This is a genomic window from Streptomyces minutiscleroticus (genome assembly GCF_014650875.1).
Classification (GTDB): domain Bacteria; phylum Actinomycetota; class Actinomycetes; order Streptomycetales; family Streptomycetaceae; genus Streptomyces; species Streptomyces minutiscleroticus.
This window is the reverse complement of record NZ_BMVU01000020.1, coordinates 1-57,329: the sequence shown is the minus strand read 5'-3', so window position 1 is coordinate 57,329 and position 57,329 is coordinate 1. Positions and strand designations below refer to the sequence as shown.

The 57,329-nt window shown below is 73.6% G+C and carries 50 protein-coding genes and 1 tRNA gene (1 of these 51 running past the window's edge); 37 read left to right on the top strand and 14 right to left on the bottom strand.

Features of this window, described 5'->3' with window-relative positions:
• Positions 1-474 carry the final stretch of a penicillin acylase family protein gene (locus tag IE271_RS20360; RefSeq protein ID WP_190191791.1) on the top strand. The gene continues 2,322 nt to the left of window position 1, outside the view, so the window shows 474 of its 2,796 coding nt (coding positions 2,323-2,796); its start codon lies off the left edge, out of view; the stop codon is at positions 472-474.
• A gap of 119 nt (positions 475-593) precedes the next feature.
• Here IE271_RS20360 and IE271_RS20355 read toward each other — a convergent pair whose 3' ends face one another.
• The gene (locus IE271_RS20355) at positions 594-1,172 is read right to left on the bottom strand and encodes a 5-formyltetrahydrofolate cyclo-ligase (RefSeq protein ID WP_190191790.1); all 579 of its coding nucleotides are present in this window, start codon (positions 1,170-1,172) and stop codon (positions 594-596) included.
• A 133-nt stretch (positions 1,173-1,305) separates the two neighbouring features.
• Between IE271_RS20355 and galU the strand changes: the two genes are divergently transcribed.
• The 10 genes from galU to IE271_RS42155 all read left to right on the top strand — a co-directional run bounded on the left by galU (position 1,306) and on the right by IE271_RS42155 (position 7,927).
• Positions 1,306-2,211 carry a UTP--glucose-1-phosphate uridylyltransferase GalU gene (gene galU, locus IE271_RS20350; protein WP_190191789.1) on the top strand — a complete coding sequence of 302 codons (906 nt, stop codon included), beginning with the start codon at positions 1,306-1,308 and terminating at the stop codon, positions 2,209-2,211.
• A gap of 5 nt (positions 2,212-2,216) precedes the next feature.
• Positions 2,217-3,539 carry a molybdotransferase-like divisome protein Glp gene (glp, locus tag IE271_RS20345; protein WP_190191788.1) on the top strand — a complete coding sequence of 441 codons (1,323 nt, stop codon included), beginning with the start codon at positions 2,217-2,219 and terminating at the stop codon, positions 3,537-3,539.
• An 83-nt stretch (positions 3,540-3,622) separates the two neighbouring features.
• Positions 3,623-4,102: a cyclic pyranopterin monophosphate synthase MoaC gene (gene moaC, locus IE271_RS20340; RefSeq protein WP_190191787.1), complete on the top strand. Its 480-nt coding sequence runs from the start codon at positions 3,623-3,625 to the stop codon at positions 4,100-4,102.
• Positions 4,099-4,641 (top strand): MogA/MoaB family molybdenum cofactor biosynthesis protein, encoded by a 543-nt coding sequence (locus tag IE271_RS20335; protein WP_190191786.1) that lies wholly within the window; start codon positions 4,099-4,101, stop codon positions 4,639-4,641. The genes moaC and IE271_RS20335 overlap by 4 nt, the downstream gene beginning before the upstream one ends.
• A complete protein-coding gene (locus IE271_RS20330; RefSeq protein WP_190191862.1) occupies positions 4,638-5,297 on the top strand; it encodes a GNAT family N-acetyltransferase in 660 nt (219 codons plus the stop codon). The genes IE271_RS20335 and IE271_RS20330 overlap by 4 nt, the downstream gene beginning before the upstream one ends.
• Positions 5,298-5,474: 177 nt before the next feature.
• On the top strand, positions 5,475-6,710 hold the full coding sequence (gene sepX, locus IE271_RS20325; RefSeq protein WP_190191785.1) for a divisome protein SepX/GlpR: 1,236 nt from the start codon (positions 5,475-5,477) through the stop codon (positions 6,708-6,710).
• Positions 6,711-6,899: 189 nt separating this feature from the next.
• Positions 6,900-6,973, top strand: a tRNA-Ala gene (locus tag IE271_RS20320).
• Between the two features lie 284 nt (positions 6,974-7,257).
• Complete coding sequence (locus IE271_RS20315; RefSeq protein ID WP_190191784.1) at positions 7,258-7,605, top strand: hypothetical protein; 348 nt, start codon at positions 7,258-7,260, stop codon at positions 7,603-7,605.
• On the top strand, positions 7,602-7,787 hold the full coding sequence (locus IE271_RS42160; RefSeq protein ID WP_229919448.1) for a hypothetical protein: 186 nt from the start codon (positions 7,602-7,604) through the stop codon (positions 7,785-7,787). Before IE271_RS20315 ends, IE271_RS42160 begins: the two co-directional genes overlap by 4 nt.
• Positions 7,784-7,927 (top strand): hypothetical protein, encoded by a 144-nt coding sequence (locus IE271_RS42155; protein ID WP_229919447.1) that lies wholly within the window; start codon positions 7,784-7,786, stop codon positions 7,925-7,927. The genes IE271_RS42160 and IE271_RS42155 overlap by 4 nt, the downstream gene beginning before the upstream one ends.
• A 58-nt stretch (positions 7,928-7,985) precedes the next feature.
• Here IE271_RS42155 and IE271_RS20305 read toward each other — a convergent pair whose 3' ends face one another.
• Entirely contained in the window at positions 7,986-8,462 is a 477-nt protein-coding gene (locus tag IE271_RS20305) for a GNAT family N-acetyltransferase (protein ID WP_190191783.1), read from the bottom strand.
• Positions 8,463-8,530: 68 nt separating this feature from the next.
• Here IE271_RS20305 and IE271_RS20300 point away from each other — a divergent pair, with 68 nt between their 5' ends.
• Positions 8,531-9,328, top strand: a complete 798-nt coding sequence (locus IE271_RS20300) for an exodeoxyribonuclease III (protein ID WP_190191782.1) — start codon at positions 8,531-8,533, stop codon at positions 9,326-9,328.
• Between the two features lie 13 nt (positions 9,329-9,341).
• Here IE271_RS20300 and IE271_RS20295 read toward each other — a convergent pair whose 3' ends face one another.
• Complete coding sequence (locus IE271_RS20295) at positions 9,342-9,998, bottom strand: MerR family transcriptional regulator (RefSeq protein ID WP_190191861.1); 657 nt, start codon at positions 9,996-9,998, stop codon at positions 9,342-9,344.
• A 165-nt stretch (positions 9,999-10,163) separates the two neighbouring features.
• Here IE271_RS20295 and IE271_RS20290 point away from each other — a divergent pair, with 165 nt between their 5' ends.
• Genes IE271_RS20290 through IE271_RS20280 form a run of 3 tightly spaced genes read left to right on the top strand, consistent with a single transcriptional unit; the run spans position 10,164 to position 13,602 of the window.
• On the top strand, positions 10,164-11,684 hold the full coding sequence (locus IE271_RS20290; protein WP_190191781.1) for a flavin-containing monooxygenase: 1,521 nt from the start codon (positions 10,164-10,166) through the stop codon (positions 11,682-11,684).
• Entirely contained in the window at positions 11,681-12,718 is a 1,038-nt protein-coding gene (locus IE271_RS20285) for an alpha/beta fold hydrolase (RefSeq protein WP_190191780.1), read from the top strand. The genes IE271_RS20290 and IE271_RS20285 overlap by 4 nt, the downstream gene beginning before the upstream one ends.
• Positions 12,715-13,602 (top strand): SDR family oxidoreductase, encoded by an 888-nt coding sequence (locus tag IE271_RS20280; protein ID WP_190191779.1) that lies wholly within the window; start codon positions 12,715-12,717, stop codon positions 13,600-13,602. The genes IE271_RS20285 and IE271_RS20280 overlap by 4 nt, the downstream gene beginning before the upstream one ends.
• A gap of 260 nt (positions 13,603-13,862) precedes the next feature.
• Here the strand turns inward: IE271_RS20280 and IE271_RS20275 are convergent, their stop codons facing one another.
• Positions 13,863-17,198, bottom strand: a complete 3,336-nt coding sequence (locus IE271_RS20275; RefSeq protein WP_190191778.1) for a S41 family peptidase — start codon at positions 17,196-17,198, stop codon at positions 13,863-13,865.
• Positions 17,199-17,445: 247 nt separating this feature from the next.
• Between IE271_RS20275 and IE271_RS20270 the strand changes: the two genes are divergently transcribed.
• Both IE271_RS20270 and IE271_RS20265 read left to right on the top strand, forming a co-directional pair.
• Positions 17,446-18,036, top strand: a complete 591-nt coding sequence (locus IE271_RS20270) for a TetR/AcrR family transcriptional regulator (protein ID WP_190191860.1) — start codon at positions 17,446-17,448, stop codon at positions 18,034-18,036.
• 120 nt (positions 18,037-18,156) lie between these two features.
• On the top strand, positions 18,157-20,415 hold the full coding sequence (locus IE271_RS20265; RefSeq protein ID WP_190191777.1) for an MMPL family transporter: 2,259 nt from the start codon (positions 18,157-18,159) through the stop codon (positions 20,413-20,415).
• Between the two features lie 128 nt (positions 20,416-20,543).
• On the opposite strand, the gene IE271_RS20260 is transcribed toward IE271_RS20265, so the two are convergent.
• Positions 20,544-20,909, bottom strand: coding sequence for an SsgA family sporulation/cell division regulator (locus IE271_RS20260; RefSeq protein ID WP_190191776.1), 366 nt, complete (start codon positions 20,907-20,909; stop codon positions 20,544-20,546).
• Between the two features lie 164 nt (positions 20,910-21,073).
• Between IE271_RS20260 and IE271_RS20255 the strand changes: the two genes are divergently transcribed.
• The 4 genes from IE271_RS20255 (at position 21,074) to IE271_RS20240 (ending at position 25,015) form a co-directional block, all read left to right on the top strand.
• The gene (locus IE271_RS20255; RefSeq protein ID WP_190191775.1) at positions 21,074-22,135 is read left to right on the top strand and encodes an energy-coupling factor ABC transporter permease; all 1,062 of its coding nucleotides are present in this window, start codon (positions 21,074-21,076) and stop codon (positions 22,133-22,135) included.
• A gap of 3 nt (positions 22,136-22,138) precedes the next feature.
• Positions 22,139-22,900, top strand: coding sequence for a cobalt ECF transporter T component CbiQ (cbiQ, locus tag IE271_RS20250; RefSeq protein ID WP_190191774.1), 762 nt, complete (start codon positions 22,139-22,141; stop codon positions 22,898-22,900).
• Complete coding sequence (locus IE271_RS20245) at positions 22,888-23,646, top strand: energy-coupling factor ABC transporter ATP-binding protein (RefSeq protein WP_190191773.1); 759 nt, start codon at positions 22,888-22,890, stop codon at positions 23,644-23,646. The genes cbiQ and IE271_RS20245 overlap by 13 nt, the downstream gene beginning before the upstream one ends.
• 163 nt (positions 23,647-23,809) lie before the next feature.
• Positions 23,810-25,015: a serine hydrolase domain-containing protein gene (locus IE271_RS20240; RefSeq protein WP_190191859.1), complete on the top strand. Its 1,206-nt coding sequence runs from the start codon at positions 23,810-23,812 to the stop codon at positions 25,013-25,015.
• 212 nt (positions 25,016-25,227) lie between these two features.
• On the opposite strand, the gene IE271_RS20235 is transcribed toward IE271_RS20240, so the two are convergent.
• The 3 genes from IE271_RS20235 to IE271_RS20225 form a co-directional block, all read right to left on the bottom strand.
• Positions 25,228-26,925 (bottom strand): penicillin-binding transpeptidase domain-containing protein, encoded by a 1,698-nt coding sequence (locus IE271_RS20235; RefSeq protein ID WP_190191772.1) that lies wholly within the window; start codon positions 26,923-26,925, stop codon positions 25,228-25,230.
• 118 nt (positions 26,926-27,043) lie between these two features.
• Entirely contained in the window at positions 27,044-28,663 is a 1,620-nt protein-coding gene (locus IE271_RS20230) for a penicillin-binding transpeptidase domain-containing protein (protein WP_190191771.1), read from the bottom strand.
• 203 nt (positions 28,664-28,866) lie between these two features.
• Positions 28,867-30,606 carry a dolichyl-phosphate-mannose--protein mannosyltransferase gene (locus IE271_RS20225; protein WP_190191770.1) on the bottom strand — a complete coding sequence of 580 codons (1,740 nt, stop codon included), beginning with the start codon at positions 30,604-30,606 and terminating at the stop codon, positions 28,867-28,869.
• Positions 30,607-30,668: 62 nt separating this feature from the next.
• On the opposite strand from IE271_RS20225, the gene rsmI reads away from it, so the two are divergent.
• From rsmI to IE271_RS20175, 10 genes are all read left to right on the top strand, one after another.
• Entirely contained in the window at positions 30,669-31,526 is an 858-nt protein-coding gene (gene rsmI, locus IE271_RS20220) for a 16S rRNA (cytidine(1402)-2'-O)-methyltransferase (RefSeq protein ID WP_190191769.1), read from the top strand.
• A gap of 240 nt (positions 31,527-31,766) precedes the next feature.
• Complete coding sequence (locus IE271_RS20215) at positions 31,767-32,270, top strand: hypothetical protein (protein ID WP_190191768.1); 504 nt, start codon at positions 31,767-31,769, stop codon at positions 32,268-32,270.
• A gap of 128 nt (positions 32,271-32,398) precedes the next feature.
• Complete coding sequence (locus tag IE271_RS20210; RefSeq protein ID WP_190191767.1) at positions 32,399-33,310, top strand: TatD family hydrolase; 912 nt, start codon at positions 32,399-32,401, stop codon at positions 33,308-33,310.
• Between the two features lie 167 nt (positions 33,311-33,477).
• On the top strand, positions 33,478-35,139 hold the full coding sequence (locus IE271_RS20205) for a resuscitation-promoting factor (protein WP_308435193.1): 1,662 nt from the start codon (positions 33,478-33,480) through the stop codon (positions 35,137-35,139).
• A gap of 16 nt (positions 35,140-35,155) precedes the next feature.
• On the top strand, positions 35,156-36,067 hold the full coding sequence (gene rsmA / locus IE271_RS20200; RefSeq protein ID WP_190191766.1) for a 16S rRNA (adenine(1518)-N(6)/adenine(1519)-N(6))-dimethyltransferase RsmA: 912 nt from the start codon (positions 35,156-35,158) through the stop codon (positions 36,065-36,067).
• Positions 36,064-36,957 (top strand): 4-(cytidine 5'-diphospho)-2-C-methyl-D-erythritol kinase, encoded by an 894-nt coding sequence (locus IE271_RS20195; protein ID WP_190191765.1) that lies wholly within the window; start codon positions 36,064-36,066, stop codon positions 36,955-36,957. Before rsmA ends, IE271_RS20195 begins: the two co-directional genes overlap by 4 nt.
• A gap of 116 nt (positions 36,958-37,073) precedes the next feature.
• Entirely contained in the window at positions 37,074-38,879 is a 1,806-nt protein-coding gene (locus tag IE271_RS20190) for an ABC-F family ATP-binding cassette domain-containing protein (protein WP_190191764.1), read from the top strand.
• Positions 38,880-39,154: 275 nt separating this feature from the next.
• Complete coding sequence (locus tag IE271_RS20185) at positions 39,155-40,978, top strand: outer membrane protein assembly factor BamB family protein (RefSeq protein ID WP_190191763.1); 1,824 nt, start codon at positions 39,155-39,157, stop codon at positions 40,976-40,978.
• 61 nt (positions 40,979-41,039) lie between these two features.
• Complete coding sequence (locus IE271_RS20180) at positions 41,040-42,878, top strand: outer membrane protein assembly factor BamB family protein (RefSeq protein ID WP_190191762.1); 1,839 nt, start codon at positions 41,040-41,042, stop codon at positions 42,876-42,878.
• 252 nt (positions 42,879-43,130) lie between these two features.
• Positions 43,131-43,826, top strand: a complete 696-nt coding sequence (locus tag IE271_RS20175; RefSeq protein ID WP_373308796.1) for a helix-turn-helix transcriptional regulator — start codon at positions 43,131-43,133, stop codon at positions 43,824-43,826.
• 199 nt (positions 43,827-44,025) lie between these two features.
• Here IE271_RS20175 and IE271_RS20170 read toward each other — a convergent pair whose 3' ends face one another.
• Positions 44,026-44,322 carry a hypothetical protein gene (locus tag IE271_RS20170; RefSeq protein WP_190191760.1) on the bottom strand — a complete coding sequence of 99 codons (297 nt, stop codon included), beginning with the start codon at positions 44,320-44,322 and terminating at the stop codon, positions 44,026-44,028.
• A gap of 20 nt (positions 44,323-44,342) precedes the next feature.
• On the bottom strand, positions 44,343-46,022 hold the full coding sequence (locus IE271_RS20165) for a sodium:solute symporter family protein (protein WP_190191759.1): 1,680 nt from the start codon (positions 46,020-46,022) through the stop codon (positions 44,343-44,345).
• A gap of 236 nt (positions 46,023-46,258) precedes the next feature.
• Between IE271_RS20165 and galT the strand changes: the two genes are divergently transcribed.
• The 3 genes from galT to galK all read left to right on the top strand — a co-directional run bounded on the left by galT (position 46,259) and on the right by galK (position 49,535).
• The gene (gene galT / locus IE271_RS20160) at positions 46,259-47,323 is read left to right on the top strand and encodes a galactose-1-phosphate uridylyltransferase (RefSeq protein ID WP_190191758.1); all 1,065 of its coding nucleotides are present in this window, start codon (positions 46,259-46,261) and stop codon (positions 47,321-47,323) included.
• Entirely contained in the window at positions 47,320-48,282 is a 963-nt protein-coding gene (gene galE / locus IE271_RS20155) for a UDP-glucose 4-epimerase GalE (protein WP_190191757.1), read from the top strand. The genes galT and galE overlap by 4 nt, the downstream gene beginning before the upstream one ends.
• Positions 48,283-48,362: 80 nt before the next feature.
• Positions 48,363-49,535 carry a galactokinase gene (gene galK / locus IE271_RS20150; RefSeq protein WP_190191756.1) on the top strand — a complete coding sequence of 391 codons (1,173 nt, stop codon included), beginning with the start codon at positions 48,363-48,365 and terminating at the stop codon, positions 49,533-49,535.
• Between the two features lie 87 nt (positions 49,536-49,622).
• Here the strand turns inward: galK and IE271_RS20145 are convergent, their stop codons facing one another.
• Positions 49,623-50,066 (bottom strand): GNAT family N-acetyltransferase, encoded by a 444-nt coding sequence (locus IE271_RS20145; protein ID WP_190191755.1) that lies wholly within the window; start codon positions 50,064-50,066, stop codon positions 49,623-49,625.
• Between the two features lie 296 nt (positions 50,067-50,362).
• Between IE271_RS20145 and IE271_RS20140 the strand changes: the two genes are divergently transcribed.
• A complete protein-coding gene (locus IE271_RS20140) occupies positions 50,363-51,130 on the top strand; it encodes a LuxR C-terminal-related transcriptional regulator (RefSeq protein WP_190191754.1) in 768 nt (255 codons plus the stop codon).
• On the opposite strand, the gene IE271_RS20135 is transcribed toward IE271_RS20140, so the two are convergent.
• The gene (locus IE271_RS20135; RefSeq protein ID WP_190191753.1) at positions 51,089-51,586 is read right to left on the bottom strand and encodes a MarR family winged helix-turn-helix transcriptional regulator; all 498 of its coding nucleotides are present in this window, start codon (positions 51,584-51,586) and stop codon (positions 51,089-51,091) included. The two genes, IE271_RS20140 and IE271_RS20135, sit on opposite strands and share 42 nt — an antisense overlap.
• Before the next feature lie 104 nt (positions 51,587-51,690).
• Here IE271_RS20135 and IE271_RS20130 point away from each other — a divergent pair, with 104 nt between their 5' ends.
• Positions 51,691-52,506: a trans-aconitate 2-methyltransferase gene (locus tag IE271_RS20130; RefSeq protein WP_190191752.1), complete on the top strand. Its 816-nt coding sequence runs from the start codon at positions 51,691-51,693 to the stop codon at positions 52,504-52,506.
• Positions 52,507-52,564: 58 nt separating this feature from the next.
• Here the strand turns inward: IE271_RS20130 and IE271_RS20125 are convergent, their stop codons facing one another.
• Entirely contained in the window at positions 52,565-53,239 is a 675-nt protein-coding gene (locus IE271_RS20125) for a TetR/AcrR family transcriptional regulator (protein WP_190191751.1), read from the bottom strand.
• Positions 53,236-54,249: an acyl-CoA desaturase gene (locus IE271_RS20120; protein WP_190191750.1), complete on the bottom strand. Its 1,014-nt coding sequence runs from the start codon at positions 54,247-54,249 to the stop codon at positions 53,236-53,238. The genes IE271_RS20125 and IE271_RS20120 overlap by 4 nt, the downstream gene beginning before the upstream one ends.
• Before the next feature lie 275 nt (positions 54,250-54,524).
• Between IE271_RS20120 and ppc the strand changes: the two genes are divergently transcribed.
• On the top strand, positions 54,525-57,257 hold the full coding sequence (gene ppc / locus IE271_RS20115; protein WP_190191749.1) for a phosphoenolpyruvate carboxylase: 2,733 nt from the start codon (positions 54,525-54,527) through the stop codon (positions 57,255-57,257).
• Positions 57,258-57,329 lie beyond the last annotated feature (72 nt).

Here is a 57,329-nt window from a genome sequence, read left to right as displayed (position 1 = left end):
ACCGACAAGGAGGCGAAGAACCGCGACCAGCTGTTCGCGCGCGCCATGGAGGACGCCCGCTGGGAGCTGACCGCCAAGCTCGGCAAGGACATCGACAGCTGGAGCTGGGGCCGGCTGCACCGGCTGTACCTGAAGAACCAGACCCTGGGCACCGAGGGGCCCGCCGCCCTGCGGTACCTGCTCAACCGCGGCCCGTACAACCTGGGCGGCGGCGAGGCGGCGGTCGACGCGACCGGCTGGAACGCGGCCGGGGGCTACTCGGTGGTGTGGGTGCCGTCGATGCGCATGGTGGTGAACCTCGCGGACCTCGACAAGTCCAAGTGGATCAACCTCACCGGCGCCTCCGGGCACGCCTACAGCGCCCACTACGTCGACCAGACGAGCAAGTGGATCAAGGGTGAGCTGCTGCCCTGGCCCTCCTCGGAGAAGGCGGTCGACGCGTCCACCGAGGACACGCTGGTGCTGAAGTCCTGACGACGGCTCCGGATCCGCCGGGAAGGGCCCTCCGCGCACGCGTGGAGGGTCCTTCCCGCGTCCGGGGCCCGGGCGCGCTCCGGTGAGGGTGGCGGGGCGGCGGGCGGCTCCGTGGGAGGTCAGCGGGGGAAGCGGACGGTACCCGAGGGCGTCACGGCCGCGCGCACCGGCCGGTCGTGCGGCTCGGCGGGCACCAGGTCCACGACCTCGGTGTCGTACAGGAGCACCACCAGGGCGGGGTCCGCGCCCGCGCGCTCCAGCCGGGCCAGCACCCGGTCGTAGGAGCCGCCGCCGCGGCCCAGCCGCATCCCGCGCGCGTCCACGGCCAGGCCGGGCAGCAGGACGGCGTCGGCCGCCAGGACGGCGTCGGGGCCGAGCCGGTCCCCGGCGGGCTCCAGGAGGGTCATGCGGCCCTCGTACCGGACGGGCACGAGCGAGTCGGGACCGGTGTAGACGCCCCAGTCCAGGTCGTTGTCCGGAAGCAGGAGGGGCAGCAGGACCCGCGTCCCGCGCGCGCGGAGGGCGTCCAGGAGCGCCCGCGTGCCGGGTTCGGCGCCCATGGAGACGTACGCCGCCACCGTGCCCGCCCCGGCCAGCTCGGGCAGGCCCAGGGCCCGCGAGGCGAGGAGGGCGTCCTTTTCCCGCACGTCATCGACTGTCAATCCATCTCTCACCGAGAGGAACTCCCGCCGCAACATTCGTTTGACAGGCTTGTCGGCACGTCTCGTCGAATGCACAGATCACTCCCGTTTTGCTCGTAACGCGCTCATATGAGAGCGAATTAACCGGAGCCACAGATTCCACACAAAGCCACCGGATAAGGTGGCGCTCATGATTGAGTCGCACCCCCCCAGGATCAACAAGGCTGTCATTCCCGCAGCGGGCCTCGGCACCCGGTTCCTGCCGGCCACCAAGGCCACTCCCAAGGAGATGCTGCCGGTCGTCGACAAGCCGGCGATCCAGTACGTGGTCGAGGAGGCCGTGTCGGCGGGGCTCGACGACGTCCTGATGATCACCGGGCGCAACAAGCGCCCCCTGGAGGACCACTTCGACCGCAACTACGAGCTGGAAGCGGCCCTCCAGAAGAAGGGCGACAGGGACCGGCTCGCCAAGGTCCAGGAGTCCAGCGACCTGGCGACCATCCACTACGTCCGCCAGGGCGACCCCAAGGGTTTGGGCCACGCCGTCCTGTGCGCCGCGCCCCACGTCGGCGACGAGCCCTTCGCGGTCCTGCTCGGCGACGACCTGATCGACCCGCGCGACCCGCTGCTGGCCCGCATGGTCGAGGTCCAGGAGCGGCACGGCGGCAGCGTCGTGGCGCTCATGGAGGTCGCCCCGGAGCAGATCCACCTCTACGGCTGCGCGGCCGTGGAGGCCACCGGGGAGGACGGCGTGGTCAAGGTCACCGGCCTGGTGGAGAAGCCCGAGCCGGCCGACGCCCCCAGCAACTACGCGATCATCGGCCGCTACGTCCTGGACCCCGCCGTCTTCGGCATACTGCGCACGACCGAGCCGGGCCGCGGCGGCGAGATCCAGCTCACCGACGCCCTCCAGCAGCTCGCCGAGGACGAGAAGGTCGGCGGCCCCGTGCACGGCGTCGTCTTCGACGGACGCCGCTATGACACCGGCGACCGCGGCGACTATCTGCGTGCCATTGTCAGACTCGCGTGCGAACGTGAAGATCTGGGTCCTGACTTCCGGACCTGGCTCCGCAGTTACGTCACCGAGGAGATGTAGCGATCTTGAGCAGCGCCGCGCCCCGTTCCGCCGGCCGGGACCACCTCTGGTCGGTGGAGGAGCACCTGGAGGACATCCTCACGACCGTCCGCCCCCTGGACCCCATCGAGCTGCAGCTCCTGGACGCGCAGGGCTGCGTCCTGGTCGAGGACGTCACGGTGCCCGTCTCCCTGCCGCCCTTCGACAACAGCTCGATGGACGGGTACGCGGTCCGGGTCGCCGACGTCGCGGGCGCGAGCGAGGAGTTCCCGGCCGTCCTGACGGTCGTCGGGGACGTCGCGGCGGGCCGCGCGGGGCTCCTGCAGGTGGGTCCCGGCCAGGCCGCCCGCATCATGACCGGCGCCCCGCTGCCGCCCGGCGCCGAGGCGGTCGTCCCCGTGGAGTGGACCGACGGCGGCCTCGGCGGCGGCCCGGTGAGCGGCATGCGCGCCCGCAGCGCGTCCCCCGAGGGCGCCACCGGCGAGGTGCGCGTCCACCGTCCCGCTCCGCCGCGCGCGCACGTCCGCGCCAAGGGCAGCGACGTGCGGGCCGGCGACCGCGTCCTGGAGGCCGGCACGGTCCTCGGGCCGCCGCAGATCGGGCTGCTCGCCGCGATCGGCCGCGGCACGGTCCGCGTCCGCCCGCGCCCCCGCGTGGTCGTCCTGTCCACCGGCAGCGAGCTGGTCCCGCCCGGCGAGCCGCTCGCCGAGGGCCAGATCCACGACTCCAACAGCTTCGCGCTGACCGCCGCCGCCCGCGACGCCGGGGCGATCGCCTACCGGGTGGGCGCGGTCGCCGACGACGCCGAGACCCTGCGCGCCACCATCGAGGACCAGCTCGTCCGCGCCGACCTGATGGTCACCTCGGGCGGCGTCAGCGTCGGCGCGTACGACGTGGTCAAGGAGGCGCTGTCCCACGCCGCCGACGCCGAGGAGGACGGCGGCGGCGTCGAGTTCCGCAAGCTGGCCATGCAGCCGGGCAAGCCCCAGGGCTTCGGCACCGTCGGCCCCGACCACACGCCGCTGCTCGCGCTCCCGGGCAACCCCGTGTCGTCGTACGTCTCCTTCGAACTGTTCGTCCGCCCCGCCATCCGCGCCCTGATGGGCCTCCAGGACCTCCACCGGCCCACCGCCAGGGCGGTGCTGCGCTGCGACAAGGCGCTGACCTCGCCCGCGGGCCGCCGCCAGTTCCTGCGCGGCCGGTACGCCGACGGGGCGGTGACCCCCGTGGGCGGGGCGAGTTCGCATCTGGTCGCGGCCCTCGCGCACGCGAACGCGCTGATCGTGGTGGGCGAGGACACCGAGTCGCTGGAGCCCGACGCGGACGTCGAGGTGGTCCTGCTCGGCTGAGGCGCCCGCGTTGGCGGTACCGTGTCGCGCAAACGGACCCGCGCGCCCCGAGCGCGCCGGACCCCGACCGGGAGCGCCACCAGATGAGTACGGAAGCCAGGCTGACCCACCTCGACGACGCGGGCGCCGCCCGCATGGTCGACGTGTCGGACAAGGACGTGACCGCGCGCACCGCCCGTGCGAGCGGCCGCGTGCTGGTCTCACCGCGGGTGGTGGAGCTGCTGCGCGGCGAGGGCGTGCCCAAGGGCGACGCCCTGGCCACCGCGCGCATAGCCGGGATCATGGGCGCCAAGCGCACCCCCGACCTCGTTCCGCTGTGCCACCCGCTCGCGGTCTCCGGCGTGAAGGTCGACCTCGCGGTCGCCGACGACGCCGTGGAGATCACCGCCACGGTGCGGACCACCGACCGCACCGGTGTGGAGATGGAGGCGCTCACCGCCGTCTCCGTGGCCGCCCTCACCGTGGTCGACATGGTCAAGGCCGTCGACAAGGGGGCCGTGATCACGGACGTGCGGGTCGAGGAGAAGACGGGCGGCAAGTCCGGCGACTGGAGCCGGGCGTGACGGCGGCGTCCGGCGAACCGCCACTCGGCGGCGCTCTGGGCGCCCCCTACAGCGCCCTCGTCGTCACCGCCTCCAACCGCGCCTCGGCGGGCGTCTACGAGGACAGGGGCGGCCCCCTGATCGTCGAGGGGCTCACGTCCCTGGGGTTCGCGGTCGACGGCCCCGTGGTCGTCCCGGACGGCGACCCGGTCGAGCGGGCCCTGCGCACCGGCGTCGAGGCCGGCTACGACGTGATCGTGACCACCGGCGGCACTGGTCTGTCGCCCACCGACCGCACCCCCGAGGCCACCCGCGCGGTCGTCGCGTACGAGGTCCCGGGCATCCCCGAGGCGATCCGGGCGCACGGCGTGCGCAAGGTACCCACGGCGGCCCTCTCGCGGGGCCTGGCCGGGGTCGCCGACCGGACGCTGATCGTCAACCTGCCGGGCTCCACCGGCGGGGTGCGCGACGGTCTCGCCGTCCTGGAGGGCCTGCTGGTCCACGCCGTGGACCAGATCCGCGGCGGTGACCATCCCAGACCTGCGGGGGGTGCGAGCTGAACAGCCCATCCTGGCCGGCCCGGCTGACCGACGGCGACGTGGTCCTGCGGCCGATAAAGATGCGCGACCAGCGTGCCTGGCGGGAGGTCAACCGGCGCAACCGCGACTGGCTGCGCCCCTGGGAGGCGACGATCCCGCCGCCCACGCCCAGCGGGCCGATCACCCACCGGCCGACGTACCGCCAGATGGTGCGGCATCTGCGCGGCGAGGCGAACGCGGGCCGCATGCTGCCCTTCGTCATCGAGTACGAGGGAAGGCTCGTCGGCCAGTTGACGGTCGCCGGGATCACCTGGGGCTCGATGTGTTCGGGCCATGTGGGGTACTGGGTCGACGAGGCGGTGGCCGGGCGCGGAGTGATGCCGACGGCCGTGGCGCTCGCCGTCGACCACTGCTTCCGTACCGTCGGGCTGCACCGTGTCGAGGTCTGCATTCGCCCCGAGAACCGGCCGAGCCGGCGGGTCGTGGAGAAACTCGGATTCCGCGAGGAGGGGCTCCGGCCCCGTTATCTGCACATCGACGGAGCCTGGCGGGACCACCTCGTCTTCGCGCTCACCGCGGAGGAGGTGTCCGAGGGCATGCTCGCCCGCTGGCAGCGGACACGCTCGCGCGACGCGTCCGGGAAATCGCCTCGGGACACTCCGCGGAACACCGCGTAAATAAAATAAGTGTTCGAATTTGATCGCATGACGATCACTCGGACGCATTAAATAGGCCCCCGCGACAGTCCGCTGATCGCATCGGCCACAAAAAAAGATGGAAATATCAGCCAGATCGTGCGACACACCGGCGCAATTGGCGGATGGCCTCACGCAAACCCCTCTACCGTGTGAGGCGTGAGCAGCAGCGGCCTCATCTACGCAGTCATCGTCGGGGCCTGGGCCGCCTACTTGGTGCCCATGTGGCTCCGTAGGCAGGACGAGCTGAACGAGGCCCGTCCGACGGAACGCTTCAGCACCGCCATCCGGCTGCTGTCCGGAAGGGCGGGAATGGAGCGCCGTTACGCCAGGGACCTGCAGGCGCGCTCCGCCGACGAGGGGGAGCGGGCCGCGGACCCGGACGCCGTCACCGACTCGGTGGACGTCCGGGCCTTCGCCATGTCCCAGACCCTTCTCGAGACGCGCGCCGACTCCGGCGGCGCCCGCGAGGAGTCCGGGGCCCGGCCCGCCGTACGGGAGGCGGCGCCCGTTCCGCGGGACGCGGCGCCGGCGCGGCAGAAGGCCGCCCCGCCGCACGCCCCGTCGGACGAGGCCGGTGCCGGTGCGGGCGCGGCGGCGCCGTCCAAGGACCGCAGGCCCCGGGTGCCGGCCGCGCGCCGGCCCGCCGCGGCGGAGGCCGCGGCGCGCGCCCAGCGCTCCAAGGTGCTCGCACGCCGCCGCCGCACCACGATCGTGCTCTTCCTCGCCTTCACGCTCGGCGCCGTCGTCGCCGCGGTCGGCGGCCTCGCCTTCCTCTGGGCGCCCGGCGTGCCCGCGGTGCTGCTCAGCGGCTACATCGCCTACCTGCGCTCCCAGGAGCGGCGGCGCTTCACGTACACCATGGACCGCCGGCGCGCCGAGGCCGCGGCGCAGCGGCTGCGCGAGCGCCAGCCGCGCCGCAGGTCCCCCGCCGACCCGGGCGTCGAGGAGCAGGAGGAGGCGCCGGAGTCCGACACCGACCCCGGACTGCTCGCCCTCGCCGCCGACCGGCGCGCCCTCGTCGAGCAGACCGACCACGCCGAGTGGGTCGACCAGCAGCGCGAGCGGCGCGGCGGGCCGGGCCACGGCGAGAGCTGGGAGCCCGTGCCGGTCCCGCTGCCGACGTACGTGACCGCGCCCGTCGCGCCGCGCGCCACCTCCGGCGTCGACCTGGGCGCGCCGGACGCCTGGAGCTCGGCGCGCTCCAGCGCGGCGGAGCCGGCCGCCGCCCCCGCCGAGGAGGAGCCGCCCGCCGAGGAGCGGCACGACGACGCCGACGGCGGCCGCAGCGACGCCCGCCGCGCCGCCTCCGCCCGCCGCGCCCGCGAGCGGGGCCGCACCCCGCTGTTCGACCAGTACGAGGAGAGCGAGCGGCCGCGCGCGGCCAACGAGTGACGCGCCCCGGAGCCGTGGTCCGGCCGGTCCCTCCAGGGGCCGGCCGGCGGCGTTTCCGGACCGTCCCCCCGGCCCTGCCCCCGGGCGGCCGCGGCCGGTTCGCACCCCTCCGGGACCCCCGTCCCTGACCAGGCCGGGAACGGATTTCCAAGCACCCGGACGGGGATGCTAGAGTTTCACTCGTTGCAAGGGCCTGTGGCGCAGTCCGGTAGCGCACCTCGTTCGCATCGAGGGGGCCAGGGGTTCAAATCCCCTCAGGTCCACTGCAATGAGTACTCCGCGAAAGTACTCACCGGATCCCGGTCCGACGGTCACCGTCGGACCGGGATCTCTGCGTTTCCGGGGCGGTTGGGGCGGGGCCCGGCCAAGAGCTCCGACGATCGGCGCCGGTTGGGCCGCGGGCCGCGAGAAGATCCCGGCTCCTTCTCCTTCGCGCCCTGCGCCGACCGCCCGGACGGGCCCGCCGCGAACGACCCGCGTCGGCCCGGCGGGGCGACTATGGTCGGAGGCGCCGTGCGCCGCAGGAGGACGAAGGAGCACACCGGACATGACCGCCCATGCCACGGAACCCACACCGGGCGTTCCGCCCATGCCCGAGCGGAATCCGAAGGCGCTGCGCGAGGCGATCGTCCAGCACGCTCCTCAGCTCCTCCCCGGCTTCGACGAGCACTGGCGGTGGGCCGTCGCCGACGCGTACGACATCAGCACCGTGCCCGCGTTCATGGCCCGTTGGTGGGGCGAGTACGCGATCGCCCGCGACCCGAAACTCGACGCCCACGTGACCGATCTCGAACACCGCGCGGCAGAGTCCGCCGACCTCGTCGAGGCCAAGGCGCTCCTGGAAGAGGCGTCCCACATCCGGCACCGGGTACAGCGCCTGGAGCCCGGCCAGTGACCGACGACGGGTTCATGGGCCCGCCCTGGCAGATGGATTGGACACTCAAGGCCCAAGCCGCCCGCGACGCGCTGCCCGAGCACGTACGGGGGATGAGCGACGCCGTGCGCGCGGAACTGGTCACGGTGAAGGACCCCTGTTTCAGGGGCATCGGCACCGAGCGGACCTTCCTGCCGACATGAAGGTCCAGCCGGTGCGGTCCGACGATCCCAAAGGCCCCCGCATCCTCCTCTTCGACAACGGGCACGGCTGGCTGCGGTACGTGTTCGTGCGGCGCGTCGAGGATCCGCAGATCGTCGTGGAAGAGGTCTTCCGGCAGTGATCCGGCCCGGGTGCCGGAACTCCGCCGGGGGCTTCCCGCGGGGTTCCGGCGGCCGGGATCAGAGCGCCTTCGCGTAGCAGAGGCTCGACTCGTAGTCGCGGTAGTAGCCGAACTTGGCGCAGGGCTCGTAGCCGCTGGAGGTGTAGAGGCCGATCGCCTCGGGCTGCTGGGTGCCCGTCTCCAGGACCATGCGGGTGCGGCCGGCGGCGCGGGCGTCCTCCTCCAGGGCCGCGAGGATGCGGCGGGCGAGGCCGCGGCCGCGGAACTCCTCGGTCACGTACATCCGCTTCAGCTCGGCGTCGCCGTTCCTGTAGCCCTCGTCGTTCTCGTCCTGGGTGCGCCAGCCGCCGGTGGCCACGGGGCTGTCCCGGTCGTCGTACGCGATGAGGTACAGCCCGCGCGGCGGGACGAACATCGTCGCGTCGAGCGGTGTGAGATCGCCCTCGTCGCCGTAGCGGACCGCGTACTCGGCCTGGACCTGGTCGTTCAGCTTCACGGCGTCGGGGTGGTCGAAGCGGACGCGGCGTATGTTCATGCTGGACATCGTGTCTCTGTGCGTAGGGGATTCCGGTTGCTCCACCAGTGTGCCGGTATCGTGCGCTGGTGCTGACTGTGACCTCTGTGAATGTGAACGGGCTGCGTGCCGCCGCGAAGAAGGGCTTCGTGGAGTGGCTCGCCGGGACCTCCGCCGACGTGCTCTGCCTGCAGGAGGTGCGGGCCGAGCCGGAGCAGCTGCCGCAGGAGGTGCGCGAGCCGCAGGGGTGGCACGTCGTGCACGCGCCCGCGGCGGCCAAGGGACGCGCGGGCGTCTCCCTCTACACCCGCCGCGAGCCCGACCGGGTGCGGATCGGGTTCGGGTCCGCGGAGTTCGACGGCAGCGGGCGCTACGTCGAGGCCGACCTGCCCGGGGTCACGGTCGCCAGCCTCTACCTGCCCTCCGGCGAGGTGGGGACCGAGCGGCAGGACGAGAAGATCCGGTTCATGGCCGAGTTCCTCGTGTACCTGAAGGAGCTCAGGGCGCGGGCCGCGGCCGACGGGCGCGAGGTCCTGGTCTGCGGCGACTGGAACATCGCCCACCAGGAGGCCGACCTCAAGAACTGGCGCGCCAACCGCAAGAGCTCCGGCTTCCTGCCGGAGGAGCGCGCGTGGCTGGGCGACGTCTTCGCCGGCGGCGGCTACGTCGACGTCGTACGGGCGCTGCACCCGGGCGTCGAAGGGCCGTACTCGTGGTGGTCCTACCGGGGGCGGGCCTTCGACAACGACAGCGGATGGCGCATCGACTACCACGTCGCGACGCCGGGCCTGGCCGGGCGGGCCGTGAAGGGGTTCGTCGAGCGGGCCGCCACGCACGGCGAGCGGTGGTCGGACCACGCGCCCGTGACCGTGGCCTACGACCTGTAGGCCGCTCCGTACGTCAGTCGGTGGCGGCGGGGCGCGGCGCGTCCGGGTCCTGCGTCCGCAGGACCCGGTCCAGCGCCATCGACAGCTCCGCCTCCACCACGCTCTTGGCCAGCGGGCGCAGGCGCTGGAGGTCGGGGACGCCGCGGTCGCCCCGGGCGAGGACCAGGTCGGCGAAGAGCGCGGCCAGGGCCTCCGCGTGCGCGCGGGTGCTGCGGGCGGCCGCGAGGACGTCCGCGAGCGGGACGCCCTCGCGGACCAGGGCCGCCGAGACCTCCAGGAGCCGGCGGCTGATGTGCACGATCTCCGTGCCGTCCGTGCCGAGGTAGCCGAGGTCCATGGCGGCGGCCAGGTTCTCCGGGGTGGCCTGGTCGCCGAAGTGGTCGGCGAGGTCCTCGGGGGAGAGGCGGACCGGCGTCTCCTCGCTGGGCACGCCGAGCCCCAGCAGGTCTCCGACGTCGCGGCCGTGGTCGAAGGCCTCGGCCAGCTCCGCGATGCCGTTGAGCGTGTGGCCGCGCTCCAGCAGCGCCGAGATCGTGCGCAGCCGGGCCAGGTGGCCGTCGTCGTACCAGGCGATCCGGCCCTCGCGGCGGGGCGGCGGGATCAGCTTGCGCTCGCGGTAGAAGCGCAGGGTGCGCACCGTGATGCCGGCCTCCCTGGCCAGCTCCTCCATGCGGTACTCCCGCTTCCCTGATCCCTCGGACACGTCAGCAGCCTATGTCGTACCGGCGGTAACTTTCCTTGCGCCGACCCCTACCCATCAGTACGGAGCTGTTCTACGCTCCCATTGCGCCAGTGTTCACTGGCAGAGTCGTGCGGGAGCAAGGAGGCCTCGGACATGACCGAGCACGAGCATGTACGCGTGGCGGTGGTCGGCTCCGGATTCGGCGGACTCGGCGCCGCGGTCCGGCTGCGCCGGGAGGGTGTCACCGACTTCGTCGTCCTGGAGCGCGCGAGCAGCGTGGGCGGCACCTGGCGGGACAACAGCTACCCGGGCTGCGCCTGCGACGTGCCCTCCCACCTGTACTCCTTCTCCTTCGCGCCCAACCCCGACTGGCCGCGCGCCTTCTCCGGGCAGGAGCACATCCGCGCCTACCTGGAGCACGTCGCCGACACCTTCGGGCTGCGCCCGCACATCCGCTTCGACTCCGAGGTGAAGCTGATGCGCTGGGACACCGAGAAGCTGCACTGGGAGATCGAGACGACGGGCGGGAACCTCACCGCGGACCTCGTCGTCTCCGCCACCGGGCCGCTGTCCGACCCGAAGATCCCGGACATCCCCGGCCTCGACACCTTCCCCGGCAAGGTCTTCCACTCCGCCCGCTGGGACCACGACCACGACCTGCGCGGCGAGCGCGTCGCCATGATCGGCACGGGCGCCTCGGCCATCCAGATCGTGCCCGCCATCCAGCCCGAGGTCTCCCGGCTGACCCTCTTCCAGCGCACCCCGCCGTGGGTGATGCCGCGCATGGACCGCGCCATCAGCGGCGCCGAGCGGGCCCTGCACCGGGCGCTGCCGTTCACCACGCGGCTGCGGCGCGGGCTGCTGTGGGGCATCCGGGAGCTGCAGGTCCAGGCGTTCACCAAGCGCCCCGACGAGCTGGGCCTGGTGGAGCGGCTGGCCAAGGCCAACATGGCCCGCGCGATCAAGGACCCGGCGCTGCGCGCCAAGCTCACCCCCGACTACCGCATCGGCTGCAAGCGCATCCTGCTGTCCAACACGTACTATCCGGCGCTCGCGCAGCCGAACGTGGACGTGGTCACCGGCGGGCTCACCGAGGTCCGCGGCTCCACCCTCGTCGCCGCCGACGGCACCGAGACCGAGGCCGACGTGATCGTCTTCGGCACCGGCTTCCACGTCACCGACATGCCGATCGCCGAGCGGGTCGTGGGCGCCGAGGGCCGGACCCTGGCGGAGACCTGGAAGGACGGGATGGCGGCGCTGCGCGGCGCGACCGCCACCGGCTTCCCCAACTGGATGACGATCATCGGGCCCAACACGGGCCTGGGCAACTCCAGCATGATCCTGATGATCGAGTCGCAGCTGAACTACCTGGCCGACTACGTGCGGCAGCTGGACGTGCTCGGCGGGCGCGCGGCCCTCGACCCCCGGCCCGCCGCCGTGGACGCCTGGAACACCAAGGTCCAGCAGCGGATGGAGCGCACGGTGTGGAACACCGGCGGCTGCACCAGCTGGTACCTGGACCCGCAGGGCCGCAACACCACCATCTGGCCGGGCACCACCGCCGACTTCCGCGGCGCCACCCGCCGGGTCGACCTCGCGGAGTACCAGGTGCTGCGGCCGCCGGCGGCCGGGGCGGGGACCGGGACGGCGCAGAGGGCGGAGGCGGGCGCATGAGCCGGCCGGCCCACGTGACCTCCGGTCCGTACGCGCCGCCCGTCCCCGCGCGCGTGCTGACCGCGCGGTCCGCCGACGGCGCGCGGCTGCACGTCGAGGTGCACGGCCCCGAGGACGCGCCGGCCGTGGTCCTGTCCCACGGCTGGACCTGCTCGACGGCGTTCTGGGCGGCGCAGATCCGCGCGCTCGCCGACGGCCACCGCGTGATCGCCTACGACCAGCGCGGGCACGGGCGCAGCCCCGCCCATCCCGCGTGCAGCACGGACGCGCTCGCCGACGACCTGGAGGCGGTGCTCGCCGCCACCCTCGCGCCCGGCGAGAAGGCCGTGCTCGTGGGCCACTCCATGGGCGGGATGACCCTGATGGCGGCGGCCGGGCGGCCCGGCTTCCGCGAGCACGCGGCCGCCGCGCTGCTGTGCAGCACGGGCAGTACGCGGCTGGTCGCCGAGTCGCTGGTGGTGCCGATGCGGGCCGGGCGGCTGCGCACCTGGCTCACCCGGCGGATCCTCGGCTCCAGGGCGCCGCTCGGCCCGGTCACGGCCGTCGGCTCGCGGGTCCTGAGGTACGGGACGATGGGCCCGGGGTCGTCGCCCGTCATGGTCGAGGCCTGCGCCCGGATCGTGCACGCGTGCCCGCGCGGGGTGCGGTACAGCTGGTCGCAGGTGCTGGACACGCTCGACCTCGACCACGGCGTACGGCGGCTGGACGTGCCGACCGAGATCGTGGTGGGCACCGCCGACCGGCTCACGCCCGTCGTGCACGCCCGCGCGCTGGCCGCCGCGCTGCCGCACTGCCTCGGCACCACCGAGCTGCCCGGGCTCGGGCACATGACCCCGGTCGAGGCGCCGGACCTCGTCACCGCGAGGATCCGGGACCTCGCGGCGGCGTACCTGCCGGCCCGGGACGGGACCGCGTACACACCGGCCGGGCCGGACGCACGGACCGCGTCGGCCGCTCCGGTCGTACCCATCGCACAGACCGCACCGACCGTACCGGCCGCCGACGGGCCGGCCGAGCTGAAGGAGGGCGCATGAGCGGCAGAAGGAGCCTGGAGGGGCAGGTCGCGGTCGTCACGGGGGCCGCGCGGGGCGTAGGGGAGCTGCTCGCGCGCAAGCTCTCCGCGCGCGGCGCGCGGATCGCCCTCGTCGGCCTGGAGGAGGACGAGCTGAAGCGGGTCGCCGGGCGGCTGCACGGCGACGGCGCCCACTGGTACGCCGACGTCACCGACCAGGAGGCGATGACCCGGGTCGCCGCCGAGGTGAAGGAGCGGTTCGGCAGGGTCGACATCGTCGTCGCCAACGCGGGCGTCGCCAACGGCGGGCCCTTCACCGACTCCGACCCCGTGGCCTGGCGGCGCGTGATCGAGGTCAACCTGATCGGCTCGGCGGTGACGGCCCGCGCCTTCCTGCCGGCCCTGGAGGAGAGCCGCGGCTACCTGCTGCAGGTCGCCTCGCTCGCGGCGATCACCCCGGCGCCGATGATGTCCGCGTACTGCGCGTCCAAGTCGGGCGTGGAGGCGTACGCGCACAGCCTGCGCGCCGAGGTCGGCCACAAGGGCGTCCGCGTCGGCGTCGGCTACCTGTCGTGGACCGACACCGACATGGTGCGCGGCGCCGACCAGGACGACGTGATGCGCGAACTGCGGCAGCGGCTGCCGTGGCCGTCCAACAAGACGTACCCGCTGGGCCCGGCCGTCGACCGGTTCGTCGCCGGGATCGAGCGCCGGTCCGCCCACGTGTACGGGCAGTGGTGGCTGCGCGGCATGCAGGGCGTCCGCGGCTACCTGCCCGCGGTCATCGGCGTGGTGGGCCGGCGCGAGATGCGCCGCTTCGAACCGCGGCTGAAGAGCGTCTCCAAGGGCCTGGTCGGCGCGGGCGGGGCCGCGGCGGAGAAGGAGCGCGGCCCGGTCGGCGGCTGAGCGCCCCGGAGACCGGAGGACCCGCGCCGCACGGTCCCGCCCGCTCCGGCACGTCGTCCGGGGGTGCTCCGGTCCGGTCTGCTCTCCGGCCCGGTGCGTCGTCCGGGCCACCCCCGGTCCGGCGGCCGGGTCCACCCCGGCCCGGGCCGCCCCGGCCCGATTGGCCGTCCGGGCCCGTCCCGGCCCGGGCCGCCCGCCGGGCCGGTCCGTCCCGCGGGCCGGGCCGCCGGGCGTTCATGCGTCCTCGCCCGGGGACGCCCTCATCCCGCCGTCCGCGGCGGCAGCCGCGGTCTGCTGCGGTCCGGGACGTCGCTGTGGTCCGGCGGGGACGCCGCCGGGTGCGCGGCCAGGAGGTCCAGGGCGAGGCGGACCGCGTCGTCGAGCTGGGCGTGGCGGCCCTCCGCCCAGTCCAGGGGCGTGCGGTCGACCTCCACGTCCGGCTCGACGCCGTGGTTCTCCACGGACCAGCCGTACTCCTTGAACCAGGCCGCGTTCATCGGCACGGTGATCACCGTGCCGTCGCCGAGCCGGTGGCGGCCGGTCATGCCGACCACGCCGCCCCAGGTGCGCAGACCCACCACGGGACCGAGCCCCAGCAGCTTGATGGCGGCGGTGATCATGTCGCCGTCGGAGGAGGTCATCTCGTCGGCGAGGGCGACGACCGGGCCGCGGGGCGCGTTCGAGGCGTACGAGACCGGCTGGGCGTTGCGGGTCAGGTCCCAGCCCAGGATCGTGCGGGTGAGCTTCTCCACGACCAGCTCGCTGATGTGCCCGCCGGCGTTGCCGCGCACGTCCACGACGAGGGCGGGCAGCGACATCTCCGAGCGCAGGTCGCGGGTGAACTGGGCCCAGCCGGAGCCGCCCATGTCGGGGATGTGCAGGTAGCCGCACTCGCCGCCGCTGATCCTGCGCACCACCTGCCGCCGGTTGGCGACCCAGTCCTGGTAGCGCAGCGGCCGTTCGTCCACCAGCGGGACCACGGCGACCCGGCGCGGGCGGCCGGCGCCGCCGGGGACGAGGGGGTCCGCGGGGCCTTCCCCGGAGGGGCGGCGGTGGGCGTCGGGCTGGGCGAAGGTCAGCTCCACGGTCGTGCCGCCCGCCCCCGCCAGCAGCGGGAAGGGGCCGGTGACCGGGTCGACCGGCCGCCCGTCGACGTGCGTGAGCACCGAGCCCTCGCGGATGCCGGCGCCGGCCAACGGCGAGCGCGCCCGGGAGTCGGAGGCGTCGCCGGGCAGGATGCGCGTGACGGTCCAGGCGCCGTCCCGGCGCGCGAAGTCCGCGCCGAGCAGGCCCTGTGCCCGCTGGTAGTGCGGCGGCCCCTCGTTGCGCCGGGCCGCGGAGACGTACGCGTGGGACGTGCCCAGCTCGCCCATGACCTCGCGCAGCAGGTCGGCGAACTCGTCCGGGGAGGCGACCCGTTCCAGGAGCGGCCGGTACTGGTCGAGCACCCCGTCCCAGTCGATGCCGCTCATCGCCGGGTCCCAGAAGTAGTGGCGCACGATGCGGCCCGCCTCGGCGTACGCCTGGCGCCACTCGGCGGCCGGGTCGGCCTCGTGCAGGATGCGGCGCAGGTCGATCCAGACGGTGGTGTCGAGGTCCCCGGACTCGGTGGAGGGCACGGCCCGCAGTTCGCCCTCGTCGACCACGACGAGCCGGGTGCCGTCGCCGCTGACCTCGAACCAGTCGAGGTGGGCGACGAGCTCGGACTTCTTCGCCTTGACGATGTTGAAGTACTCCAGCGTGGGCCGGCCCGAGGTGTCGGCGGGGTTGGCGAAGGTCTCGCCGAGCGCGCCCGAGATCGGCCAGCGCAGCCAGACCAGGCCGCCGCCCGCGACCGGGTACAGCGCGGAGTACTTGGACGCGGCGACCGGGAACGGCGTGACCCGGCTCTCCAGGCCCTCGATCTCCACCACCGTGCCGCCCGCGCCCCCCGTGGCGGCGGCCGTGTCGGAGCCGGCCTCCAGGGGGTCGAGCCCGCCGGCCGCCGGGCGCCCCTCCGGGGTCAGCGCGAACGGCGAGGGCGTCGCCGAGGAGAGCGGGACGAGGTAGGGACGGCAGCCGAGCGGGAAGGACAGGTCGCCGGTGTGCACGTCGTAGACGGGGTCGAAGCCGCGCCAGGACAGGAAGGCGAGGTAGCGGCCGTCGCGGGTGAAGACGGGGTTCTCGTCCTCGAAGCGGCCGTCGGTGACGTCGACGACGATCTTGGGCCCCGGCCCGGCGATCCGCGCCATCCTGATCAGCCGCAGCGAGCGGCCGATGCCCGGGTGCGACCAGGTCAGCCAGGTCCCGTCGGGGGAGAAGGCCAGGTCGCGCACGGGCCCGTTGGCGGACCTGACCACCTCGGATACCTCGCCCCCGGACTCCTCGGCGGTGTCGACCAGCAGCAGCCGGCCGTCGTGGGAGGCGACGGCGAGCCGGTCGCCCTCCTCGTCCGAGACCATCTCCTGGACGCGGCCCAGCAGGCCGGAGGCCAGCCTGCGCGGCTCGCCGCAGCCCGAGGCGCGCGGCAGCCGGGCGATCTCGACGGCGTCCTCGCCCTCTGCGTCGGTGACGTACGCGATCCGGCCGCTGGAGCCGAGCATCTCGGGCAGGCGCACCCGTACGCCCGGGGTGTCGGCGATGGTGCGGGCCGGGCCGTCGCGGTGGGTGAGCCAGTACAGGCTGCCGCGGACGACGACGGCGCTGGCCCGGCCGGTCTCGTCCACGGAGAGCCCGTCGAGGTGCTGGGCGGCCGGCACCTGGTAGCGGCGGCGGCCCGCGCGCGGCCCGCCGAGCCGCACGTCCAGGCGGCGCGGCCGCGAGTCGGGGGTCAGCTCGTCGACGATCCACAGGTCGCCCGCGCACTGGTAGACGACGCGGGTGCCGTCGGAGGAGGCGTGCCGGGCGTAGAAGGCGTCGTGGTCGGTGTGGCGGCGCAGGTCGGAGCCGTCGTGCAGGCACGAGTAGAGGTTGCCGACGCCCTCGTGGTCGGAGAGGAACGCGATCCGGTCGCCGACGAACATCGGTGAGTGCAGGTGGCCGTTCAGGCCGTCCAGCAGCCGCTTCCCGTGCAGCCAGAGCCGGCCGGTGGCCCCGCCGCGGTAGCGCTTCCAGGCGGCGGGCTCGTGCGGTGCCGTGCCGGTGAGCAGCAGCGTCCTGTGCTCCCCCGCGACGTCGGCGACCGCGATGTCGGAGACGGGGCCCCAGGGCAGCCTGCCGCCGGGGTCGCCGTCGAGGGGGACGGTGTAGGCCCAGGTGAAGTACGAGAAGGGCTGGCCGTGCGAGGCGACGGCGAGGATGCGGCCGTCGGGCGTCCAGCCGCACACGCGGGTGTCGGTGCTGCCCCAGTGGGTGAGCCGGGTGGCCGGGCCGCCCTCCACGGGGGTCACGTGGATCTCCGGGTCCAGGCTGCGCCAGTTCGTGTACGCGATGTGCCGGCCGTCCGGCGAGAAGCGGGGGTGCCCGATCTTCGTGCGGTCGACCGTGAGGCGCCAGGCGCGGCCGGGTTCGTCCAGGCGGGCCACCCACAGGTCGTCCTCGGCCACGAAGCACAGCCGGTCGCCGCTGAGGTGCGGGAAGCGCAGATAGCCGGGCGGGGTCTGGTTCTCGTCGCTCACCCACCCATGCTTTTCCGGGGCGGGGAACCCGGCAACCGGAGACGCCAGGCGACCACCGGGGCGGGCCACAGGGCCGGGTCACGGAGGCGGGCCGGTGGGCCGGGTCACCGGGGCGGGCCACCGGGCCGGGGCGGTCGCGTGACCCAACACACGTACGAAACCGTTTCGTTTCGATAGAGGCATGGGGTACTGTCTGGTGTACGAAACCGTTTCGTTCGAGTGGAAGCAGCGGAAGCAGGTGGGTGACATGGCCGGGACCGCGACGACGCGCCGCAGCCGGATCACGCCCGAGCGCGAGACCGAGCTGTACGCGGCCGTGCTCGACCTGCTCCGCGAGGTCGGTTACGACGCCCTGACCATGGATGCCGTGGCCGCCCGCACCCGGTCCAGCAAGGCCACCCTCTACCGCCAGTGGGGCGGCAAGGCCGAGCTGGTCGTCAAGGCGCTGCGGCACCAGAAGCCGACGGGCCTGAGCGACGTCGACACCGGGTCGCTCCGGGGCGACCTGCACGCTCTGGTGCGCCGCGAGGACGACTGCGCGATGGAGCGGAACTCCGCGCTGATGCGGGGTCTGATGCGCGCCGCGCACACGGACGCCGAGCTGTGGAGCGCCTTCCGCGAGCTGGTCGTCGAACCGGAGGCGGTGGAGTTCGGGCACCTGCTCGGCCGGGCCGTCGCCCGGGGCGAGGTCCGCGCGGACAACCCCGCCCTCGGCTATGTCGTGCACATGATCGTCGGTGCCTTCGTCGCCAGAACGCTCATCGACGAGCGGCCTCCGACCCAGGAGTTCCTGACCTCGTACGTCGACGCCGTGATCCTCCCCGCTCTCGGCGTCTGAGCCCCCGGCCTCCCCGGCCGTCCCTCCCTCGAAAGCTCCACCTGACGCGACCGCTCACGTCGTCGGGCCGATCCCTCATGACCCGTTGCACCACCACGACCTGACCGGGAGTACGCCCTCGTGGCCACATTCCTCTACAAACTCGGCCGACTCGCCTTCCGGCGGCGGCACTTCGTCGCCCTGATCTGGGTGGCGCTGCTGGCGCTCGCCGGGGTGGGCGCCGCCGGCGCCCCCGCCGCGGGCACCACCTCCTTCTCCATCCCCGGCACCGAGGCCCAGAAGGCCTTCGATCTGCTGGAGGAACGTTTCCCCGGAGCGAGCGCCGACGGAGCGACCGCACGCGTCGTCTTCGAGGCGCCCTCCGGCACGAAGATCGCCGACGCCGGCAACAAGGCGGCCGTGCAGGACGCCGTGCGCGCCCTCGGCGACGGCTCCGAGGTCGCCTCGGTGACCGACCCGTTCAGGACGAGGACCATCAGCGAGGACGGCACCATCGCGTACACGCAGGTGTCGTACGAGGTCTCCGGCATGGAACTGGACGACGCGGCCAAGGACGCGCTCCAGGACGCCGCGCAGGACGCCCGGGACGGCGGACTGACCGTCGAGATCGGCGGTGACGCGCTGCAGGCCGTGCCCGAGACCGGCGCCACCGAGGTCGTCGGCATCGCCGTCGCCGCGGTCGTGCTCGTGATCACCTTCGGCTCGCTGGTCGCGGCCGGGCTGCCGCTGCTCACCGCGCTGATCGGCGTCGGCATCGGCGTCTCCACGATCACCGCGCTGGCCAACGTGCTGGACCTGGGCTCCACCACCTCCATCCTGGCGATGATGATCGGCCTCGCGGTCGGCATCGACTACGCGCTGTTCATCGTCTCCCGCTACCGGGCCGAGCTGGCCGAGGGCCGCGAGCGCGAGGAGGCGGCCGGCCGGGCCGTCGGCACGGCGGGCTCCGCCGTCGTCTTCGCGGGCCTCACCGTGGTGATCGCGCTGGTCGGCCTGGCCGTCGTCAACATCCCGATGCTCACCAAGATGGGCGTCGCCGCCGCGGGCACCGTCGTCGTCGCCGTGCTCATCGCGCTCACCATGATCCCCGCACTGCTCGGCTACGCCGGCCGCAGGGTCCGCCCCGCCGGCCACAAGGGCAGGCTGCAGGGCGGCGGACGCGGGAAGGGCGCCGAGGGCGCCGGGACCGGCGACGGTGCCGGGGCCGGCAAGGGCACCGCCGGGAAGCCCAACATGGGCACCCGCTGGGCCCGCTTCGTGGTGCGCCGCCCGCTGGCCGTGCTGCTCCTCGGCGTGATCGGCCTGGGCGCCGCCGCGCTGCCCGCCTCCTCGCTGGAGCTTGGCCTGCCCGACGACGGCGCGCAGCCGACGTCCACCACGCAGCGCCGCGCCTACGACCTGCTGTCCGAGGGCTTCGGCCCCGGCTTCAACGGTCCGCTCATGGTCGTCACCGACGCCAAGGGCAGCGACTCCCCGAAGGCCGCGGTCGACGAGGTGTCGGACGCGATCAAGAAGCTCGACGGCGTGGTGACGGTCAGCCCGGCGACGTTCAACGAGGCCGGGGACACCGCGATGATCAGCGTGGTGCCGGACTCCAAGCCGAGCGGCACCGAGACCGAGGACCTGGTGCACGCCATCCGCGGCGCGGGCGGCGACATCACGGCCGAGACGGGCGCGAAGGTGGTCGTCACCGGCAGCACCGCCATGAACATCGACGTCTCCGAGAAGCTCAACGACGCCCTGCTGCCCTATCTGGCGCTGGTCGTGGGCCTGGCCTTCCTGCTGCTGATCGTCGTCTTCCGCTCGGTGCTGGTGCCGCTGAAGGCCGCGCTCGGCTTCCTGCTCTCGGTGCTCGCCGCGCTCGGGGCCGTCGTCGCCGTCTTCCAGTGGGGCTGGCTGGCCGGCCTGATGGGCGTGGAGCAGACCGGCCCGGTCATGTCGATGATGCCGATCTTCATGGTCGGCGTGGTCTTCGGCCTGGCGATGGACTACGAGGTGTTCCTGGTCACCCGCATGCGCGAGGCGTACGTCCACGGCGAGCGCCCCGGCCAGGCGGTGGTCACCGGCTTCCGGTACGGCGCCCGCGTGGTCTCGGCCGCCGCGGTCATCATGATCGCCGTGTTCGCCGGCTTCATCGGCTCCGGCGAATCGATGGTGAAGATGATCGGCTTCGGTCTCGCGGTCGCGGTCTTCTTCGACGCCTTCGTGGTCCGCATGGCGATCGTGCCGGCGGTGCTCGCCCTGCTGGGCGAGCGCGCCTGGTGGCTGCCGAAGTGGCTGGACCGGATCCTGCCCAACGTGGACGTGGAGGGCGAGGGCCTGCGCGCCCTCGACGGGCACGGCCGCGGCCGGGACGAGCGGGAGCCCGTGACGGCCTGACGCCCGTCCCGTCCCCGTCCCTGACGGTGATCGTCCGTGGGCCGGCGAGCGACCCCGTGCTCGCCGGCCCTCCCGGCGTACGCCGCACATGCCACGCGCGCCGCGCCCGCGTGGCGTGCTGGTCGTGCTCAGCTCCCGACCGGCGCCGTCGCGTACGTGCGGCCCAGGAAGCGGACCAGGGCCCTGGTGTCGCACTGGACGACGGCCACCCCGCGCGGTGAGCGCAGTTCCAGTACCGCCTGCGCCCGGCCGCACGGCCAGACGCGGACGTCGCCGTCGTCGGCCGGGGCGCGCAGCCCCCGCTCCAGCAGGTCGCGGGCGAAGGTCCACTCGTGGGCGCCGGGCAGGGCGCCGGGCAGGCCGATCCGCACGGAGCGCGGGTCGGCGGCCGCGTCGTAGCGCAGGACGACCGGGACCAGCCGCTCGTCGTCCCGGACGTCCGTGACCACACGGGCGTGTGCGTACTGCTCGACGACGTGCTCGACGGCGCTCATCGGACGGCTCCCCGGCTGCGGTACGTGAACCAGACACTGTGAACAGTGAGATCCGTTGGCTTCAATGTCGCACATTGTGGTCATTTCCGCGCTGTCGGCTCCCGGCCATTCCGCCGTCACGGTGCTCTTGCAAGTAGTTCGCAATAGGGGACTATCATCGTCAGGTGCATGTACCTGACGGATTCATCGACGCCCCCGTCTCCATAGCCACCGGGGCGGTCGCCGCCGGCGCCGTCGCCGTGAGCCTGCGCGGCGCCCGCCGCGAGCTCGGGAGCGAGCGGGCGGCCCCGCTCGCCGGCCTCGTCGCCGCGTTCATCTTCGCCGTGCAGATGCTGAACTTCCCGGTCGCCGCCGGGACCAGCGGACACCTGCTCGGCGGCGCGCTCGCCGCGATCCTCGTCGGGCCGTACACCGGCGTCCTGTGCGTCTCCGTCGTGCTGCTGATGCAGGGCGTCCTCTTCGCCGACGGCGGCCTCACCGCGCTCGGCGTGAACATCACCGACATGGCGATCGTCACGACCGTCGTCGCGTACGCGCTCTTCCGCGGCCTGGTGAGGGTGCTGCCGCGCGGGCGCCGCTCCGTCACGGCCGCCTCCTTCGTCGCCGCCCTGGTCTCCGTGCCCGCCGCGGCCCTCGCCTTCACGCTGATCTACGCGATCGGCGGCACGACGGACGTCGCGATCGGCAAGGTCGCCACCGCGATGATCGGTGTGCACGTCCTCATCGGCATCGGCGAGGCCGTGATCACCGCGCTCACGGTCGGCGCCGTGATCGCCGTACGGCCCGACCTCGTGTACGGCGCCCGCGGCCTGGAGCGGCCGCTGAAGCTGCGGGTGAACGGCGAACTCGTGGACGCCCCGGCCGCCCGGCCCGAGCCCGCCCCGGCCGCCGCCCGCGTCTCCCGCCGCGGCGTCTGGGTCGCCGGCCTGGCCACCTCGCTCGTCCTCGCCGGCGTCGTCAGCTTCTACGCCTCCGCGAACCCCGACGGCCTGGAGAAGGTCGCCGCCGACCAGGGCATCGACGAGAAGACGAAGGAGCACGCCACCGCCGACTCCCCGCTCGCCGACTACGGCGTCAGGGACGTCGGCGACGCCCGGCTCTCCGGCGGCCTCGCGGGCGTGATCGGCGTCGGCGTCACCGTCGTCGCGGGCAGCGCGGTCTTCTGGGCCGTCCGCCGCCGGCGCTCGGCCGACTCCTCCGCCTCCTCCGTGCCCGAAGGCGTCTGACCCATGGGTGCGGGCCACGCCCACCGGCTCTACCGGCACGGCCACTCGCCCGTGCACGCCCTGCCGCCGCACACCAAGCTCGCCGCCGCCTTCGCCTTCGTGCTGGTCGTCGTCTCGACGCCGCGCGAGGCGGCGTGGGCGTTCGGGCTGTACGCCGTCCTGCTGGCGGTCGTGGCGCACGCGGCCCGGATCCCGGCCGGCTTCCTGCTGAAGCGGCTGCTCATCGAGGTGCCGTTCGTGGCCTTCGCGGTGCTCATGCCGTTCGTCGCGGGCGGCGGGCGCGTCGACGTGCTCGGCCTGTCCCTGAGCGTCAACGGTCTGTGGGGTGCCTGGAACGTGCTGGCCAAGGGCACCCTCGGCGTCGCCGCCTCCGTGCTGCTCGCCGCCACCACCGAACTGCGGGCCCTGCTCCTCGGCCTGCAGCGGCTGAAGCTGCCGCCGCTGCTCGTGCAGATCGCCTCCTTCATGATCCGCTACGGCGACGTCATCACCGACGAGATGCGCCGGATGAGGATCGCCCGCGAGTCGCGCGGCTTCGAGGCGCGCGGCGTACGCCACTGGGGCGTGCTCGCCAAGTCCGCGGGCGCCCTCTTCATCCGCTCCTACGAGCGCGGCGAGCGGGTCCACCTCGCCATGGTCAGCCGCGGCTACGCGGGATCGATGCCGGTCGTCGACGAGGTGGCCGCCTCCCGGGCGCAGTGGACGTACGCCCTGGCCCTCCCCGTGGCGGCCCTCGCCGTGTGTCTGCTGGGATGGACGCTGTGACTGCTTCCCTGGAGGTCTGTGGCCTCGCCTTCGCCTATCCCGACGGACACCAGGCCCTCTTCGGCGTGGACCTGCGCATCGAGCGCGGTGAGCGCGTGGCGCTGCTCGGCCCCAACGGCGCGGGCAAGACCACGCTCGTCCTGCACCTCAACGGCATCCTGACCGGCGGCGCCGGCACGGTGACGGTCGCCGGGCTGCCGGTCGGCAGACAGCACATGGCCGAGATCCGCCGCCGCGTCGGCATCGTCTTCCAGGACCCGGACGACCAGCTGTTCATGCCGACCGTGCGCGAGGACGTGGCGTTCGGGCCCGCGGCGGCCGGGCTGCGGGGGCCCGAGCTGGAGGACCGGGTGCGCACGGCGCTCGAACGGGTCGGCATGGCCGACTTCGCCGACCGGCCGCCGCACCACCTCTCCTTCGGCCAGCGCCGCCGGGTGGCCGTGGCCACCGTCCTCGCCACGGAGCCGGAGATCCTCGTCCTGGACGAGCCCTCCTCCAACCTCGACCCCGCCTCGCGCCGCGAGCTCGCCGACATCCTGCGCTCGCTGGACGTCACCGTGCTCATGGTCACCCACGACCTGCCGTACGCGCTGGAGCTGTGCCCGCGCTCGGTGATCCTCAGCGAGGGCGTGATCGCGGCGGACGGCGCGACCGGCGACCTGCTCTCCGACGAGACGCTGATGCGCGCCCACCGCCTGGAGCTGCCCTTCGGCTTCGACCCGCGCTCGGTGCCGACGCGGCCCTGACCGGCCCTCCCGCACCCCGCCGGCCGTCGGGACGAGGAATCGCCGGCGACGGGTGGCTGTTGCACCCGACGGCACGACGCGCGGCGCACGACGTACGGGGCGCGGCGCGTGGCGGGTGCGAACGGCGGACGAGCGAAGCGGGAGTACGGACGTGGGTGCGGGCGTGGACGTGAACGGCGCGGTGGCGGAGGGCTTCGAGCCGGTCGGGGACGCGTTCGCGCGCAACTTCGCCGCGCGCGGCGAACGGGGCGCCGCCGTCGTCGTGTACCGCGACGGGCGCAAGGTCGTCGACCTGTGGGGCGGCACCCGCGACGTGGACGGGACCGGCCCCTGGGAGCGCGGCACCGCGCAGATCGTGCGCTCGGCGACCAAGGGCGTCGCCGCCGCCGTCCCGCTCCTGCTGCACCAGCGCGGCCTGCTGGACCCCAACGCGCCCGTGGGGGAGTACTGGCCGGAGTTCAAGGCCGCGGGCAAGGACCGCGCGCGGGTGCGGGACCTGCTGGCCCACCGCGCTGGGGTCCCGGCCCTGGACCGCCCGCTGACCCCCGAGGAGGCGGCCGACCCGGAGCGCGGGGCCGCGGCGGTGGCCGCGCAGGCACCGGCCTGGGAGCCCGGCACGGACCACGGCTACCACGCCCAGACCTACAGCTGGCTGGTGGGCGAGCTGGTGCGGCGCGTGACCGGACGGTCCGTCGGGGAGTGGATCGCCGCGGAGATCGCCGCGCCCGCCGGGCTCGACCTGTGGGTGGGGCTGCCGCCCGCCGAGGCGCACCGCGTCGGCCGGGTCGGCCCGGTCCAGGCGCCGCCCGCGGAGGGCGGCCTGCGCACCCGTCCGAAGCGGGCGGTGGCCGAGGCGTACGCGGACCCGGAGAGCCTGACCCGGCGGGCCTTCGGCGCGATCACCCCGTCGCCCGACGAGAACGACCCGGCGTACCGGGCTGCCGTCCTGCCCGCCTCCAACGGCATCGCGACCGCCGACGGCCTGGCCCGCTTCTACGCCGCGCTGATCGGCGAGGTCGACAGGGCGGACGACGCCGCAGGGCCCCGCGTCGGCCCGCTGTTCACCCCCGGGACGGTACGGCTGGCGCGCACCGAGCAGTCCGCCGGACCCGACCGCGTCCTGGTGGTGAACACCCGCTTCGGCCTCGGCCACATGCTGCACGGCCCGGCCTCCCCGCTGCTGTCCCCGGCGTCCTTCGGCCACCCGGGCCGCGGCGGCGCCCTCGGCTTCGCCGACCCCGAGGCGGGGGTGGCCTTCGGCTACGTCACCAACGGCTTCCAGCCGACCGTCACGGCGGACCCCCGCGCCCAGGCGCTGGTCCGGGCGGTGCGGACGGTGCTGGAGACCCCGGGGACCCGGGAGCGGTGACCGGCCGGCCCGGCGGAGTCCGGCCCGCCCGGACCGTCGAGCACGGTGTTACGCCGCGGCGGCCGGGCCGGTCGCCAGGGCCGCGCCGACGCCCGCCGCATCCGGTCGGCGCCCGCCGGCGCCCGCCGGCGCCCGCCGCATCCGGTCGGCGCCCGCCGGCGCCCGCCGGCGCCCGCCGGCGCCGGCCGGGGCGGGCGCCGGACGCCGGGCGCTCAGCCCCCCATGCGCAGCAGCGCCGCCACGATCGGGCCCGCCGTCTCGCCGCCGTGGCCGCCCTTCTGGACCACGCCCGCCGCGGCCAGGTCGCCGCGCCAGGCGGTGAACCAGCCGTTCGGCTTCTTCTGGTTGTCGACCTCGGCGGAGCCCGTCTTCGCGCCGTAGTCGGGGCCGAGCCCGGACATCGCCTCGGCGGCGGTGCCGGCCTGCGCCGTGTACCGCATCAGCTCGCGCAGCTGCGCGAGGGTGCCCGAGGACATCGTCCGCGACGCCGTCGCCAGCGTGCGGCCGTCCACCGACGGGGCCACCAGGTAGGGCTGGTGGAAGGCGCCCGCCTTCACGGTCGCGGCGACCGACGCCATGTTCAGCGGGTTCATCCGCACCCCGCCCTGGCCGATCAGCGAGGCGGCCTTCGGCGCGTCCGACTGCACCGGCACGGAGCCGTCGAAGGTCGGCACGCCGACGGACCAGTTGTCCATGCCGAGCCCGAAGACCTGCTGGGCCTGCTCGGTCAGGTCGTCGTCGTCCAGCTTCTTCGCCTGGCTGATGAAGGCCGTGTTGCAGGACCGCGCGAAGCTCGCCTTGAACGTGCCGCCCTTGATCTCGAACTTGTCGTCGTTCTGGAACTTCCAGCCGCCGTACGAGGAGTACTTGGGGCACGGGTGCTTCTTCTCCGCCGACGCCAGCCCCTTCTCGATGAGCAGCGACGACGTCACGACCTTCATCGTCGAGCCGGGCGCCAGGGAGCCCTGGAAGGCCACGTTGAAGCCGTGCGAGGAGTTGGCGACGGCCAGGATCTCGCCCGTGGAGGGGCGCACGACGACCACGGATGCCTGGTCCTTCTTGGCCACCTGCTCCTCGGCGGCGGCCTGCAGGTCCGGGCTGAGCGTGGTCCTCAGCTCCCCCGGCGTGCCCTCGCTCAGCTCCAGCAGGGTCTTGTCGGGGACGTCCTCGGCGTCGCTCCTGGTGCTGTTCCCCTTGTCGTCCGAGCCGGACTTCCCGGCCGGGTCGGCGCGGATCACGCGCAGTTCGACGCCCGCCGTGCCGCCGGCCTTGTCGCCGTACTTCTCGCGCAGCCCGTCCAGGACCGTGCCCAGGGAGGGGTACTTCTTCGCGGTCAGCTCGCCGCCGTCCCGGTCCAGCGCCTTGACAGGGGGCGTCCCCGCCTCGCCGGTCACCAGCCGGTCGCCGTCCGCCAGGTCCGGGTGGACCACGGAGGAGTGCCACCGCACCACCGGCTCGCCGTCCTCGGCCCGCCGCACGACGGTCAGTTCGCTGTCGTACGCGAGGGGCTTGCTCAGCTTCTCGTACGCCACCGTGGCCCTGACCGAGAACGGCACCTTGGCGCCGGACCGCTTGCCCGGCGTGAGCGTGACGTCCTCGATGTGCGCGTCCTTGACGTAGCCGGTGAGCAGGGTGCGCGCGGCCGCCGCGTCGTCCGTGGCGGCCGCCGCCCGCGTGACCTTGCCGGCCTGCCAGGCGGTGAGGAACTCCGTCGCCGCCGACCGCACCTCGGCCGCCGTCAGCGGCCCCGTCGGCACCGTGGCCACCGCCTTGCCGTCCTCGGCGCCCGCACCGCCGCCGAACAGGGCGTAGGCGCCGAGTCCCGCGCCGCCGACGGCCACGGCGATCACCCCGCCGATCACGGCCGGTCTCGTCTTCCGTCGCTCGGCGACGCGCCTTCTCTTGCCCACGGCTCCAGTTCCTCCGCTGCTCTGCCCGGGACCCCCGTTCCACCAGGGGAACGAGGGGCACCAGCCTAGAGTCCCGGCCTGTGCGCCTGTTGCGCCCCCGTGCGCCGATCAGCCACCCTCAGCCACCGGCGCGCAGGACCGCCGCCACGATCGGGCCGGCCGCGTCGCCGCCGTGGCCGCCCCTCTCCGTCATGGCCGCGGCCGCGACGTCGTCGCGGTAGCCGGTGAACCAGCTGTTCGACTGCTCCTGCCCGTCGACCTCGGCCGAGCCGGTCTTGGCGCCGATGCTGCCGGTCAGGCCGGACATCGCGGCGGCCGCGGTGCCGCTGGTCGCGGTGCGGTTCATCATCTGCCGCAGCTGGGCGACCGTGCCCGGGGGCAGGCCCTGGGCGGTGGCCAGTTCCCGGCCGTCGAGGCTCCGCGGCACGATCACCGGCTGCCGGAAGGCGCCGGTCATGGCGGTCGCGGTGACGGAGGCCATGTTCAGCGGGTTCATCTGCACCTCGCCCTGCCCGATCATGTTGGCCGCGGTGTTCGGGCCGCCGGAGGCCGGGACCGCGCCGTCGAACGAGGGGACGCCGGTCTTCCAGTCGTCCCGGCCGATCCCGAAGCGGTCCTGCGCCTCCCTGGTCAGGGAGTCCACCTCCACCTCGTCCGCGTACTTCACGAACGCGGTGTTGCAGGAGCGCGCGAAGCTGTCGGAGAGCGTGGCGTTCTCCTGCGGGGCCATGCCGGTGAGGTTGTGGAAGGTCCGGCTCTGCCAGACGGCCGTGTCCGGGCAGGGCGCGGGGCCCGTGGCCTCGGTGATGCCGTGGTCGATGAGCGTGGCCGCCGAGACGATCTTCATGGTGGAGCCGGGCGCCACCTTGCCGAGGAAGGCGGCGTTGAACCCGTCCTCCCGGTGGTTGGCCACCGCGAGCACCTCTCCGGTGCTGGGCTTCACGGCCACCACGGACGACTCCGCGTACTGCCGCACGGCCTGCTCGGCGGCCGCCTGCACGCCCGCGCTGAGCGTCGTGCGCACCTTGCCGGCCTTGCCCTTCCGCAGCGTCAGCAGCGTCCGGTCGGCGGTGTTCTCGTCCGCGGACCGCACCGCCAGCTCGATGCCGGGCGTGCCGCCCGCCTTGTCGCCGTACTTCTCGCGCAGCTGGTCCAGGACCGGCCCGAGGGAGGGGTACTTCTCCTTCGTCAGCACGGTCCCGTTCCGGTCGACGGCTTCGACGGGCGGGCTCGCCGCCTCACCGGTGACGAGGGTGTCGCCCTCCTCCAGGCCGGGGTACACCACGCCCGGCCGCCAGTCGACCAGCGCCTTCCCGGTGGTCTCCCCGCGCACGACGGTCAGCTCGCCGTCGTACTTCAGCGGCTTGCTCGCCCCCTCGTACGACACGGTCGCCGACACCTCGTACGGGACGGTCGCGCCGACCGGTCTGCCGGGCGTGATGCGCGCCTCGGTCACGTGCGCGTCCTCGCCGTACCCGGTCAGCAGCTGCCGGGCCCGCTCCGCGTCGTTGGTGTACCCGGCGGCCGTGCCGGCCTCGCCCGCGGCCCAGGCGGCGAGGAACTTCTCGCTGGTCTCCTTGATCTCGGCACTGGTCGGCGGACCCGTCCGCACCGGCGCGGGGCCGGCCGACCCACCCCCGTCGACGGCGCTCACGATGTTGTACGCCCCGTACCCCGCGGTCCCCACCATGGCGGCGAACACCCCGCCCACGATGGCGCCCTTGACCCCCTTGCGCATCCCGCGCTCCCCTCCCCGTTCCCCCTGCCGACGCACTTTCTTGAACGCGTTCAAGAAAATACCTGTGCAGTGCACTGTATGTGCAGGGGGTGAACGGTGGGGCGCTTGTTCCCCGAATCGTTAGGCCACGGCGCCTTCCGCGGAAACGGCGACGGCGCGGCATCGCGCCGCGCCGTCGCCGTGCGTCCGACCGGGCCGTTCGGCTACACCCATGTGTCCAGCCACATCCGCGACCGCCAGCTGTCGATCGGGATGGCCTGGCCGGTGTAGATCGGCCAGAAGTAGATGAAGTTCCAGGTGATCAGGAGGACCAGGACGCCCGCGGTGGCCGCGCCCGCGACGCGGCGGCGTTCGGTGGAGCCGGGCGGGCCGAGGATCGCGCCGATCATCATGGCCACCGCCAGGCACAGGAACGGCAGGAAGACGACCGCGTAGAAGAAGAAGATCGTCCGCTCCTGGTACATGAACCAGGGGAGGTAGCCGGCCGCGACGCCGCAGGCGATCGCGCCCGCGCGCCAGTCGCGGCGGAACAGCCAGCGCCACAGCACGTACAGGAGCGCGAAGGCGGCCGCCCACCACAGCAGCGGGGTGCCGATCGCCAGGACCTCGCGGGCGCACTTCTCGCCGGCGTCGGCGGGGCAGCCGTCCCTGCCGGGCAGCGGGGACTCGTAGAAGTACGAGACCGGGCGGCCGTCGACGATCCAGCTCCACGGGTTGGACTGGTAGGTGTGCGGCGAGGAGAGGCCGACGTGGAACTTGTAGACCTCGTTCTCGTAGTGCCACAGGCTGCGCAGCCAGTCCGGCAGGAAGGTCCAGTGGCCGCCCCGGCCGTCGTTCGCGGCCCAGTCGCGGTAGTAGCCGCCGGTGCCGTCGGCGGGGGAGAGGATCCAGCCGGTCCACGAGACGAGGTAGGTGGCGAGCGCCACCGGGACGGTGGAGACGAAGGCGGGGAGCACGTCGCGGCGCAGGACCGCCGCGTACGGCCGCGGGGCGCCCGCGACGCGCCGCGCGCCGACGTCCCACACCACCGTCATCAGGCAGAACGCGACCATGATGTACAGGCCGTTCCACTTGGTGGCGAACGCCAGGCCCAGCATGAGGCCGGCCGCCCAGCGCCAGGGGCGCCACCCCAGGCGGAGGGTCTGCGCGACGTGCGCGTCCGGGCGGACGCGCCCCTCCTCGTCGGGCGGCAGCGCCGCCGCGAGCCGGGCGCGCGCCCGGTCCCGGTCGATCAGCAGGCAGCCGAAGGCGGCCAGCACGAAGAACATCAGCACCTGGTCGAGCAGCGCGGTGCGGCTCATCACGAAGTGCAGCCCGTCGACCGCCATCAGCGCGCCCGCCAGGCACCCCAGGAACGTCGAGCGGAACAGCCGGCGGCCGATGCGGCACAGCATGAGCACGGACACCGTGCCGAGCAGCGCGGTCATGAACCGCCAGCCGAACGGGGTGAACCCGAACAGCCACTCGCCGAGGCCGATGACGTACTTGCCGACCGGCGGGTGGACGACGTACGCGGCGTCGGTCGGGATCGGGACGTCGCCGTTGTTCCGCAGGATCAGGTCGTTGGCGTCCTTGGCCCAGTTGACCTCGAACCCGCGGTGGATCAGCGCCCAGGCGTCCTTGGCGTAGTACGTCTCGTCGAATATCACCGCCTTGGGGCTGCCCAGGTTCCAGAACCGCGTCAGTCCCGCCAGCAGCGTGACGAGCAGCGGGCCGCCCCACGCCGACCAGCGCACCAGGCGGCCGGCGGCGGACGGGGCCACCCCGAACGCCGCCCACAGGCGCGTACCGGGAGCGGTGTGGCCGGGCACCAGGCGTTCGCGGACGTCGCTTCTGGGCGGGGCCGTGTAGCCGAAGCGGCGCAGCCGCCGCTGCCACGACGGCTGCCGCTCGTCGAGGTCCTGGTCCTGCCGGATGTCCGTGGAGGACGCGGTACTGGTCACCGCGCCATCGTAGGGAACCGACCTGTGCCAGTCCCGTGCTCCGCCCCTGCGAGGATGGAAACGTGACAGGAACCCTCGTACTGGCAGGTACTCCCATCGGCGACGTCGCCGACGCGCCGCCCCGGCTGGCGCAGGAACTGGCGAGCGCGGACGTCGTCGCCGCGGAGGACACCCGCAGACTGCGCAGACTCGCGCAGGCCCTCGGCGTGACGCCCGCCGGGCGGATCGTGTCGTACTTCGAGGGCAACGAGTCCGCGCGCACGCCCGAGCTGGTCGAGGCGCTGGCGGGCGGCGCCCGGGTGCTGCTGGTGACCGACGCGGGGATGCCGTCCGTGTCCGACCCCGGCTACCGGCTGGTGGCGGCGGCCGTGGAGCGGGAGATCAAGGTCACGGCCGTGCCCGGGCCGTCCGCCGTGCTGACCGCGCTGGCCCTGTCCGGGCTGCCCGTGGACCGGTTCTGCTTCGAGGGCTTCCTGCCGCGCAAGGCGGGGGAGCGGCTCTCCCGGCTGCGGGAGGTGGCCGGCGAGCGGCGGACCCTCGTCTACTTCGAGGCGCCGCACCGGCTCGACGACACCCTCGCCGCCATGGCCGAGGTGTTCGGCGCCGGCCGCCGCGCCGCCGTCTGCCGCGAGCTGACCAAGACCTACGAGGAGGTCAGGCGCGGCCCGCTGGAGGAGCTGGCGCGGTGGGCCGCCGAGGGGGTGCGCGGCGAGATCACCGTCGTCGTCGAGGGCGCGCCCGAGCGGGCCCCCGAGGCCCTGGACGCGGACGAACTGGTGCGCCGGGTGCGGGTGCGCGAGGAGGCGGGGGAGCGGCGCAAGGAGGCGATCGCCGCCGTCGCGGCCGAGGCCGGGCTGCCCAAGCGCGAGGTGTTCGATGCCGTCGTGGCGGCAAAGAACGCGGCTCGAACCGCCCCATGAGGGGGCAAAGGACTACGGTGGGAGGCAAAGCCGGGGCGGGGTGAGCGGGCCGTCCGGCAAGGAACGGCCAAGACGGTTCCAACAGTCGGCAGACCCGGTGCGCCCGCGACGGAAGAGGCGTCCACTGGAGAGCGGGGACACCTCCGTCCCCGGCCTTCCGGCAGGGGCGTTCCCGGTCCTCCCCACGGGACCTCCGCTGCCGCCGCACGAGCGCTTGTCCAGCGGACAAGAGGAGCCGGTATGAGCGAGAGCACAGGGCAGCACACCGGGCAGCAGACCGGCCGGCGCGGCACCGCCGCAGCGGTCGTCCACGAGTCGTACTCCTTCGCCTGCATGCGCTGCGGGCACGGCTGGGAGCAGTCGTACGCGATAGAGCACCACCTCGACGCCGACGGCGTCGAGGTGGTGACGTACGTGGCGGACGGCCGGGCGGTGCCGTCGCCGCTGACCAGGCCGTCCTGCGCGAACTGCGACGGCAGCCTCGTCCGCATCATGCGGGCCGGCCAGGTGTCCTCGGCGCTGGACCACCTGCACCGGGCGTACTCGGCGGCCGGGAAGCCGGCGGCCGAGGGGCGGCCGGCCGGCCCGCCGCCCGCGGCCGGCGGACCCGCCCTCCAGGAGGCCGCCGCCCCGGAACCCGCGGCGGAGGAGCCCGCGGCGGCCCTGGCACCCACGGGCGGGCGGCGCCACCCGTGGCACCTCGCGGACCTGCTCCACCCCTTCCAGCACCGCAGGGCCGGCTGAGCCGCGGCACGCGCCGGGCGTCCCGCCGGACCCCGCGGCCCGTGGTGCCGCGGGGCGGCGGGGCGGCCGGCGGCGGGACCGGGCGGTCCGCGGCGCCGGGGGTTTGCGGGAGTTCGTAGGATCGGGACATGCCTTCGAACGCCTCCGGCAAGAACGACGCGCCCCCGCTCCCGGCGCCGCTGCGGGTGCCCGTCGCCGACTCGCACACCCACCTCGACATGCAGTCCGGCACCGTCGAGGAGGGGCTCGCCAAGGCCGCGTCGGTGGGCGTGACGACCGTCGTGCAGGTCGGCTGCGACCTGAAGGGCTCGCGCTGGGCCGCCGAGACGGCCGCCGCGCACGACTGCGTCCACGCGGCCGTGGCCCTGCACCCGAACGAGGCGCCGCGCATCGTGCTCGGCGACCCTGGGGGCGCCTCCCGGCCCCCAGGGGCTGAGGGAGGGCGGTCGCGGCAGGGGGCCCGCGAGGCCGGCGGGGACGCGGCACTGGACGAGGCGCTCGCCGAGATCGACCGGCTCGCCGCGCTGGAGCAGGTCAAGGGCGTCGGCGAGACCGGACTCGACTACTTCCGCACCGGGCCCGAGGGCAAGGACGCGCAGGAGCGGTCGTTCCGGGCGCACATCGAGATCGCCAAGCGGCACGGCAAGGCGCTGGTCATCCACGACCGCGAGGCCCACGAGGACGTGCTGCGCATCCTGAAGGAGGAGGGCGCCCCCGAGCGCACCGTCTTCCACTGCTACTCCGGCGACGCGGACATGGCGGAGATCTGCGCCCGCGAGGGCTACTTCATGTCGTTCGCCGGGAACGTGACCTTCAAGAACGCCCAGAACCTGCGCGACGCCCTCGCCGTCGCCCCGCTGGAACTGGTCCTCGTCGAGACGGACGCGCCCTTCCTGACGCCCTCGCCGTACCGCGGACGGCCCAACGCGCCGTACCTCGTTCCGGTCACGGTCCGGGCCATGGCGGCCGTGCGCGGCATCGACGAGGACGCGCTGGCGGCGGCGGTCGCCGCCAACACCGCCCGCGCCTTCCAGTACTGACCCGGTGGCGGGCGCCGTCGTCCGCCCCGCCCCGGCCGCTTCGGTCCGGACCGTCCCGCCCGCACGGCCGGAGCGGTCCTGTCACCCTGCGTGGTCGCGCCGCTTTGGAGAGTGACCGGCGCTCCGCTAGGTTCTGGGGGCCCGTCCGGACCCTGGAGCGTGCCGTCGTGAGCAATGCGCAGTACGAGACGTACGGCATGCCGTACGGGAGCGGTCCCGGCCGGGGCTCCGCCGGGACCGCGTGGCCGCCGCCCGCCCCGGACCACGGCCGGTCCGCGGACGACGCGTACGCGGTTCTCACGGCGCATGCCCCCGCCGAGCCGGTGCCGCCGCCCGCCGGGCTGCCGGTGCGCGCGTGGCCCGGGCCCGCGACGCCCGCCGTGCCCGCGTCACCCGCCTCGTACGCGAGCGGACCGGCCCCGGCCGCCGGAGACCCTTTCCTCCTCGCCTCCGGTGAGCCGGTCCCGGCCGCCGGTGATCCCTTTCGCCTCGCCTCCGGCGGACCGGCCCTGGCCGCCGGTGATCCCTTCCTCCCCGCCGCGGGCGAACCGGCCCTGGCCGCCGGTGATTCCTTCCTCCCCGCCTCCGGTGAGCCGGTCCCGGCCGCCGGTGATCCCTTCCTCCCCGCCGCGGGCGAACCGGCCCCGGTCTCCGGCGGCCCCGTCCCCGTCTCCGGCGGCCGCGTCGGAGCCCACCGGGCCACCCGCCGCCACGCCCGGAGCGGGATCGGCGTCCGCCCCGGCGCCGTGCGCCGGCTGCTGCCCCGCGCGCTGGTCGTCGTGTTCCTCGCGGGCGGCACCACCGCCTTCGTCGCCGACGACAAGGAGGTCGAGCTGACCGTCGACGGCGAGCCGCGCACCCTGCACACCTTCTCCGACGACATCGGCGAGCTGCTGGCCGAGGAGGGGGTGGAGACCGGTGCGCACGACGCCGTGAGCCCCGCCCTCGGCACCGCCCTGACCAGCGGCGACGACATCGCCGTACGGTACGGGCGCCCGCTGCGCCTGACCCTCGACGGCCACCGCCGCCGGGTGTGGACCACGGCCCGCACGGTCGGGGAGGCGCTGCGGCGGTCCGGGGTGCGGACCGAGGGCGCGTACGTGTCCGTGCCGCTCCCGCGGCGCATCGGCCGCGAGGGGCTGGCGCTCGACGTGCGCACCGAGCGGACCGTGACGGTCATGGCGGACGGGCGGGCGCGCACGATCCGCACGAACGCGGCCACGGTCCGCGAGGCCGTGGAGGAGGCCGGCGTCACCCTGCGCGGCGAGGACGCCACGTCCGTCCCGCAGGGGAGCTTCCCGCGCGACGGGCAGGTCGTCACCGTGCTGCGGATCACCGGCACCGAGGTGGTCCGTGAGGAGCCGCTCCCCTTCGCCGTGGTGCGCACCGAGGACCCCGCGCTCTTCCGCGGCACGGAGGTCGTGGACCGGGCGGGGCGGCCGGGCGCCCGCCGCGTCACCTACGCCCTGCGCACGGTCAACGGCGTCCGGCAGCAGCCGCGCCGGCTGCGCGCCGAGACCGTCCGCGAGCCCGAGCCGCAGCGCGTGCGGGTCGGCACCCGGCCGCTGCCCGACTCCGTCGCCGGCGCCGACGGCCTCGACTGGGACGGCCTGGCCCGCTGCGAGTCCGGCGGCCGCCCGGACGCGGTGGACCCCTCGGGCACGTACGGCGGGCTCTACCAGTTCGACACGCGGACCTGGCAGGACCTCGGCGGCAGCGGCCGGCCGCAGGACGCCTCCGCCGACGAGCAGACCTTCCGCGCCAAGCGGCTGTACGTCCGCAGGGGGGCGAGCCCCTGGCCGCACTGCGGCGCCCGGCTGCACGGGTGACCTTTACGCTTGGTCCGTGAACAGCCCGATCCCCGACGCCCTCCTGGGCCCCGCCGACGTGCGCGAGCTCGCCGCCGCCCTCGGCGTGCGCCCCACGAAGCAGCGCGGCCAGAACTTCGTCATCGACGCCAACACCGTCCGCCGCATCGTGCGCACCGCCGGCGTGCGCCCCGACGACGTGGTCGTCGAGGTCGGGCCGGGACTCGGCTCGCTGACCCTGGCGCTCCTCGAGGTCGCCGACCGGGTCACCGCCGTCGAGATCGACGACGTCCTCGCCGCCGCGCTGCCCGCGACGATCGCCGCCCGGATGCCGGAGCGCGCCGACCGCTTCGCGCTCGTCCACTCCGACGCCCTGCAGGTGCGGGAGCTGCCGGGCCCGGCGCCGACCGCGCTGGTCGCCAACCTGCCGTACAACGTGGCCGTCCCCGTCCTGCTGCACATGCTCGACACCTTCCCGGGCATCGAGCGGACGCTGGTGATGGTGCAGGCCGAGGTCGCCGACCGGCTCGCGGCCGCGCCCAGCTCGAAGGTGTACGGCGTGCCGTCGGTCAAGGCCAACTGGTACGCGGAGGTCAAGCGGGCCGGCGCCATCGGGCGCAACGTCTTCTGGCCCGCGCCGAACGTCGACAGCGGTCTGGTGTCCCTGGTGCGGCGCAGCGAACCGCTGGCGACCACCGCCTCCAAGGCGGAGGTGTTCGCCGTGGTCGACGCCGCCTTCGCGCAGCGGCGCAAGACGCTGCGGGCGGCCCTGGCCGGCTGGGCGGGGTCGGCCGCCGCCGCCGAGGCGGCCCTGGTCGCGGCCGGGGTGTCGCCGCAGGCCCGCGGCGAGGCGCTGACGGTCGAGGAATTCGCACGGATCGCGGAGGCCGCGCCGGACCGGGGCACGGCCGCCGCACCCCGGAAGGACCCGGAGGAGCAGCAGCGGTGAGCGTGACGGTACGCGTCCCGGCGAAGGTCAACGTCCAGCTCGCGGTGGGCGCCGCCCGCCCGGACGGCTTCCACGACCTGGCCAACGTCTTCCTGGCGGTCGGCCTGTACGACGAGGTCACGGTGGCCCCGGCGGAGGAGCTGCGGATCACCTGCGAGGGGCCGGACGCCGCCCGGGTCCCCCTCGACCGCACGAACCTGGCGGCGCGGGCGGCCGAGCGGCTCGCCCGGCGGTACGGGCGCACGCCGGACGTGCACATCCGGATCGCCAAGGACATCCCCGTCGCGGGCGGCATGGCGGGCGGCTCCGCCGACGCCGCCGGCGCGCTGGTCGCCTGCGACGCCCTGTGGGGCACGGGCGCCTCCCGCGAGGAGCTCCTGGAGATCTGCGCCGAGCTGGGCAGCGACGTGCCGTTCAGCCTGGTCGGCGGGGCGGCGCTGGGCACCGGGCGCGGCGAGCGGCTGCGCCCGCTGGAGGTGGGCGGCACCTTCCACTGGGTGTTCGCGGTGGCGGACGGCGGCCTGTCCACGCCCGCGGTGTACGGCGAGTTCGACCGGCTCACGCGGGGTGTCGAGGTGCCCGAGCCGGCCGCCTCGCGGGAGCTGCTCGACGCGCTGGCCGCGGGCGACGCGCAGGCCCTCGCGGCCGCCGTCGCCAACGACCTGCAGCCCGCCGCCCTGACCCTGTTCCCGTCGCTGGCCGACACCCTCGCCGCCGGGCGGGAGGCCGGCGCGCTCGCCGCGCTCGTCTCCGGCTCGGGCCCGACCACGGCGTACCTGGCCGACGGCCCCGGGTCCGCGGCGCGCATCGCCGAGGCGCTGACCGCGTCCGGCACCTGCCGCACGGCCCGGGTCGCCGCGGGTCCCGTCCCCGGAGCGACGCTGCTCTGACCCCTGCGGGCTCCCGCCCGCCGTCCGCGCGGCGGGAGCCGCCGGACGGCCCGCGGGGGTCACCCGCGCGGCCGACTACCCTTGAAGGCCGATCGATCCCCCTTGTCAGGAGTGCGATGGCCGTCAACCTGGTCAATGTCGAGGCAGTCAGCAAGGTGTACGGAACGCGTGCGCTGCTCGACGACGTCTCGCTCGGCGTGTCCGAGGGGGACAGGATCGGCGTCGTCGGCCGCAACGGCGACGGCAAGACCACGCTGATCCGGATGCTCGCCAAGCTGGAGGAGGCCGACACCGGGCGCGTCACGCACTCCGGCGGCCTGCGCCTGGGCGTGCTCACCCAGCACGACTCCCTCGACCCCGCCGCCACCGTCCGGCACGAGGTCATCGGCGACATGGCCGACCACGAGTGGGCGGGGAACGCCAAGGTCCGCGACGTGCTGACGGGCCTGTTCGGCGGGCTCGACCTGCCCGGCTTCCCGCAGGGCCTGGACACCGTGATCGGCCCGCTGTCCGGCGGCGAGCGGCGGCGCATCGCGCTCGCCAAGCTGCTCATCGAGGAGCAGGACCTGATCGTCCTCGACGAGCCCACCAACCACCTCGACGTCGAGGGCATCTCCTGGCTCGCCGGGCACCTGCAGAACCGCCGCTCGGCGCTCGTCTGCGTCACCCACGACCGCTGGTTCCTCGACCAGGTCTGCACCCGCATGTGGGACGTGCAGCGCGGCAGCGTCCACGAGTACGAGGGCGGTTACTCGGACTACGTCTTCGCGCGCGCCGAGCGCGAGCGCATCGCGGCCACCGAGGAGGCCAAGCGGCAGAACCTCGTCCGCAAGGAGCTGGCCTGGCTGCGCCGCGGCGCCCCCGCGCGCACCTCCAAGCCGCGCTTCCGGATCGAGGCCGCCAACGAGCTGATCGCGGACGTGCCGCCGCCGCGGGACAAGAGCGAGCTGATGAAGTTCGCCTCCTCGCGCCTCGGCAAGACCGTCTTCGACCTGGAGGACGTGACGGTCCAGGCCGGCCCCAAGGTGCTGCTCAAGCACCTGACCTGGCAGCTCGGCCCCGGCGACCGCGTCGGCCTGGTCGGCGTCAACGGCGCGGGCAAGACCTCCCTCCTGCGGGCCATGGCCGCGGCCGCCCGCAGCGGTGGCGAGGAGCAGCCCGCCGTGGGGCGCATCGTCACCGGCCGGACGGTCAAGCTCGCCTACCTCTCCCAGGAGGTCGCCGAACTCGACCCCGCCTGGCGGGTCCTGGAGGCGGTCCAGCAGGTCCGCGACCGCGTCGACCTCGGCAAGGGCCGCGAGATGACCGCGGGCCAGCTCTGCGAGACCTTCGGCTTCGGCAAGGAGAAGCAGTGGACCCCGGTCGGGGACCTCTCCGGCGGCGAGCGGCGCCGGCTGCAGCTGCTGCGCCTGCTGATGGACGAGCCCAACGTCCTCTTCCTCGACGAGCCGACCAACGACCTCGACATCGAGACCCTCACCCAGCTGGAGGACCTGCTCGACGGCTGGCCCGGCTCGATGGTGGTGATCTCGCACGACCGGTTCTTCATCGAGCGCACCACCGACACGGTGCAGGCGCTGCTCGGCGACGGCACGCTGCGGATGCTGCCGCGCGGCATCGACGAGTACCTGGAGCGGCGCCGGCGGATGGAGGAGGCCGCGGCGGCCTCCGCACCCGCTCCGAGGACGGCCGAAAAGCAGGGGGTCTCCGCGGCCGACGCGCGCGCCGCGAAGAAGGAGCTCCAGCGGATCGAGCGGCAGATCGACAAGATCTCCGAGAAGGAGTCCCGGCTCCACTCGCAAATCGCCGAGAACGCCACGGACTTCGAGAAAGTGGCGAAACTGGACGCGGAGTTGCGTCAACTCACCGGGGAGCGCGAAGAGTTGGAAATGCGCTGGCTGGAGCTCGCAGACGACGCGTGAAGGGCGCGTGAAGGAGCGTAACGGGGTCATCACGGGCCGGTTCTCCCTTGGGAACAGGGGTTGCACCGGCCCGGTCCGCGAGGGCGCCAGGGTGATAGAAAGAGCCGTCTGAGAACAGCCTGAGTGCGACTCCGTGTGCCGTGCGTACTACGGGGCGTGAGGCTGTCTCCTCCGGGGAGAACCCCGGAGCCCCGGCCGAAAAGGATCGGTCGCGGGTCGGCACCCGGTGCCGGGCAGGCGTGCGAGATGTCGGTTTCACAAGGGGGAACACGCTGATGGCCCAGCCACCCGGACAGCCGCCGCAGGACGGCTCCGCAAGCCCGTCGGGACAGCCGCCGCAGGGCGGGTTCGGCGCACCGCAGGACCCCCGGCAGGGCACGCCCCCGCCGCCCGCGCAGCCCCCGGCCGCCCCGCCCGGCGCCCCGCAGACCCCTCCGCAGCCGCAGCCCGGCTACGGCTACCCCCAGCAGCCCGGCCCGTACACCCCGTCCGGCCCCTACGCCCAGCCCGGACCGTACGCCCAGCCCGGACCGTACGGGCAGCCGCAGCAGCCGGGCCCCTACGCCCAGCCCGGCCCCTACGCCCAGCCTGGCCCCTACGGACAGCAGCCCGGCCACGGCTACCCGCAGCAGCCGCCGTACCCGGGTGCGCCCGGCACCCCGCCCGGCGGCTCGGGCGGCCCCTCCCGGGGCAGGACCGTGGCCGTCGTCGCCGCGGCCGTGGCGGCGCTGCTCGTCGTCGGCGGCACGGTGTGGGCGGTCTCCGGCGGGGCCGACGACGCCAGGCCGGCCGCCGGGAAGTCCCAGGGCGCCGAGGCGTCCGGCGGCGCCGACCCGGCCAACCCGGGCGACGGCAGCGGCGACGGCGGCGACGACCCGGAGAACCTCAACAAGGGCCGCAAGTCCGGCGAGTCGAAGGTCCTCTGGTACAAGGAGGCGCCCGACGCGCCCGGTTCGGGCGCGGACGCCCCCGGCATGTGGATCACCGACAAGGTGGCGGCGAAGGCCGCGTACAAGCAGGTCTTCGCCTACGAGGTGGGGAACGGCGAGCCGGCCTGGGACGAGATCACGCTGCCGCAGAAGATCTGCGCGGTCACCCCGGAGCAGAGCGCCGACGGCAAGATCGTCGTCGCGTACATGAGCGGCGTCAGCGACCGGGCCAAGTGCAACCAGCTCCAGCAGATCGACCTGGCCACCGGCGAGAAGGGCTGGAAGGGCGAGGTCGAGGAGGGCGGCCTGTTCGACAGCGCGCTCAGCATCGAGCTGTCCATCAGCGGCGACACGCTGGTGGCGGGCCGCTCCCAGTCGGGCACCGCCTACGACCTGGCGACCGGCAAGAAGAAGTGGGACAAGGAGAAGTACGGCGAGGCGTGCTTCCCGAGCGCGTTCGCCGGCGGCGCCAGGCTGCTGGCCGTCTCCTCCTGCTCCGCGGCGTCGGACAACCAGCACGACGAGGTGCAGGAGCTCGACCCGGCCACCGGCAAGGCCAGGTGGACCAAGAAGATCCCCGAAGGCTGGCAGGTCGCCCGCGCCTACTCCGTCGACCCGGTCGTCCTCTACATGACCAACGAGGACAAGAAGCAGTGGAACATCTCCACGCTGAAGGACGACGGCACGGTCCGCTCGCAGGTCGACGTCGACGAGTCCTTCGCTCCGGAGTGCGGCTGGGCCATCCTCGAACGCGACCTGCAGGGCTGCGCCGGTGTCGCCGTCGACGACGACACCCTCTACCTGCCCACCGAGGCCAAGAGCGGCCCCAACGAGATCGTCGCGATCAGCCTGGACACCGGCAAGGAGAAGTGGCGCACGAAGTCCCCGGCGGACCGGTCCGTGCTGCCGCTGAAGATCGCGGACGGCGCGCTGGTGGCGTACGTCGAGCCGGCCTACGACGCGGGCGGGCGGGTCGTGTCGATCGCGACCTCGGGCAGCGGCCACGAGGCGACGACGCTGCTGCAGAACCCGCAGGGCGCCGCGCAGATCGAGAACGGCTTCTTCTCGAAGGACCTCGACTACGTGGACGGCCGCCTCTACCTGTCCACCACGCGGCTGACCGGCAGCGACGAGGCCAGGGAAAAGCTGATGCTCGCCTACGGCAAGTGACCGGGCGGTCCCGCCCGCACCGGCCCCCCTCCGCTCCTTCGCATCCCGAGGTACGCACACCGTGAACCAGCCGCCCCCGCCGAACCAGCCCCCGAACCAGCCGCCGAGCCAGCCGCCGGGCCCGCCCGGCACGCCGCCGCAGGCCCAGCAGCAGCCTCCGCAGGGCGGGTTCGGCGCGCCCCAGAGCCCGCCGCCCGGCGGCTTCGGCGCGCCGCAGGACCCGGGCCCGGGCTACGGCTATCCGCAGACCCCGCCGCCCGCGCCGGGGCAGCCGCCCGCGGCGCCGTCCCCGTACGGCTATCCGCAGCCGCCCACCGCGCCCATGCAGCAGCCCGGCTACGGCTATCCGCAGGCGCCGCCGCCCGGCTACGGCCACCCGGCCCAGCCGCAGCACCCGTACGGCCCCCCGCAGCCGTACACCGTGCCCCTGCAGGCGCAGAACGGCGGCCCGAGCGGCGGGCGGAAGGTCAACGCCCAGCTCGCGATCATCGTCGCGGCCGTCGTCGCCATCGCGCTGATCGTCGGCGGCGGCGTCTGGTACGCGAACTCCTCGGGCAAGGACGACACCGCGCACTCCGGCACCACCGGCGGGGACGGCGGCAAGGACGGTGAGGGCGGCGACACCGCGTCCGGCACCGGCGGCACGGAGAAGGTCCCGGCCTCCACCGACGCCGACGTCCTGTTCCAGGTGCCCTCGCCCGAGGTGCCCAAGGGCGAGTACTGGAGCGTCAGCGGCTCCTGGCTGACGGACGAGGTGTACGCCAAGGCCAGCACCGAGGGGATCGACGGCTACGACCCGGACACCGGCGAGAAGTCCTGGACGCTGGCGCTGCCGGGCCTGGTGTGCGCGGGCTCGCCCGAGGTCACGAAGGACGGCGTGGCCGCGGTGGTCTACGAGAACGCCCGGCCCACCGAGGCGGACAAGTACCCGGGCTGCAGCGAGGTCGCCGCCTTCGACCTGAGGACCGGCAAGAAGCTGTGGACGGGGTCGGTCGTCTCCGACGGCGACCAGAAGGCCACCTTCAAGGAGGTCTCCATCACCGGCGGCACGGTCGCCGCGGGCTCCGACCTCAAGGGCGGCGCCGCCTTCGACCTGAAGACCGGCAAGGTGCTGTGGCAGCCGAAGGTCGGCAAGTGCCAGGACGTCGGCTACCACGGCGGCGAGCAGCTGGTCGCCGTGCGCAAGTGCGGCGACTACGGGAACGAGACCTACGAGGTCCAGCTGCTCGACCCGAGGACGGGCAGCGTGAAGTGGAGCTACGAGCTGCCCGCCGGCATCGACAACGCCAAGGTCATCTCGTCGAAGCCGGTCGTCTTCGGCGTGGACTCCGGTGACATCACCGCCTCCGGCGTCACGGACGTCTTCTCGCTCGACGACGGCGGCAAGCTGCGCGCCAAGATCACGCTGCCGGACGGCAAGTACGAGCACGACTGCGAGGTCGGCAAGGTCCACGGCTGCAAGGCGATCGCCGTCGGCAACGACAAGCTGTACGTGCCGACCAAGCAGCACGCCGGCGGTGGCGCCGAGTACAGCCGGACCAACGAGATCGTCTCGTTCTCGCTGGCCACCGGGAAGAGCACCGGTGACCGCGCCGACGCGGGCGACGGCTACGACATGGTCCCGGTGCGGATGGACGGCGGCGACATCATCGCCTACAAGGACGGCCCCTACGACAAGGGTGCCCAGATCGTCTCCCTCGACGGCGGGACGATGAAGGAGACCGAGCTGCTGGAGACCCCGGCCACGGACCAGGTCCGGGACGCGATCAGCGCCATGGTGCCGCGCTCGGCCGAGCTGCTGTACACCCACGGCCGGCTGTTCATGGCCAAGGACTTGCTCAGCAAGCCGTACTCCGCCGACGCCAAGCAGTACACGGCGATCGGGTTCGGTGCGAAGTAGACCGTCCACCGGTCAAGTTCTCCTGTGCTGACCACGGTCCCGCCCCAGTTCAGGGGCGGGGCCGTTCCCATACCGCGCATCACTCGCGAATGCGTCGTTTTTTGGCGATCCAGGGCACTTCTCTCCGGTAGGGGAAGCGCACCGTCGAACAAGCGTGTAACTTCCGGGGGATGGAGAGCCGGGGGGCTCCTATCCATGGGGTGCCGGTGGGGATCCTTGGGGGGACTGGGGGGTTCGATGGGAGTGCGGCTCATGGTGGTCGACGACCACCGACTGCTCGCGGAGGCGCTGGCCTCGGCGCTGAAGCTGCGCGGGCACCGGGTGCTCGCCGCGGCCGCACCCGCCGCCGGGGCGGCGGAACTGGTGATCACGCGTGCGCCCGAGGTGTGCCTGCTCGGTACGGCCACACCGGCCGAACCGGGCATGTTCGATCCGGTGGTGAAGATCAAGAGGGAGCGTCCGCAGGTCGCCGTGCTGGTGCTCGGGCCGGTGCCCAGCCCGCGCGGCATCGCCGCGGCCTTCGCGGCCGGCGCCTCCGGCTACGTACGGCACGACGAGCGGATCGAGGGCGTGGAGCGGGCCATCATGAAGGCCCGCGCGGGGGAGGCGGCCGTGGCGCCGCAGCTGCTGCAGGGCGCCTTCAGCGAACTGCTCAACCCGGCCGCGCAGCCGGACGACGAGGGGCAGCGGCTGCTGCAGATGCTCACACCGCGCGAGGTGGAGGTGCTGGTGCGGGTCGCGGACGGCGAGGACACCCGGCTGATCGCGGCCGGCATGGGCATCGCGCCCAGCACGGCCCGCACCCATGTGCAGCGGGTGCTGATGAAGCTGGGCGTCGGCTCCCGCCTGGAGGCGGCGGCGCTCGCGGCGCGCACCGGCCTGCTGGAGCGGGCGGGCCCGCTGCCGCAGGCGGCGAACGACGGACCGGCGCAGGGCGGTGCGGAGTGAGCGCGCGCCGGCCCGGCCGGGGAGGGTGCGGGAGAGACGCGAGAGCCGGGTGCGCCGGCCGTGCGAAGGGGCCGGGGCCCGCCGTGTGACGCGGCGGACCCCGGCCCCTCGGAACGCGTGCCCCTCGGACGGCGGCCTTCGCGTGCCCTTCGGACGCGTGCCCTTCGGGCGGCTGCCGTCCGGACGGACCGCCGTCCGGTTACTCGGCGGCCCTGCCGTCCCCGGTGTGCTCGGGCTCCGGCGCGGCGAGCGGCCGCAGCTTCAGCCAGACGAGGAAGAACAGGCCGAGGACCAGCATGGCCAGCCCCGTCCACAGGTTGATGTTGACGTCCTGGGCCTTCTTCAGGTCCTCGTCGGACGCGAAGAACCCGGCGATCGTGACGATGACGCCGTAGATCACGAACAGGCCGCCGATGATCCGCCGGATGTCGAAGAGACGGGCGGCGGTGGCGGACTTCGTCTCCAGGTCGGAGACCTCACGGTGCAGTTCGGACATGGTCGTTGCCTCCGATCGGGTCAGAAGGAGTAGGGCAGGTAGCAGATCACGGCGAGGACGATGGCGCCCCAGCCCAGCAGGGCCGGCTTGCGGTACCAGGCGTCGTCACCGGTGGCCGGCGGCTCCTCCAGACCCGGGGACCGCGTGCCGTAGACGAGGCCGGCGAGCTCGGCCTCCGGCTTCGGGGCGGTGAACAGGGTGACCGCGACCATGACGACCGCGCCGGCGACGAAGCCGACGATGGCGGAGACGAAGTTGGCGCCCTGGTCGCTGGGGATGTCGATGATGCCCTGCTTGTAGATCCAGAAGTAGTTGACCATCGCGGCCGCGGTGCCCGCGACCAGGCCCCAGACACCGGACTTCATGGAGGCCCGCTTCCAGAACATACCGATGATGAAGACCACGAACATCGGCACGTTGAAGAAGGAGAAGAGCGTCTGGAGGTAGCTCATGATGTTGGAGAAGCTGGACGCGATGAAGGCCGTGCCGATCGAGGCCAGCACACCGATCGCGGTGATGAGGCGGCCGAACTTCACGTAGTAGTCGTCCTCGCGGTCCTTGACCACGTACCGCTGCCAGATGTCGGTGGTGAAGACGGTGTTGAAGGACGAGACGTTGGCGGCCATGCCGGCCATGAACGCGGCGAGCAGACCGGTGACCGCGATGCCGAGCACGCCGTTGGGCAGCAGCTCCTGCATCAGGTAGGGGATCGCGTCGTTGTACTGCAGGTCCGAGCCGGCGGTGCCGATCTTCGGGACGAGGACGGCGGCGACCAGGCCGGGGATCATCACCGCGAAGACGATGAAGATCTTCGGGAAGGCGGCGATCAGCGGGGTGCGCTGGGCGGCGGAGAGGTTCTTGGCGGACAGGGCGCGCTGCACCTCGGCGAAGTTGGTGGTCCAGTAGCCGAAGGAGAGCACGAAGCCGAGGCCGAGGACGATGGTCAGCCAGTTCGCGCCGAGCGGGTTGGGGTCACCGATGCCGGTGCCGCCCCAGGCCGACAGGAAGTTGTCGCCGTGGCTCTCGGTGAGCGAGTCCGTCAGGCCGTCCCAGCCGCCGACCTTCTTCAGGCCGAGGACGGAGATCGGGATGAGGGCGGCGAGGATCACGAAGAACTGCAGCACCTCGTTGTAGATGGCGGAGGACAGACCGCCGACCGTGATGTACGCGAGGACGAAGAAGCCCGCGACCACGATGGCCACCCACTGCGGCCAGCCCAGCAGCGCCTCGACCACGATCGCGAGCGCGTACAGGTTGACACCCGCGATGAGGACGGCGGCGAAGGCGAACAGGATCGAGCTCAGCAGGTGCGCCGACCGGTCGAAGCGCTGGAGCAGGAACTCGGGCACCGAGCGGACCTTGGAGCCGTAGTAGAACGGCATCATCACCAGGCCGAGGAAGACCATGGCCGGGATGGCGCCGATCCAGTACCAGTGGACGACCGCGACGCCGTACTGCGCGCCGGTCGCCGCCATGCCCAGGATCTCGGTCGCGCCCAGGTTGGCCGCCACGAAGGCGAGGCCGGTGACCCAGGCGGGCAGCGAGCGCCCGGAGAGGAAGAAGTCCAGGCTGGTCTTCACCGAGCGCCGGGCGGCGAAGCCGATGCCCAGCACCACGACGAAGTAGATCGCCAGGATGGTGTAGTCGAGCGCATTCGTGGGGAGCCGGAGCCCTTCGGCCAGATATGTGGGGGACTGCATGAGTACTCGCTTCGTCGCGTGAACTGATCCGAGCGGAATGTACGCCTATTGCTTTAAGAAATGAACAGTCCCGCTGATGTTCTTTGTTTGATCGTGATCGAGCGGGAGAGCGCGGACCGTCTGCCCCGCCTCTTTCCTCTCACACCTGGGCGTCACACGCGGGCGTTGACGTGACTGTTGCCTTATGATTTGTTATGTTCGATTGTGTTTGATGAGTGCGGCTGAGGAGTCCGACAGTGAAGAAGACCTCGACCCGGCTCGCCGACGGTCGTGAGCTCATCTACTACGACCTGCGCGACGACACCGTCCGCGACGCGGTGGACCGCAGGCCCCTGGAGCGGACCGTCACGACGTCCGAGATCCGCCGCGACGTGCTGCTCGGCGACTCGGTGGCGATCGCCTCGCACCGCCAGGGCCGCACCTACCACCCGCCGGCCGACCAGTGCCCGCTGTGCCCGACGCGCGGCGAGCGGCTCAGCGAGATCCCCGACTCCTCGTACGACGTCGTGGTCTTCGAGAACCGCTTCCCCTCGCTCGCCGGCGACTCCGGCCGCTGCGAGGTCGTCTGCTTCACCTCCGACCACGACGCGTCCTTCGCCGACCTCACCGAGGAGCAGGCCGCGCTCGTCCTGGAGGCGTGGACCGACCGCACCGCCGAGCTGTCCCAGCTGCCCGCCGTCGAGCAGGTCTTCTGCTTCGAGAACCGCGGCGCCGAGATCGGCGTGACCCTCGGCCACCCGCACGGCCAGATCTACGCCTACCCCTTCACCACCCCCCGCACCGCCCTGATGCTGCGCTCGCTGGCGGCCCACAAGGAGGCCTCCGGCGGGGAGAACCTCTTCGACGAGGTGGTCGCGCGCGAGCTCGCCGAGGGCACCCGGGTCGTGCTGGAGACCGAGCACTGGGCCGCCTTCGTGCCGTACGCCGCGCACTGGCCGTACGAGGTGCACCTCTACCCCAAGCGCCGCGTGCCCGACCTGCTCGCGCTCGACGAGGCCGCGCGCACAGAGTTCCCCCAGGTCTATCTGGAACTGTTGAGGCGCTTCGACCGGATCTTCGGTGAGGGTGAGCCGCCGACGCCGTACATCGCCGCCTGGCACCAGGCGCCGTTCGGCGCGCCGGCGGGGTTCGAGGGCGTCGACCGCGGAGACTTCGCGCTCCACCTCGAGCTTTTCACCATCCGCCGCACCTCCGGCAAGCTGAAGTTCCTCGCGGGTTCCGAGTCCGGCATGAACGTGTTCATCAACGACGTGCCGCCGGAGGCCGCGGCCGAGCGACTGCGAGAGGTAGCGAGTTCATGAGTGGGAAGTACCTGGTCACGGGTGGTGCCGGCTATGTCGGCGGCGTGGTCGCGCAGCACCTGGTCGAGGCGGGCCACGAGGTCGTCGTCCTGGACAACCTCTCGACCGGCTTCCGCGAGGGCGTGCCCGCGGGCGCGGCCTTCATCGAGGGCGACATCCGCGACGCCGCCCAGTGGCTCGACGACTCCTACGACGCCGTCCTGCACTTCGCCGCGTTCTCGCAGGTCGGCGAGTCGGTGGTGAAGCCCGAGAAGTACTGGGACAACAACGTCGGCGGCACCATGGCGCTGCTGGCCGCCATGCGCGGGGCCGGCGTGCGCAAGCTCGTCTTCTCCTCCACCGCCGCCACCTACGGCGAGCCGGTCAGCACCCCCATCACGGAGAGCGACCCGACCGCGCCCACGTCCCCGTACGGCGCCTCCAAGCTCGCCGTCGACCACATGATCACCGGCGAGGCCGCGGCCCACGGACTAGGTGCAGTATCCCTTCGGTACTTCAACGTGGCAGGCGCCTATGGTTCCTGCGGCGAGCGCCACGACCCCGAGTCGCACCTGATCCCCCTGGTCCTCCAGGTCGCCCTCGGCAGGCGCGAGGCGATCTCCGTCTTCGGCGACGACTACCCGACCCCTGACGGCACCTGCGTCCGCGACTACATCCACGTCGCCGACCTCGCCGAGGCCCACCTGCTCGCCCTGGACGCGGCCACGCCCGGCGAGCACCTGATCTGCAACCTCGGCAACGGCAACGGCTTCTCCGTCCGCGAGGTGATCGAGACCGTGCGCAAGGTCACCGGCCACCCGGTCCCGGAGGTCGTGGCCGGGCGCCGGGGCGGCGACCCGGCCGTCCTCGTCGCCTCCGCCGCCACCGCGCGGGAGCGGCTCGGCTGGAACCCGTCCCGCGCGGATCTCGCGGGCATCGTCGCGGACGCGTGGGCGTTCGCACAGCAGCACGCCAAGTAGAGGCCCCCGGCGGCGCGCGCACGCACGGCGCGCGCCGCACCGGGCACGGCACGTCGGTAGGAAAGGTCAGGGATCAGGGGATGAGCGAGGCTCACGCGGCGGCGGTCGCCGAACGGTTCACGGCGTTGTACGGGGCCGGGCCCGAGGGGGTGTGGGCGGCGCCGGGCCGGGTCAATCTGATCGGCGAGCACACCGACTACAACGGCGGCTTCGTCATGCCCTTCGCCCTGCCGCACACCGCGGTCGCCGCCGTCTCGCGGCGCACCGACGGGGTGCTGCGGCTGCACTCCGCCGACATCGACGACGGCGAGGGCGGCGTCGTGGAGATCGCGCCGGACGCGCTCGTCCCCGGCTCCGACAAGAACTGGACGGCGTACCCGGCGGGCGTCGTCTGGGCGCTGCGCGAGGCCGGCCACACCGTGCCGGGCGCCGACGTCCACCTCGCCTCCACCGTCCCCACGGGCGCGGGCCTGTCCTCCTCGGCGGCCCTGGAGGTCGTCGTCGCCCTCGCCCTGAACGACCTGTACGGCCTCGGCATCGAGCGGGGCGCGCTGGCCCGCCTGTGCCAGCGGGCCGAGAACGCGTACGTGGGCGCCCCCACCGGCATCATGGACCAGACGGCCTCGGCCTGCTGCGAGGACGGCCACGCCCTGTTCCTCGACACCCGCGACTTCTCGCAGCGGCAGATCCCCTTCGACCTGGCCGCCGGGGGCATGCGCCTGCTGGTCGTCGACACCCGGGTCAAGCACGCCCACAGCGGCGGCGAGTACGGCAAGCGCCGCGCCGGCTGCGAGCGGGGCGCCGAGCTGCTCGGCGTCACCGCGCTGCGGGACGTCGCCCACGACGCCCTGGACGCGGCCCTCGAGCGGCTCGGCGACGAGGAGGAGGTGCGCCGCCTGGTCCGCCACGTCGTCACCGAGGACCACCGGGTGGAGCGGACGGTCGCGCTCCTGGAGGCGGGCGAGACCCGCGCGATCGGCCCGGTCCTCACCGAGGGCCACGCCTCCCTGCGCGACGACTTCCGCGTCTCCTGCCCGGAGCTGGACCTGGTCGTCGAGTCGGCCCTCGCGGCCGGCGCGCTGGGCGCCCGCATGACGGGCGGCGGCTTCGGCGGCTCGGTCGTCGTGCTCGTGGAGTCGGCGGACGCGGACGAGGTCACGGCGGCGGTCGAGAAGGCCTTCGCGGCGGCGCGGTACACGGCGCCCCGCGTGTTCACGGCGGTGCCGTCGCCGGGGGCGCGGCGGCTGGTCTGACCCGGCCCGCCGGTCCGCCCGCCCGGCCCGGTCCGTCCCGGGGCACGAGCGCCCGGCCCTCCGTACGGGGGCCGGGCACCGCGGTGTTCAGGCCAGTTTTTTCGTCAGCGTGTACTCGGTGATCCCCGGCGGGTAGTCCGGGATCACGCACACCACCTCGTAGCCCCGCCCGCGGTAGAAGTCCGGGGCCTGGAAGTCCCAGGTCTCCAGGCGGACGGCGGTGCAGTCGCGGTCTTCGCGGGCCGTTTGCTCCGCTTGCGCCAGCAGCCGGGTGCCGAGGCCCGCGCCGCGGTGGCGGTCGTCCACCCACAGGTAGGTGACGTGCAGCCAGCGCGCCCAGGTGTGTCCGACCAGGCCGCCGGCGAGGGAGCCGTCCGCGTCCAAAGCCCAGACCTGGAGCGGGACTTGGCTCGCGTGCCCCGTGTCGCGCAGGGAGCTCAGGACGGGTGAGGCCGCCGTGTTCGTCTCCCGCAGTCGCGAACGCAGAGCCATGCTTCGCTCTTTGTCGACTTCTGTCTCAATACGAAACATGTGGCTCACCCTAAACGCGTTGGCAAACCAGTTCTGCAAATCACCTTCCGCTCCTGCCGCCCGGCCTTACCCTGATGAGCAGCACCGGTGGGGGCCGGTGCGGATCAGGGGGCGAGACAGTCGAGTACGACGCCCGGAGCGGGGCAGTGGTTCCGGCACGGCGGCGGCCGTGCGGACGCGGCCCCCGGGCCGGCCCGAGCAGGGCCGGCGGCAGTGCTCCGGGCGCCGTACTCGCGCCGGCCGTTCCCCGCCTTTGGGTCTCCCCTGCTCTTCAGGAGCTTGGGGAAGGGGGTTTCGTGGTTCGCATCCGAGTCCTGGTCGTCGACGACCATCGCATCTTCGCCGAGTCGCTCGCCGCGGCTCTGGCCGCAGAGCCCGACGTCGACGTCTCCGCGGCGGGCAGCGGTCCCGCCGCGCTGCGCAGTCTGGAGCGGGCGGCTGCCGAGGGCCGCAGATTCGACGTGCTGCTGGTCGACGCCGACCTGGGCGGCAGCCTGCCGCCCGCCCGCCCCGCCGTGCCCGTGCAGGAGGCCGGCGAGGACGGCGTCGTCGACGGGATCTCCCTGGTCGCCGGAGTGCGCTCGGGGCACCCCGCCGTCCGCACCGTCGTGCTCGCCGAGAAGGACGACCCGCGCCGCGCGGCCCTGGCCCTGCAGGCCGGCGCCTCCGGCTGGGTCGCCAAGGACTGCTCGCTGTCCCGGCTGCTCACGGTGATCCGCGGGGTGCTGCGCGACGAGACGCACCTGCCGCCCGCCCTGCTCACCGGCGTGCTGCGGGAGCTGACCGCCGCGCGCAAGCACCGCACCGAGAGCGAGCGCCTGGTGGAGTCGCTGACCCCGCGCGAGCGGGAGGTGCTGCGCTGCATGGTGGCCGGGCTCGGCCGCAAGGCGGTCGCCGAGCGCCTCTTCCTCTCCCCGCACACGGTCCGCACCCACATGCAGAACGTGCTCGGGAAGCTCGGGGTGCACTCCACCCTCGCGGCCGTCGCGCTCGCCCGGCGGGCCGGTGTCGGCCCGGTGGACCTAGCCGGGGATGTTGTCGAACGGGGCGGTCAACTGGCGTAGCAGCGCGGCCAGTTCGCCGCGCTGGGCCCGCGACAGCTCGGCCAGCAGCGCTCGCTCCTGCTCCAGCAGGCCGGCGAGCGCCTGGTCGGCGCGGTCGCGGCCGTCGGCGGTCAGGCGCACCAGCACACCGCGCCGGTCGCTGGGGTCGGGCAGCCGCTCGACCAGGCCCTTCTTGGTCAGCCGGTCGATGCGGTTGGTCATGGTCCCGGAGGTCACCAGGGTCTGGGTGAGCAGCTGCCCCGGCGAGAGCTGGTAGGGGTCCCCGGCGCGCCTGAGGGCCGTGAGGACGTCGAACTCCCACGGCTCCAGCCCGTGCTCCGAGAACGCCAGCCGCCGCGCCCGGTCCAGGTGCCGGGCGAGCCTGCTCACGCGGCTGAGCACCTCGAGCGGTTCCACGTCGAGATCGGGGCGCTCCCGGCGCCACGCTGCGACCAGCCGATCGACCTCGTCCTCCATGACGATCAGTGTAGTGGTTGTGTCGACCTCAAGTCTCTTGACGTCAAGATATTGGGGGTGTGAGGCTGGCCCGGACGACACTGCGGCACCCCGAGGAGCAAGCCATGCCCGCCTCCGCGCCCACCTGGGACCCGGCCCAGTACCTGCGCCACTCCGGCCACCGCGAGCGGCCCCTCGCCGAGCTGCTGGACCGCGTGCACCCGCTGCCCGCCGCCCGGCCCCGCATCGCCGACCTGGGCTGCGGCCCCGGCAACAGCACCGTCCTGCTCGCCGGGCGCTGGCCCGCCGCGCACCTCACCGGCTACGACAACTCCGCCGAGATGCTCGCCGGGGCCGCCGCGCACGCGGGCCCCACCCCCGAGGGCGGCCTGGTCGACTTCGCCCACGCCGACCTGCGGCGGTGGGAGCCCGAGCGGACCTACGACCTGATCGCCTCCAACGCGGCCCTGCAGTGGGTCGAGGGCCACCTCGACGCGATCCCCGGCTGGCTCGACGCGCTGGCGCCCGGCGGCACCCTCGCCTTCCAGGTCCCCCACACCATCGACGCGCCCCTGCACGTCCTGATGCGCGCCCTCGCGGACTCGGACCGGTGGCGCGGCCGCCTCGGCGGCGTGCTGCGCACCGCCGACTCGGTGCACGCCCCCGCCGTCTACCTGGACCGCCTCGCCCGCCTCGGCTGCGAGACCGACGTGTGGGAGAGCACCTACCTGCACCTGCTCCAGGGCGAGGACCCGGTGCTCGACTGGGTCAAGGGCACCGGCCTGCGGCCCGTGCTCACGGCGCTCGCCGACGACCCCGAGGCAGCCGACGCCTTCGTGGGGGAGTACCGCGCCCGCCTGCGCGAGGCGTATCCGGCGCAGCCCTACGGCACGGTGCTGCCGTTCCGCCGGCTGTTCGTGGTGGCGCGCAAGCCGCGCTGAGGGCCGGACACGACGCGGGCCCGCCCGGTGCGGGCGGGCCCGGACGGCGGTCGGCCGGTCAGGACTTGCGGTGGCCTATCAGGCGCGGCCTGGCCTCCAGGCCGTCCAGGCCGTGCCAGGCCAGGTTCACCAGGTGGGCGGCCACCTCGGCCTTCTTCGGGCGGCGCACGTCCAGCCACCACTGGCCGGTCAGCGCCACCATCCCGACCAGAGCCTGCGCGTACAGCGGCGCCAGCTTCGGGTCGAAGCCGCGGCTCTTGAACTCGCGGCCCAGGATGTCCTCCACCTGGGTGGCGATGTCGGAGATGAGCGAGGCGAAGGACCCCGTGGACTGCGGGATGGGGGAGTCGCGGACCAGGATGCGGAAGCCGTCCGTGTACTCCTCGATGTAGTCCAGGAGCGCGAACGCCGCCTGCTCGCACAGCTCGCGCGGATGGCCGGCGGTCAGCGAGCTGGTCACCATGTCGAGCAGCCGCCGCATCTCGCGGTCCACCACCACCGCGTACAGGCCCTCCTTGCCGCCGAAGTGCTCGTACACCACCGGCTTGGAGACCCCGGCCTTCGCCGCGATCTCCTCCACCGAGGTGGCCTCGAAGCCCTTCGCGGCGAAGAGGGTGCGACCGATCTCGAGGAGCTGCTGCCTTCGCTCCGCCCCCGTCATCCGGGTGCGGCGCGTGCGCCGCTGCTTGTCGTTGCCGGGGGTGCTGGAGTCGGTCGCCACAGCGCCCATCATGCCGTCTCGGCCTGCTCCGCCCCGCGCCGGGAGGGCGACCCGTCCGGGTTGCGGCGCGAATCGATACGGGAGCGTGACGGCCAGCGCACGTCGTAGGCCCAGCCCAGCCGCTCGAACCAGCGGATCAGTCGGGCCGAGGAGTCCAGCTGGCCGCGCTCCACGCCGTGCCGCGCGGAGGTCGGGTCGGCGTGGTGCAGGTTGTGCCAGGACTCGCCGCAGGACAGGATCGCCAGCCACCACACGTTGCCGGAGCGGTCCCGCGACCTGAACGGGCGCTTGCCGACCGCGTGGCAGATCGAGTTGATCGACCACGTGACGTGGTGCAGCAGTGCCACCCGGACGAGCGAACCCCAGAAGAACGCGGTGAAGGCACCCCACCAGGACATCGTCACCAGACCGCCGACCAGCGCGGGCAGGAGCAGCGACACCGCCGTCCACAGCACGAACTGGCGGGAGACCGCGCGCAGCGCCCCGTCCTTGATCAGGTCCGGCGCGTACTTCTCTTGCGGCGTCTGCTCCTCGTCGAACATCCAGCCGACGTGGGCCCACCACAGGCCCTTCATCAGCGCCGGGACGGTCTCGCCGTAGCGCCACGGCGAGTGCGGGTCGCCCTCCGCGTCGGAGAACCTGTGGTGTTTGCGGTGGTCGGCCACCCAGCGCACCAGCGGCCCCTCCACCGCCATCGAGCCGGCGATCGCCAGCGCGATCTTCAAGGGCCGCTTGGCCTTGAACGAGCCGTGCGTGAAGTGGCGGTGGAAGCCGATCGTGATGCCGTGGCAGCCGAGGAAGTAGAAGGCGACCAGCAGACCGAGGTCCAGCCAGCTCACCCCCCACCCCCAGGCCAGCGGCACCGCCGCGACCAGTGCCAGGAACGGAACGGTGATGAAGAGCAGCAGTGCGAGCTGCTCGACGGACCGCTTCTGCTCCCCGCCCAGCGTGGCGGGGGGAAGCGGGGTCGGGTCGTGGGGCGCCTTCGGGGCGTCGTCGATCACATCGGAGCTCGTGGTCATGGGGACGTCCCCCTGTGGGGTCGAGGGTCGGGGCCGGGGCCGGGTCACTGAGGCTACGGTTCCGTAACCTACGGCAACGTAAGTATGGCAGTGCGTAGCCTCGCGGCAAGAGCCCGTAGCCTGCGCGTCCACATCGACACCTATCCTGGAGGCGGTCGGACAGCGCGGTCCGCTCTGTTTTCCCCCGGACGCACGGTCCGCACGAGGCTCACGCCGCACCGCGGGCCGCCGGGTCCCCTCCCAGACGAGCTTCAACACTGCAAGGAGCCGCACCTGTGAGCAGTGCCGACGACCAGACCACGACGACCAGCAGCGAGCTGCGCGCCGACATCAGGCGACTGGGCGACCTGCTGGGAGAGACCCTCGTCCGGCAGGAGGGACCCGAACTGCTGGAACTGGTCGAGAAGGTCCGCCGCCTGACCCGCGAGGACGGCGAGGCCGCCGCCGAGCTGCTGCGCGGCACCGAACTGGAGACCGCCGCCAAGCTGGTCCGTGCCTTCTCCACCTACTTCCACCTCGCCAACGTCACCGAACAGGTCCACCGCGGCCGCGAACTGCGCGCCCGGCGCGCCGCCGAGGGCAGCCTGCTGGCCCGCACGGCCGACCGCCTCAAGGACGCCGACCCCGAGCACCTGCGCGAGACCGTGCGCAACCTCAACGTCCGCCCGGTCTTCACCGCCCACCCCACCGAGGCCGCCCGCCGCTCCGTCCTCAACAAGCTGCGCCGGATCGCCACCCTCCTGGAGACCCCGGTCATCGAGGCCGACCGGCGCCGCCACGACACCCGCCTCGCCGAGAACATCGACCTCGTCTGGCAGACCGACGAACTGCGCGTGGTGCGCCCCGAGCCCGCCGACGAGGCCCGCAACGCCATCTACTACCTCGACGAGCTGCACGCCGGCGCCGTCGGCGACGTCCTGGAGGACCTCACCGCCGAACTGGAGCGCGTCGGCGTCGAGCTGCCCGACGCCACCCGCCCGCTGACCTTCGGCACCTGGATCGGCGGCGACCGCGACGGCAACCCCAACGTCACCCCCCAGGTCACCTGGGACGTCCTGATCCTCCAGCACGAGCACGGCATCAACGACGCGCTGGAGATGATCGACGAGCTGCGCGGCTTCCTGTCCAACTCCATCCGCTACACGGGCGCGACGCAGGAGCTGCTCGACTCCCTGGCGGCCGACCTCGAGCGCCTGCCCGAGATCAGCCCCCGCTACAAGCGCCTCAACGCCGAGGAGCCCTACCGCCTCAAGGCCACCGCCATCCGGCAGAAGCTGGAGAACACCAAGGAACGCCTGGCCAAGGGCACCCCGCACCAGGAGGGGCGCGACTACCTCGGCACCGGCGAGCTCCTGGCCGACCTCACGCTCATCCAGACCTCGCTGCGCGAGCACCGCGGCGGCCTGTTCGCCGAGGGCCGGATGAACCGCACCATCCGCACCCTGGCCGCCTTCGGCCTCCAGCTCGCCACCATGGACGTCCGCGAGCACGCCGACGCCCACCACCACGCCCTCGGCCAGATGTTCGACCGGCTCGGCGAGGAGTCCTGGCGCTACGAGGACATGCCGCGCGAGTACCGTCACAAGCTCCTCGCCAAGGAGCTGCGCTCGCGCCGCCCCCTCGCGCCCACCCCGCCGCCGCTGGACGCCGCCGGCGAGAAGACCCTCGGCGTCTTCGGCACCGTCAAGCGCGCCCTGGAAGTCTTCGGCCCCGAGGTCATCGAGTCGTACATCATCTCGATGTGCCAGGGCGCCGACGACGTCTTCGCCGCCACCGTCCTCGCCCGCGAGGCCGGCCTGCTCGACCTGCACGCAGGCTGGGCCAAGATCGGCATCGTGCCGCTCCTGGAGACCACCGACGAGCTGCGCGCCGCCGACGTCATCCTCGACGACATGCTCGCCGACCCCTCCTACCGGCGCCTGGTCGCCCTGCGCGGCGACGTCCAGGAGGTCATGCTCGGCTACTCCGACTCCTCCAAGTTCGGCGGCATCACCACCTCCCAGTGGGAGATCCACCGCGCCCAGCGCCGGCTGCGCGACGTCGCCCACCGCTACGGCGTGCGGCTGCGCCTCTTCCACGGCCGCGGGGGAACCGTCGGACGCGGCGGCGGCCCCTCGCACGACGCGATCCTCGCCCAGCCCTGGGGCACCCTGGAGGGCGAGATCAAGGTCACCGAGCAGGGCGAGGTCATCTCCGACAAGTACCTCGTGCCGTCGCTGGCCCGGGAGAACCTGGAGCTGACCGTCGCGGCCACCCTGCAGGCCTCCGCCCTGCACACCGCGCCCCGCCAGTCCGTCGAGGCCCTCGCCCGCTGGGACGCGGCCATGGACGTCGTCTCCGACGCCGCCCACGCCGCCTACCGCCGCCTGGTCGAGGACCCCGACCTGCCGACGTACTTCCTCGCGTCGACGCCCGTGGACCAGCTCGCCGACCTGCACCTGGGCTCGCGGCCCTCCCGCCGGCCCGGCTCGGGCGTCTCGCTCGACGGCCTGCGCGCCATTCCGTGGGTGTTCGGCTGGACCCAGTCCCGGCAGATCGTCCCCGGCTGGTTCGGCGTCGGATCCGGCCTCAAGGCGCTGCGCGAGGCCGGCCTCGACGGCGTCCTGGACGAGATGCACGAGCAGTGGCACTTCTTCCGCAACTTCATCTCCAACGTCGAGATGACGCTCGCCAAGACCGACCTCAGGATCGCCCGCCACTACGTCGAGACCCTCGTCCCCGAGGAGCTCCGGCACGTCTTCGCCACCATCGAGGCCGAGCACGAGCTGACCGTGCGCGAGGTGCTGCGCGTCACCGGCGAGCGGGAACTGCTGGACGCCCAGCCCGTGCTGAAGCAGACCTTCGCCATCCGCGACGCCTACCTGGACCCGATCTCCTACCTCCAGGTAGCGCTCCTCAAGCGCCAGCGCGACGCCGCCGCGGCCGGCTCCGAGCCCGACCCGCTGCTGGCCCGCGCGCTGCTGCTGACGGTCAACGGCGTGGCGGCCGGCCTGCGCAACACCGGCTGACCGGCCGCACCGCGTCCGCAAGCGGAGACGGCGGTGCCCCCGCTCCCGTGTGCCGCACGGGGCGGGGGCACC

Excerpts from the sequence above, each read along its gene's own strand:
- IE271_RS20355 (WP_190191790.1), bottom strand. The coding sequence starts at position 1,172 with ATGTTGCGGCGGGAGTTCCTCTCGGTGAGAGATGGATTGACAGTCGAT.
- galU (WP_190191789.1), top strand. The coding sequence starts at position 1,306 with ATGATTGAGTCGCACCCCCCCAGGATCAACAAGGCTGTCATTCCCGCA.
- moaC (WP_190191787.1), top strand. The coding sequence starts at position 3,623 with ATGAGTACGGAAGCCAGGCTGACCCACCTCGACGACGCGGGCGCCGCC.
- IE271_RS20315 (WP_190191784.1), top strand. The coding sequence starts at position 7,258 with ATGACCGCCCATGCCACGGAACCCACACCGGGCGTTCCGCCCATGCCC.
- IE271_RS42155 (WP_229919447.1), top strand. The coding sequence starts at position 7,784 with ATGAAGGTCCAGCCGGTGCGGTCCGACGATCCCAAAGGCCCCCGCATC.
- IE271_RS20305 (WP_190191783.1), bottom strand. The coding sequence starts at position 8,462 with ATGAACATACGCCGCGTCCGCTTCGACCACCCCGACGCCGTGAAGCTG.
- IE271_RS20295 (WP_190191861.1), bottom strand. The coding sequence starts at position 9,998 with ATGGAGGAGCTGGCCAGGGAGGCCGGCATCACGGTGCGCACCCTGCGC.
- IE271_RS20290 (WP_190191781.1), top strand. The coding sequence starts at position 10,164 with ATGACCGAGCACGAGCATGTACGCGTGGCGGTGGTCGGCTCCGGATTC.
- IE271_RS20285 (WP_190191780.1), top strand. The coding sequence starts at position 11,681 with ATGAGCCGGCCGGCCCACGTGACCTCCGGTCCGTACGCGCCGCCCGTC.
- IE271_RS20280 (WP_190191779.1), top strand. The coding sequence starts at position 12,715 with ATGAGCGGCAGAAGGAGCCTGGAGGGGCAGGTCGCGGTCGTCACGGGG.
- IE271_RS20270 (WP_190191860.1), top strand. The coding sequence starts at position 17,446 with ATGGCCGGGACCGCGACGACGCGCCGCAGCCGGATCACGCCCGAGCGC.
- IE271_RS20260 (WP_190191776.1), bottom strand. The coding sequence starts at position 20,909 with ATGAGCGCCGTCGAGCACGTCGTCGAGCAGTACGCACACGCCCGTGTG.
- cbiQ (WP_190191774.1), top strand. The coding sequence starts at position 22,139 with ATGGGTGCGGGCCACGCCCACCGGCTCTACCGGCACGGCCACTCGCCC.
- IE271_RS20245 (WP_190191773.1), top strand. The coding sequence starts at position 22,888 with ATGGACGCTGTGACTGCTTCCCTGGAGGTCTGTGGCCTCGCCTTCGCC.
- IE271_RS20230 (WP_190191771.1), bottom strand. The coding sequence starts at position 28,663 with ATGCGCAAGGGGGTCAAGGGCGCCATCGTGGGCGGGGTGTTCGCCGCC.
- IE271_RS20215 (WP_190191768.1), top strand. The coding sequence starts at position 31,767 with ATGAGCGAGAGCACAGGGCAGCACACCGGGCAGCAGACCGGCCGGCGC.
- IE271_RS20210 (WP_190191767.1), top strand. The coding sequence starts at position 32,399 with ATGCCTTCGAACGCCTCCGGCAAGAACGACGCGCCCCCGCTCCCGGCG.
- IE271_RS20190 (WP_190191764.1), top strand. The coding sequence starts at position 37,074 with ATGGCCGTCAACCTGGTCAATGTCGAGGCAGTCAGCAAGGTGTACGGA.
- IE271_RS20185 (WP_190191763.1), top strand. The coding sequence starts at position 39,155 with ATGGCCCAGCCACCCGGACAGCCGCCGCAGGACGGCTCCGCAAGCCCG.
- IE271_RS20175 (WP_373308796.1), top strand. The coding sequence starts at position 43,131 with ATGGTGGTCGACGACCACCGACTGCTCGCGGAGGCGCTGGCCTCGGCG.
- IE271_RS20170 (WP_190191760.1), bottom strand. The coding sequence starts at position 44,322 with ATGTCCGAACTGCACCGTGAGGTCTCCGACCTGGAGACGAAGTCCGCC.
- IE271_RS20165 (WP_190191759.1), bottom strand. The coding sequence starts at position 46,022 with ATGCAGTCCCCCACATATCTGGCCGAAGGGCTCCGGCTCCCCACGAAT.
- galE (WP_190191757.1), top strand. The coding sequence starts at position 47,320 with ATGAGTGGGAAGTACCTGGTCACGGGTGGTGCCGGCTATGTCGGCGGC.
- galK (WP_190191756.1), top strand. The coding sequence starts at position 48,363 with ATGAGCGAGGCTCACGCGGCGGCGGTCGCCGAACGGTTCACGGCGTTG.
- IE271_RS20145 (WP_190191755.1), bottom strand. The coding sequence starts at position 50,066 with ATGTTTCGTATTGAGACAGAAGTCGACAAAGAGCGAAGCATGGCTCTG.
- IE271_RS20135 (WP_190191753.1), bottom strand. The coding sequence starts at position 51,586 with ATGGAGGACGAGGTCGATCGGCTGGTCGCAGCGTGGCGCCGGGAGCGC.
- IE271_RS20130 (WP_190191752.1), top strand. The coding sequence starts at position 51,691 with ATGCCCGCCTCCGCGCCCACCTGGGACCCGGCCCAGTACCTGCGCCAC.
- IE271_RS20125 (WP_190191751.1), bottom strand. The coding sequence starts at position 53,239 with ATGATGGGCGCTGTGGCGACCGACTCCAGCACCCCCGGCAACGACAAG.
- IE271_RS20120 (WP_190191750.1), bottom strand. The coding sequence starts at position 54,249 with ATGACCACGAGCTCCGATGTGATCGACGACGCCCCGAAGGCGCCCCAC.